Source organism: Sphingobacterium mizutaii (genome assembly GCF_900187125.1).
GTDB classification, from domain to species: domain Bacteria; phylum Bacteroidota; class Bacteroidia; order Sphingobacteriales; family Sphingobacteriaceae; genus Sphingobacterium; species Sphingobacterium mizutaii.
This window is the reverse complement of record NZ_LT906468.1, coordinates 4,611,639-4,653,048: the sequence shown is the minus strand read 5'-3', so window position 1 is coordinate 4,653,048 and position 41,410 is coordinate 4,611,639. Positions and strand designations below refer to the sequence as shown.

The following is a 41,410-nucleotide window of genomic DNA, read 5'->3' as shown; positions in this document are numbered from 1 at the left end:
TCTGAATTTGTTAATAACTTGAAAACCAATAATTGACAAAATTTCTGTTCATAACTTTTGCCTACAACGAATATGACAAAAAAAAATGAGCTAAAAAATTAAAATGACAAAAAAAAGGTAAGTCACTAAAAAACAACATTTTAATTGTAATTTTTAGCATATTTTGTCCAAAATATTAGTACAAAATTATTTTATTAACACATATATTTTGATACCCTTTTTCTAGGACTTTTTAAAGCAAAAATTAAGCAAGGAAAAATAAATGTGGAAAACTTTTAATAAAAAAGGAAGCCTGTGGGCTTCCTCATATAGACTCTTGATTGTCTTTGAAATACCTGCTCTATTAGAGCAATTATCCTACCAAAGTTTCAGTTTTTATGCCTTTTGTTAATTTCCTAACTTGATCTTCGATACCAACAGCATCGTATCCACAAATATGCCATAACTCTGCCTGCTCGCCGTGCTCTACAATACCATCTGGGATACCCAATCGTAGTACCTGAGCCTCGTAGTGATGGTCTGCCATAAACTCTAAGATTGCAGATCCAATCCCTCCCGGCAAACAACCATCTTCTACCGTGACCACTTTAGTATATTTTTTGAATACCTCGTGTAACAAAGCTTCATCCAAAGGTTTCGCAAATCGCATATCATAGTGCGCCGGATGGATACCATCTTCACGCAATTTTAAGATTGCTTTGCTAGCTTCATTACCAATATGTCCAAAAGTAAGGATAGCAATTTCTTCACCATCACAGATCTTTCTGCCTTTTCCAACCGGAATCTCCTTAAACGGCAGTTTCCAATCTGGCATCACACCATTACCACGAGGGTAGCGGATCGTAAAAGGTCCTTGATCTGGCAATTGCGCCGTATACATCAGGTTTCTCAATTCCTCCTCGTTCATTGGCGAAGCCAAGACCATGTTCGGAACACAGCGCATAAATGCAATATCATAAGCACCGTGATGCGTTGGACCATCAGCACCTACCAAACCGGCTCTATCCAAACAGAACACCACATTCAATTTCTGTAAAGCGACATCGTGTATGACCTGGTCGTATGCCCTTTGCATAAAAGACGAATAGATATTACAGAAAGGTACCAAACCTTGAGCTGCCAATCCGGCACTGAATGTAACAGCATGCTGTTCAGCAATGCCCACATCAAATGCTCTGTTCGGCATCGCTTTCATCATGATGTTCATAGAAGATCCACTCGGCATTGCCGGCGTAATCCCCATGATCTTATCGTTTGTCTCTGCCAATTCCACCAATGAATGACCAAATACATCCTGGTACTTCGGTGGTTGAGGTTTTTCAGAAATAGATTTCTTGATTTCTCCGGTGATCTTGTCAAAAAGACCAGGAGCATGCCATTTTGTTTGATCCTTTTCCGCCAATGCATAGCCCTTACCTTTTACGGTAACCACATGCAACAGCTTAGGACCATTGATATGTTTCAGATCCTCGATGGTTTTCACCAGTTTATTGACGTCGTGTCCATCAACAGGACCAAAATATCTAAAGTTTAGAGACTCAAATAGGTTAGAGTTCTTCAATAAGGTGCCTTTGATGCTCTGCTCGAGCTTTTTAGCCCAGCCGTAAGCATTCGGACCTTTCTTGGAAATCTTCTCCAATACGGACACCAAATCGTCTCTAAATCGATTGTAACTTTTTGAAGTGGTTATACTGGTCAGGTATTCTTTCATTGCGCCCACATTCGGGTCAATCGACATACAGTTGTCATTAAGAATAACCAACAGGTTTGATTTCTCAATTCCAGCATGGTTCAACGCTTCGAATGCCATACCGCCGGTCAAGGCCCCATCACCGATTACAGCAACATGCTGCCTGTCGGTTTCACCTTTATATGCCGAGGCCACTGCCATTCCCAAAGCTGCAGAAATGGATGTCGAAGAGTGTCCAACCCCAAATGCATCATATTCGCTTTCGCCGCGCTTCGGAAAGCCCGATAGCCCGCCTAAAATACGGTTCGTATGGAATTCTTCCCTTCTTCCCGTCAGTATCTTGTGTCCATAAGCCTGATGACCAACATCAAAGATCACTTGATCATAGGGCGTATTCAATGCATAATGCAACGCTACGGTAAGTTCCACTACACCTAAACTGGCTGCAAAATGTCCGCCGTTTACAGAAACGATATCGATGATAAACTGTCTCAGCTCTTTACAAACTTCTTCAAGTTCCGACTCCTTCAAATTTCGAAGATCAGATGGAAATTGAATTTTTTGTAATAGCGGTCCTGCTTCTACCTGCATAAATGAAAAAATTTCGAAATAAGATACAAAGTAACAATTTATTCTTTTAACTATGGTATATATATACAATTTAATCTGTAGCATTGTTTTGCTTTATTCGAATGAATTCCATCTTTTTATACAATCAAATCGCTATTTTTGAGCATATTCTATGGACGCAACAAACTACGAGATTAAATTAGCACAGTTCGAGGGACCCTTTGATCTATTGTTATTCTTTATTGAAAGGGATGAATTAAATATCCACGATATTCCGATCTCGAAGATCACCGATGATTTCTTGGCCTATATCCAGCATATGCAGTCCTTGAACATCGAATTAGCCTCTGAATTTATCTTTGTTGCCTCGACCTTGATGCGTATCAAGGCCAAGATGCTCCTGCCTCGTCCTGAATTGGATGAAAATGAAAACGAGATCGACCTCAAAAAAGAATTAGTCCAAAAGCTTGTCCTGTACAAGCAATTCAAAGAAATCTGCGAAGAACTGAAAGATTTGGAAGACCGTAGGTCCAAATTTTATGAAAGAGGTAACACCGAAATCGACCTGAAGATAGCCCGTGAAGCCAAAGCCCAGACCCTAGAGGAGGAATTATCCACTTTTGACCTATATAAACTGATGTTGGTATACGAAAGGGTCATGTACAATTTTTCCCATCGTGTACAGGATGTCACCCACACCGTTGTCAAATATCCTTACAGCATAGAGCAACAGAAAAAAGCAATCGCTGAATTGATTGAAATCAATAAATCATTGGATTTTTCAGCTTTAGCTAAGAATTCTGAGAATAAAGTTCAGTTTGTCTATAATTTCTTGGCGGTTTTAGAGATGTTGCAGCAGAAATTATTGGACATAGAAGTAGGTCTTGGATTCAACAATTTCTGGATAGAAAAGAAGGTTTCTTAGTTCTTATTGAGCTTTTCCACCATAAATTTCTTCACTTCATCCCTGTCTTTCAGTTTTTGCAAAGAATCCAGGAGATAGGCATATTGTTTATCAGCATCCATATTACGGATCGCTTTCAAGGCCTGCATTCCAGCTTGCATCGCATAAATGCTCTTATCAGCAAAGGAAGCAATCAAACTATCCAGTTTAACCTCTTCCAGATATCCATCCACCAGTCCCAATTCCATGGCCTTATCCGTTTGGAAAGGATTAGGATCAAAGCATAATTGCAAAATCTGCTTTTCCGATATGATCCTCTTCAAACCTGCCATAACCTGAAATGGGAAGATCCCCAAAGCAATTTCAGGCAATCTAAAATTCAGGTCTTTTTTGGCAAATACATAAGTACATCCTAGGATATAAAGAAAACCTCCAGCAATCACATCACCTTCGACGATAGCGATAGAAGGTTTATTGAATTGATCAAAGATCTCGCCCAATGAGCGTTCAACAGGAGTAATATCAGGATTAGGACTATCCAGTTCTGGGTTTTGATAGGTCTTCAAATCCATTCCAGCACAAAATACAGGTCCATTTGCCTTTAATACCAGCAGATGCACCATATCATTCGCCTCAGCCTCCTGCAAAGCATGCGCAACCTCACTGACCGTTGTTGGGGTAAAAGCATTCCGCTTTGCTTCCCGATCTAAGGTCAAGGTAAAAACATGTTCTTTTATTTCGGTTTGAATGAATTTATAATTCATGCTTGATCAAATTTTGAAATCCCTCCATCAGTCCAGACATCGTATCAAAGTTAGCTTTATTGAAGCGATCTACTAATAATTCCGATGGAATATTTCCGACCAATTCATCTTTGGCAAAAGGACAGCCCCCATAACCTAAAACAGCACCTTCAAATCGCCTACATCCTGCCGAATAGGCTGCATCGATTTTCAATAAGGCACTCTCGATAGGCGAGTGGAAATGTGCACTGAAGGGAATATCCTCAAAATCCTTGGTAATCTTGTGGAAGAGATCCGTGATGCTCTCCGGAGTAGCTTCTGAAGTAGTATCAGCAATCGAAAAATTCTTTACACCGATGGCATTCAGATTATAGATCCATTCCGAAACCAGATCCATGTCCCAATGATCCCCATAGGGGTTTCCAAAGGCCATGGATATATAGATAACCAACTCTTGCTTAGCGTTTTTACTCATGATATCCAGAACTTCTTTGACCGTATCATAGGCTTCAGCAATGCTGGCATTGGTATTTTTTTTCTGAAAGGTTTCCGAAATGGAGAATGGATAGCCTAAGTAATCAATTTTCTGCATTTCGGAACCTATCTCAGCACCTCTTTTGTTGGCTATGATAGCCAATAATTTCACCTTATCATCCTTTTCCAATCCTTCTAAAACAGCTTCCGTATCACTCAATTGCGGAACAGCCTTTGGCGAAACAAAACTCCCAAAGTCTATGCAATCAAAGACCTGGCTTTTTATCAATTGGTTGATATAAGCTATTTTCTTTTCCGTTGGAATCTGATATTGAATACCCTGGATAGCATCCCGAGGGCAATCCACTAAGGTTACTTGATCGTTATTGAACATCTTTTTTTATCTCCCTTGCAATCACCATGCGTTGGATAGAACTTGTTCCTTCACCAATAGTACATAATTTAGCATCTCTAAAGTACTTTTCAGCAGGAAAATCCTTAGTAAATCCATAACCACCAAGAATCTGTACAGCATCGTTGGATACCTCTACAGCCGTTTCCGACGCATATAATTTAGCCATGGCTCCTTCCTTGGTCACTTTCTGACCATGATCTTTCAAATCACCCGCCTGTCTGATCAATAGCTCAGAAGCCGTGATTTTCGTAGCCATATCTGCTAAATTAAAACCAACTGCTTGAAAATCAAAAATTTTAGTCTGGAATTGTTCCCTTTCATTGGCATATTTCAAGGCACATTCATAAGCTCCTCTTGCAATTCCTAGGGATAGGGCAGCAATGGAGATCCTTCCACCATCCAATAATTTCAAGGCCTGAACGAAACCATCACCAACTTCACCGATCAGCTGATCCTTATGGATACGGCAATTATCGAAAAATAAAGATCCCGTTTCAGAAGCACGCATGCCCAACTTATCCATCTTCGCACCAGCTGTAAACCCTTCCATTCCTTTTTCTACGATAAAAGCAGAGATTCCTTTTTTATCGCCTTTTTCACCTGTTCTAGCCATTACCACAGCTACATCTCCAGAAATAGCATGGGTAATAAAAGTTTTATCTCCGTTTAAGATGAAGTAATCACCATCTTGAACCGCAGTGGTATTCATTCCGCCAGCATCCGATCCCGAGCCAGGCTCAGTCAATCCCCAAGCGCCAATCCATTCAGCCTTAGCTAGTTTGGGAAGGTATCTTCTTTTTTGTTCCTCGTTGGCAAAACTCAAAATATGGTTGGTACACAAGGAATTATGGGCCGCCACAGATAAACCTATGGAGCCACAAACTTTCGAAATCTCATCTAAAATGGTAATATATTCTTGGTAGTTCAATCCAGAGCCACCATATTCTTCAGGAACTAGAATGCCCATGAATCCATGGTCACCTAAATTTTTAAAAAGTTCAATTGGGAAAATTTGAGCCTCATCCCACTTCATCACGTGAGGCTTTATATACGTGTTTGCAAAGGTACGGGCACTCTCTCTAACTAGTGTCAATTCTTCTTTAGAACCGAGGTTATACATAATATTATTTTAATTAAGTTTATATTTGGGTTACAAATGTTTCTTACAAATATTATAAAAAACAAATAATATTTTATGATATTTATAATAATTTAATATTTCAGAACCTAATAAATTACATTATTTCAATAAAGCTATGCGAGGCCAATTAGAAGAACTCCAAAAGAAAAGAGAAAAACTACTGTTAGGTGGAGGCTTGGACAAAATCCAAAAACAACATGAAAAAGGGAAATTATCGGCATGGGAAAGGGTCCTATACCTATTAGATGAAGATAGAGATTTCACTGAGATCGGTGTCTTTGCTGCCGATGGGCAGTATGAAGAACACGGTGGCTGTCCGAATGCCGGGGTAGTCGTCGTATTGGGCTATGTTAAGAATAGGTTATGTGTCATTGTATCAAACGATGCAACGGTCAAAGCCGGAGCCTGGTTTCCGATGACTTGCAAGAAAAACTTGAGAGCCCAGGAAATAGCCATGGAAAACCATATCCCCATTATCTATTTGGTAGATTCTGCAGGAGTTTTTCTCCCTATGCAAGCTGAAATTTTCCCTGATAAAGAACATTTTGGAAGGATCTTTAGAAATAATGCCAAACTTTCTTCCATGGGTATCCCACAAATATCGGCCATTATGGGTTCCTGTGTGGCGGGTGGTGCCTATTTACCCATCATGTCTGATTATGCGTTGATCGTCGAAGGTACCGGATCGGTATTTTTGGCAGGATCATACCTGGTCAAATCATCCATCGGCGAAGTCATTGACAATGAAAGCTTAGGCGGTGCCGATACGCACTGTGAAATATCTGGAGTTACCGACAATAAATATCCAAATGATGAAAGCTGTCTGGATGCCATCAAGAATATCGTCGATAAATTTGGTTCAGAACCGACCTATCAATATTCTAGGATAGAGGCTAAAGAGCCCGAATATGCTATGGAAAAGCTCTATGATTATATGCCTGAAGATAGATTGAAGCCCTATAATATGGTTGAAATCTTGAAATGTATAGTCGATAGGGGTTCGCTGGAAGAATATAAAGCAGATTATGGAAAGACCTTGATCTGTGCATTGGCTAGGGTAGATGGATGGGCAGTAGGGATAGTAGCCAACCAAAGGGAAGTGGTGAAGGCTAAGAAACCTGGAGGCTCTACAGAGATGCAGATGGGTGGTGTTATCTATTCCGATTCGGCAGATAAGGCAGCAAGATTTATCATGAACTGCAACCAACAGAAAATCCCATTGGTTTTCTTCCAGGACATCACCGGTTTTATGGTCGGTTCCAGGGCAGAGCATGGCGGCATTATCAAGGATGGTGCAAAAATGGTGAATGCCATGGCCAATTCCGTTGTTCCTAAATTCACTTTTATGGTAGGAAACAGCTATGGAGCAGGTAATTACGCAATGTGTGGCAAAGCCTATGATCCTCGGTTGATCTATGCCTGGCCTACCGCTAAAATAGCCGTAATGAGTGGTGCTTCTGCTGGAAAAACCTTGTTACAGATCCAAGAAGCAGCCTTGAAATCCAAAAATATCAGCCTAAGTGAAGCAGATAAAAACAAGCTTTTACAGGATATTGAAAAGACCTACAATGAGCAATTGAGCCCTTATTATGCCGCTTCAAGACTATGGGTAGATGGCGTAATCGATCCAGCTGAAACCAGAAAAATTATTTCCATGGGTATCGAAGCTGCAACCCATAATACCGATATCGGAAAATACAATGTAGGGGTGATTCAAACTTAATTCAAAGAGAATATTTTTATAAATAAAATATAAGAGGAAAGCTTTGCCATCTTGTACAAAGCTTTCCTTTTTTTATACCCGTCTATAGCTGAGATAACTGCTCATAAAACTGTATTCTTTTATTATTTTAATAAATGTGTTTCTGCTTAATTACGGCATATTTTAGGGACCTCCTTTTACTCTCATTCGAGACATATTCGGAAAATTCCGAACGTGTCTCGAATGAAAGTAAAGTCAAATTGCGCTATATACGAAAAATGGAGCCAACTCATATTGGCTCCATTTTAAATATTTTAATAAAGTAAGCTTTGCTTATTCTTGGTTTCCAAAGGCATTCCAACCTTGGGCTTTGATCTCATGGACATTACCAGATTTAGATACCATGGTACAACCTGCAGCAGCCTCTGTAATATGACCGATAATACTGATTTCCATGTTGTTTTTCAGCTTATCATAATCACTTTGAGCGACTGTAAACAGCAATTCATAATCCTCGCCGCCACTTAAGGCACATACCGTAGGATCCAATCCAAATTCACGGGCAGTTTCATAAGTCATCGGATCAATAGGGATCTTTTCCTCGTATAATTTACAGCCTACATTTGAAGCTTTACAGATATGCAAAATCTCGGAAGCCAAACCATCTGATACATCGATCATTGCATGTGGTTTAACCTCTAAAGCAGCTAGCAATTCAACGATATCTTTTCTTGCCTCAGGTCTCAATTGACGTTCAATAATATAGTCCTTTCCTTCAAGATCAGGCTGGATATTAGGGTTTTCTAAGAAGATCTGTTTTTCCCTTTCCAGTAATTGCAGACCCACATAAGCTCCACCCAGATCACCGGAAACACAGATCAGATCACCTTCTTTTGCAGCGGAACGATAAGCAATTTTATCCGCATCTGCATAACCTATACTGGTTACCGAGATCACCAATCCTTGTGTAGAAGTACTGGTATCACCACCGATCAGGTCCACGTTATAATTTTGGCAAGCCAATAGGGCACCTTCATAGATTTCTTCAACGGCTTCCAGGGGAAACTTAGAAGATAATCCGATGGAAATGGTCACTTGGCTAGCGATTCCATTCATGGCATAAATATCACTTAAATTTACTTGTATAGCTTTGTATCCCAAGTGTTTAAGTGGAACATAGCGCAGATCAAAATGTACATTTTCCAATAAGAGATCCGTTGAAATCAAAGTCTGTTTATTGGAAAAATCCAATACGGCAGCATCATCGCCAATCCCTTTTACAGAGCTGGGTTGGGTCAATACTACAGATTGGGTCAGGTGATTGATCAGACCAAATTCACCGATTTCGTTTAGGTTGGTTCTATCGCTATTTTCAAATATACTCATCTTATAATCCTAGTTTTGCGGAAATTTCAAGCATGCGTTCAATAGGTTTTTGCGCACGTTGAATGATATCTTCATCTAATGTAATTTCTGGTTGTTCGTAGTATAAGCAGTTATATAGCTTCTCCAAAGTATTCAATTTCATGTGTGGGCAATCGTTGCAAGCACATAAATTGTTTGGAGGAGCAGGGATAAATGTTTTGGAAGGGCTAGCTTTCTGCATTTGGTGCAAAATTCCAGATTCCGTTGCTACGATATAAGTATCGCTTGGATCTTCGATCGTGAATTTTAACATTCCCGATGTAGAACCGATATAATCAGCTTGAGCCAGGATATGATCTTCACATTCTGGATGGGCAATGAATTTTGCATCTGGATATTCAGCACGAAGGGCATCGATTTTTTCTTGCGAGAAAATCTCGTGGACCATACAGGCACCATTCCAAAGGACAAGATCTCGACCTGTTTTTTTCTTCACGTAATCCCCTAGGTTGCGATCTGGACCGAAAATGATTTTTTGGTCAGCCGGTAAGCTTTCAACAATCTGTACGGCATTACTAGAAGTACAAACGATATCTGAAAGCGCCTTCAATTCCGCAGTACAGTTCACATAAGTGATCACTAAATGGTCTGGATATTTCTCTTTGAATTTAGCAAACAAATGTGGAGGGCAACTATCTGATAATGAACATCCTGCCTTTAAATCTGGTAATAATACCTTCTTGGAAGGCGAAAGGATCTTAGCCGTTTCTGCCATGAAATGTACACCGGCAAAAACGATTACATCCGCATCTGTTTTAGCTGCTTGTTGAGATAGACCTAGACTATCCCCAATATAATCTGCTATATCTTGTATTTCAGACTCTTGGTAGTAATGCGCTAAGATAACCGCATTCTTTTCCTTCTTAAGTCTTTCAATTTCTTTGACCAAATCTAGGTTAGGATCTATTGCAACATCAATATATCCCTTAGCCACTAAGTCTGTTTCAAATGTTGTATTCATTTGGTTTTTCTAAGTTGATTCCTGCCTGTTTGACTTTCTAACATCACAAAAGTAAAGAAAGAAAACGAAACGAAATCCACATTCCCTTTTTTCAATAAATAATAATCTTTTTTTTAAAGAAGAATCTTGTTGTTTATTAGTCTGTGGAAAATGGGGATAATTCAGGTGATTTTTATTTTTTTTAGTGGATGTTCTATAGTTATTCACAACTTATCCACAGATCGGGAAGGGTTAAGCGCTGATTTTCAATACTGTCGTTTTTCGGCTTTTATTTTTTGCATATTTTTTTGTGAAATGATAGTTGTGGGGAATATGTTAATATTTCGGTGATATTGTCTTAATATTTTGGTAATAGATGTGTGAAAATTGCTAGTATTGTGGAAACATAAGAAGTTTTACATTTTAATTCACGAGTTATTTACACGTTTTGCACATATTTTGTTAATTTGTTGGTTCAGTAGTAATTAACCGTAGCATCTACAATATACAATCAATGCTGGATAGAAAAGTTGATTTTTTGATAATAGGTTCGGGTATCGCCGGATTGAGTTTTGCACTTAAAGCTGCGAAGCTGGGAAAAGTACTTATTGTGACCAAAGCCAATGAGGATGAGTCGAATACGAAATATGCACAGGGTGGAGTGGCCGTAGTCACGGATGAAGGAGACAGCTTTGATAAACATATAGAAGATACCTTGATAGCAGGTGATGGATTGTGTGATGCACATGTTGTGGAAAACGTGGTGAAAGAAGGTCCGGAACGTATTGCCGAGCTGATTTCTTATGGTACTACCTTTGATCGGGAAGATTCTGGTGAATATGACCTGGCCAGAGAAGGTGGGCATTCTGAACACAGGATCCTTCATTATAAGGACATTACGGGCTATGAGATCGAACGTGCCTTACTAGAAAAAGTACATGCTGAACCTAATATAGAGATGCTGACGCATTATTTTGCGGTGGATCTCATTACTCAACATCATTTGGGCGTACATGTTGATAAACGTACGGAAGATATCAAATGCTTCGGTATTTATGCCTTTAACACCGAAACTGGACATGTTGAAAAGATACTTTCTAAAATAACCTTGATGGCCACTGGTGGTGCTGGACATATCTATTCTACCACGACTAACCCAACCATTGCTACGGGTGATGGAATTGCCATGGTATATAGAGCTAAGGGAAAGGTTAGAAATATGGAATTTATTCAATTCCATCCTACGGCCTTATATAATCCCAAGGAATACCCTGCATTTTTGATTTCTGAAGCCGTTCGTGGATTTGGTGGAATTTTGAAAAGGGTTAATGGTGAGTCATTTATGGAGGAATATGATGAAAGAGGCTCATTGGCCCCACGCGATATTGTTGCTCGTGCGATCGATGCAGAAATGAAAAAATCGGGTCTTGATTATGTGTATCTGGATATAAGACATCGCTCAAAATCAGATATATTATCGCATTTTCCGAATATATACGAGAAATGTCTTTCCATAGGTCTAGATATGACCAAGGATCTGATTCCAGTGACTCCTGCAGCACATTATTTATGTGGTGGTATTATGGTGGATGAATATGGAGCAACCTCGATCAATAACTTATATGCTTGTGGAGAATGTTCTTCCACTGGTCTTCATGGTGCTAATCGTTTGGCTTCCAATTCATTGCTTGAAGCAGCTGTCTATGCGCATCGCATATTTCAGGATGCGAGTAAACATATTGCTGATATTGATTTCCAGGATCATGTACCATCTTGGGATGAATCCAATACCCAATTGCTAAATGAAGATATCTTAGTGACGCACAATCTACGTGAAACACAGAAATTAATGAGTGATTATGTAGGTATCGTACGCTCTGATTTTCGTTTGCAACGTGCCATGAGACGTTTAGGTCTGCTGCATGAGGAAACAGAGGCTTTTTATAAGAATACCAAGCTTTCGGTTAAACTTTGTGAGCTAAGAAATGTTATCCAAATAGCATATCTTGTTGTAAAATCAGCTATGCATCGCAAGGAGAGTAGGGGGCTGCATTATACCACGGATTATCCTAAGCATGCTGATGTACTGGAAGATACCATTCTTTAATTTCAAGTTTTAAGAGCTTTATGGCGACGATTTTACCTGTAAAGGATAAATACCCTGTAATAGAAGAAAATAGCTTTATAGCGCCTAATTGTACCATTGTAGGCGATGTGACGATAGGTTCACATTGTTCTGTTTGGTTCAATGCGGTGGTGCGTGGCGACGTGAATTACATCAAAATTGGGGATTACTCCAATATTCAGGACAATGTAACCATACATGGGACCTATCAAAAGAATGGGACAGATGTTGGTAACTATGTTAATATCGGGCACAATACCATCGTACATGGTTGTGTGATAGATGATTACGTGTTAATAGGAATGGGTGCAATCGTGATGGATAAAGCCCATATTCAATCCAATGTGATCATTGCAGCTGGAGCTGTGGTTTTGGAAAATATGGTATGCGAATCTGGATTCCTTTATGCCGGTGTACCTGCTAAAAAAATTAAGCCACTCACAGAGGAGCAGCTTAATCTATTGAAAAAATTACCGCACAATTATGTGCTTTATTCTTCTTGGTTTACGGAGTAAAATGGGCTTTATTTGAATGTAACATCAATGGTTTCATTCTGTTCCCAATTGGCCCTGATCGTAAATGTCCGATCTAAGTACCAGATAGGTTCAGCCTGTCTTTTTTGATAGACATCCCCTGCGTCCCATTTACCATTCTTATTGCTATCTTCAATTAACCTAATGCTGTATTTACCACCTGGAAATTTCACATATCTGAGGATATGGTCGGGTGGGAGAGGGCGTTTATCAAATAATTTTTCCTTGGATTCATCGATAAGTTCGACAATATAATTTGAACTGTCATTTAGACCGGTAAAGGTTAAATTGATATCACCATAGTTCTCCGTTTCATTTAAGGTGAACTGTGATTTGAATTCTTTGTTGGTTTCATCAAAAGGACCTAAGATGGCACCTTCTTCCAATATCAGTTCGTAATTCTTGTTTGGTCGCCAATTGAATCGGATATGGTACATTTCACGGTTTACCGAATCTTGTTGTAATTGGAAGTTTCTACGTGAAACAGAATCTTCCTTAATTAATACCTTATTCTTATCGACGGATGCAATAGGATAGGTTGAAGTTAATTCAATGTGTTTGACACGGTCTACCTTATTGCTGATATTTAATTTTGGTACAATGACATTGTCTACTTTTATGTTTCTAGCTTTTCTAAGGTCAATGGTATCCAATGGAACGTTCCTTTCGCTTACTTCGACCTTCAGAGAATCGAACTCCAGGTTTTCCAAGTAGATATTTGCGGTATCTAGAGTGGGTTTGAAACGAACTAATTTATTGGCATCCAGATTATTGGGGGATAGTATTCTAAAATTTCCATCTTCCAATGGCCTGTTAAATGTTAGGAGTACGGATCCATTATTATCGACTTTTTTCTCTAAGTTTCTGAATACCTGTGCTGTACCTTTGGTATATTCCAATTGAAGGCCTGATACATTTTGGTTCAAGGAAATACTATCCTGCAAAAAGCCGATCCATTCATCATTTCCATTGTAGATCTTATCGTTGTTCATATCCTTCAATGCGTATACACGATAGGTATCTTCACGAAGGTTACTGAATTTAAAGTTTCCGGTAGAATCGACAGTGGTATAATAAGAAGCTTTCTTTTTACCGAAAATAGTATCTCGGCTGGTTGGAATTAAGATGGCAATGACCTCTTTGTCTTTTTCCAGACTGAAGTCTTTGGTATATCCATTTTTAACCTGTCCAGAAATACTGAGGGAATCGAGTTCATCACCGGTTGCAAAGACGTAGTTGTAATTGATGAATGGGTTACCCTCATTGAAGTCGACTAGACCTTTTCCAAAGTTGATGGTGTAAGTAGTATTGGCTTCTAAAGAATCAGGCAATTCGATGATGAATCTTTTTTTCTTAACCTTATAGACTGGTTGGGTTTCAACGTCCGGCGAAATATTGAATTCCTTTCCAGGGTTGACCGTTTTGATAAATTCATCGAAAGTCATCTCGATCACTTTCGCTTTGAAATTTTTCGATAGGTTAGGAGGGGTGATCCCCAAAAGTTTTGGAGGCAAAGAATCTTTTGGACCTCCTGTAGGCTTTTGCATGTTCGCACATTGCACGAAGCTCAGTGCAATGATAGTAGCAAGACCTAAAAAGATTAGATTTTTAAATAAAGCTGTTTTTAGTTGATTTAACGGATTTTTATCTCTTTTGGATATCTGAGTCATAAAATTAAAAATAATGTCTTAAATCGCTTTATTTTCGTTTGTTATTTTATTAATGTAATATACTGATATTCAGTTAATTAACTCATGTGTACCATTAAAACGCTGATATCTGCCGGAGATACACCTGAAATTCTGGAAGCTTGGCCTAAAGTTCTCGGTTTTACTTTCAAGAGTTTTTGGCGCGCCTCAATAGAGAGTGAAGTTAATGAATTATAGTCGAATTCAGGATTGATTTCTTTGTCTTCCATTTTCTTCATCTTATTGACAATCTCCATTTCTTTCTCAAAGTAGCTATCGTATTTTACTTTGATCTCGGCTTGCTCAATAGTATCAGCATCAAAGTTCGCAATGTAATCGGCAAAGTCTTTATCGGCTTTGATGAGATCTTCGATTTCAACTTGAGGTCTGCTCAAGATTCCAAAGAGTCTAGATTTTTGTGAAATTGGGCTTGATCCTTTTTCTTCAAGGACAGGATTCATCTCGGCTGTCCCGATCGAATTATTTTTAAGGTAGTCTACGATGTCATCTGAATTCTTGATTTTCGCATTTACTTTTTCAAGTCTTTCATCGGATACCAATCCCAATTTATGTGCCATTGGTGTCAAGCGTATATCGGCATTATCTTGACGAAGCAGGAGTCTGTGTTCAGCTCTGGAGGTGAACATACGATAAGGCTCATCGGTTCCTTTGGTCACCAAGTCATCGATCAAAACGCCGATATAAGATTCCGATCTTTTTAGGATCAGTTCGTGTTGATCGTTTATTCTTTGGTGCGCATTGATCCCAGCGACGAAACCTTGTGCTGCCGCTTCTTCGTAGCCTGTGGTACCATTGATCTGACCAGCAAAGAACAGGTGTTTTACGGAGAGTGTTTCAAGGGTCAAGTCCAATTGCATAGGAGGGAAGTAGTCATACTCGATGGCGTATCCCGGTCTGTACATTTTGGCATTCTCAAATCCTGGTATCAATTGCAGAGCTTTTAATTGTACATCCTCTGGTAGAGAAGTTGAAAAACCGTTGACATAGATTTCTACGGTTTTGAATCCTTCGGGTTCTACGAATATCTGATGTCTTTCGCGCTCAGCAAAACGGTTGATTTTATCTTCAATTGACGGACAGTAACGAGGGCCAAGTCCTTTGATTCTTCCGGTGAACATCGGGGATTTTTCGAAACCGGTTTTCAGGATTTCGTGAACTGCTGAATTGGTGTATGTAATCCAACAGCATCTTTGTTCCTGTGGAATTTCAACGTCGGTATAGGAAAATCTTCCACGTGAATCATCTCCCCATTGCTCTTCCATCAATGCGTAATTTAAACTTCTTCCGTCTACACGTGGGGGAGTACCGGTCTTCATCCTTCCGGATTCGAAACCTAATGATACCAATTGTTCGGTCAATCCTGTTGCTGCTTTTTCTCCTGTTCTACCTCCACCGAATTTCTTTTCACCGACATGGATGACACCGTTCAGGAAAGTTCCATTGGTAAGAACGACGGCATCTGCGTCGATACGGATACCCATGGAAGTAACGACTCCTTTTGCTCTGCCATTTTCGACGATGACTTCTTTGACGGTATCTTGCCACATATCGAGATTGGGAATGGACTCCAGTTGAAGTCTCCATTCTTCTGCGAATCGCATTCTGTCGTTTTGGGTTCTTGGGCTCCACATGGCTGGACCTTTTGATTTGTTCAGCATGCGGAATTGGATGGTTGATTTATCGGCGATGATTCCGGTGTAACCGCCCATCGCGTCGATCTCTCTTACGATCTGTCCTTTTGCCACTCCGCCGATCGCGGGGTTACAGCTCATCTGGGCGATAACGCCCATGTTCATCGTGATGAGTAATACCGATGAACCTAAATTGGCAGCTGCTGCTGCCGCCTCACATCCGGCATGGCCGGCTCCAACTACAATAACATTATATTTATTAAACATATATCTTTTTCTAGTTTCACGTGGAACTCTGTTCTCTATTTTAGTTTCACGTGGAACGCTATATAAACTCTGCTAGTTCCATCCATCTCTCGGTCTTCTCGTCGAGAGTGGTTTTTATCAAGTCGATCTCCTCGGCGATCTTTTGGAGCTCTACGTGGTCGGTCGTTTTTGATAGTCCTTCCGTTAGGTTGCTCACCTTGGTTTCGAGGTTGGCGATTTCTGTTTCCAGTCCTTCAAATTCTTTCTGTTCCTTGAAGCTCAACTTCTGTTTTTTCTCCTCGGCTTTTGGCTTCTCGATTTTCTTCTCTGGTTTCTTGTTCAGTTCTTCCTGCTCCAATTTGTAGTCGGCATAGTTACCATTGTAGATCACGATGTCCCCATTACCAGGGAAGATGAAGAGCTGTTCGGTCAACTTGTCGATCAAGTAACGGTCGTGAGAAACCAAGACCAGGACACCTGGATAATTTTCCAAGAACTCCTCCAACACATTTAAGGTGTCGATGTCAAGGTCATTGGAAGGTTCGTCCAAGATCAAGAAATTTGGGTTCGCCATCAGTACTCGCATCAACTGCAAACGCTTCTTTTCCCCTCCGCTCAATTTGCTTACAAAGCCGAACTGTTTCTCAGGAGGGAAGAGGAATTTGGTCAATAGTTGGGAAGCAGTAATGACTTCCCCGTTTTTCATTTCTATATAGTCGGCTACATTCTTTACAATGTCCAGTACTCTTTCATCAGATTTGAAGGATAGACCTTCCTGTTTGTAATAACCATATTTGGTGGTCTCCCCAACAGATAGATTTCCTTCGGTGGGCTGTATACTTTCGGTGATTAGATTGAGAAAAGTAGTCTTCCCGCTTCCGTTCTTTCCGGCTAGACCAATGCGGTCTGCTTTCTTAAAAGTATAGGAGAAAGGGGAGAGGATCTTCTTGTTCGGAACCGAGAAACCGGCGCCTTCAATTTCCAAGATCTTGTTTCCTTGTCTCGAAATTTGCATGCTCAGTTCTACCTGATCTTTCTTGCGTGGCCCCTTGGATTTTTCTTCTAGGTCGTAGAAAGATTCGATCCTTGCCTTGGCTTTTGTACCGCGGGCCTGAGGTTGTCTTCGCATCCATTCCAATTCCTTTCGCCATAAGTTCCGGGCCTTGTCAGCTGCAAGGATTTCATTGGCTTCACGCTCGGCTTTCTTTTCTAAAAAGTATGCATAGTTACCTTTATATATAAAGACCTGGCCTTTGTCAAGTTCACGGATCTCGGTACAGATGTTATCCAAAAAGTAACGGTCGTGAGAGACAAGAAGGACGGTCTTGCTTCCGGTGGTCAATAGCTTTTCTAACCACTCAATGGTTTCAATATCCAAGTGGTTGGTAGGCTCGTCCAAGATATAGATATCGGGCTCGTCGATTAAAAGCTTAGCCAAAGCCAAGCGTTTTTTCTGACCACCACTTAAGGAGTCGATACGTTGTTCGAAGTTGTTTATCTGGAATCTGCTCAGGATGGTTTTGATATTGTTCTCATATTCCCAAGCATTGAGTGCAGTCAGTTTTTCAGTAACATCAAGGAATCTTTTAGAGGTAACATCCTCATTTTCAATTAATTCCTCGTATTCTTTGATTAATTGTTGCTGTTCGTTGTCTGCGCTGAATATAAAATCATTGATGGTCTTCAGGTCAGAGAAATCAGGGTCTTGGGGAAGGTATCCTACCTTTAAACCCTTTTCTTTCACCACTTTACCTTTAGTGGGAATGACAAGCTCTGCCAATATCTTTAATAAAGTTGATTTTCCTGTTCCGTTGATTCCAACCAATGCTACCCGATCACCCTTCTGTAAGGCAAAATGAAGATCGGTAAAAAGCCATTTGTCGTTGTAAGAATGGCTAACTTGTTCTGTGCTTAAAATACTCACCTGATATCTTGACGTAATTATCCAAGCACAAAATTATTAAATATTTGTTACTACTTAACTTTTAATATGAAAAGTATACAGTTAGTTGACCTAGGTATCGGTCTAGTTGAGACGGTAGTTGGCGATTAGATTGAATCTCGGGATATGCACATGGAAGATAGAATTGTCCATCTCACGGATCATCTCGTAATAACCTTCCATAAAACCCATGTCGCTTTTTAAATTGCAACCTGATACATATTGATGCATTTGGCCCGGCTCGAGGATAGGTTGTTCACCAACCACGCCATCACCATCAACTTGCTTGTTCAGGCCAATAGAATCGTAAATATTCCAATGACGACGCACCAATTGGACGGTGTATTCACTCAGATTCTCAATGGTAATCCGGTAAGCGAACATGAAGTGCTCGTTTTCTGGATTAGAGTATTCTGACTGATACGTCGACTCAACCGAAATTTTAACGCCTGAAGTTGTTTGTGTTGTCATAGTCAACCAAATATATATATTCTGATCATTTACACAAAAATAACCTAAATATGTATGACCTAAATTACAATTATTAGACAAAAAAAACTCATAAGTGTTTGAATTAAAGTAACAAACAAATTTCTTTTTTAGAAAATAGAACTTAATAATTTCACCATTGTAATTACATAAATAACGAAGGAGTTTGTAATTCTGTATAAATTAATCAGCAAATGATTAGGTTTGTAGCATGGCAAAAGGCAATTTATATCTTCTACCTGTTCCCTTAGCTGAACACGCTGATCGCGCATCCTATACGCTCTTGCACCTGGATATCATCAACAATATCAAGGAATATGTTGTAGAGAACGAAAAAACAGCAAGAAAATTCCTAAAAGAAGCGGGTTTAAAAATTCCACAGAGCGAATTGGTCATACATGACTACGGCAAACACAGCCGAGAGAAGATGAACTACAATCTTGTTTTCAAAGCCGTTTTGCAAGGTGCAGACATAGGCCTGATGTCGGAAGCGGGATGTCCTGGGGTTGCCGATCCAGGTGCTGATGTGGTATTTGAAGCCCACAAAAGAGGGATCAAGGTAATTCCTTTGGTAGGGCCAAGTTCGATTTTGTTGGGTTTGATGGCTTCAGGTTTTAATGGACAAAATTTTAGCTTTAAAGGCTATCTCCCAATTGATAAGGCAGCCAGAGCGAAGTCCATCAAGGATCTAGAGTTCGTCAGCCATAAGGAAAGGAGCACTCAGATCTTTATTGAAACGCCATTTAGGAACAACCAAATGCTTTCGGAATTACTGAAGTCGCTTAAACCGCAAACTCTTCTCTGTATAGCCTGCAATGTAACAGGCAAGGATGAATACATCCGCACACAAAGTATTGCAGATTGGAAAAATACGACAGTAGATTTACACAAGAAGCCTTGTATATTTTTATTATTTGCTCCATAAAATTGTATTTTTATAGTTCATGAGAAAACTTATCCTGATTTCCTTTCTGTTCATGTGCGTCCCTTTTATGCAATTGCGAGCTCAAGAGGAGACCTATGTCCTGGTACATGGTGCCTGGGGCGGGTCTTGGCAGTTCAAGAAAACCGCCGAGAAACTGGAAAAATTAGGAGCAAAGGTTTATCGAGTGAATCTGACGGGCCTTGGGGAGAGATACCATCTCGCGAACCCGGAGGTGAAGCTGAGTACCCATATCAAAGATGTAATCAACACCATATTATTTGAAAGGTTGGATTCTGTGATATTGATGGGGCATAGTTATGGCGGAATGGTCGTAACGGGTGTAGCCGACAGTATTCCTGAAAGAATAAAAAAGCTAGTCTATTTGGACGCTTTTGTCCCTGAAGATGGCGAAAGCGTAGCGGCCTATGTCAAGGATGATCCATCAGCTTATCTGTTGAATAGCCAGGATGCAGCCTATGTATATCCCTCATGGGTCAAGGACACGACGGCCTTCCCTAGGGATGTTCCGCATCCTTTGGCATCCATAAAAGAAGCGATACACCTGAAGAACCCAAAGAGGCTTCAGATTCCTACTACCTATATCTTGACTTTCGAGATCTCACAAGGAGGGACAGAGAAAGATCCATTCTATTTCTTCTCCACAAGGGCAAAGAAATACAATTGGAAAGTGATAGAAATGGAAGCGGACCATAATCCGCAAATAAACAAGTTAGAAGATTTGGTCACGATATTAAACAATGAAAAATAGATGAACGACGTACTTTCTCCCGAATTGACAGCCGAAATCGAAAGAATCAGTATCTTTTTTGTAGTCGTTATCCTTATTATTTGGGCACTTTTTGCCAATACGGTGAGGAATACCTTGAAATTGATTTCCAAAGAAAACCAGTGTATATTGCCAAATCAAGCTTGGTTTTTGGTCGTTCCGCTTTTTAATATCTATTGGAATTTTGAAGTGGCGAGAAGGCTTTCGTATTCCTTGAACAATGAATTTTTTGACCGCAAGATTGCCGTAGAAGAAAACCCTTCTTTGGGAGCTGGTATGACTTATGCATGGTCATTTTTGATATATAATTTCCCCTTCCCGCTATTTTGGAGGATTTTGGGGATGATCGTTAGTTTCGTTTATTTCATCACCTATTGGTTTAAGATCAATCAATACCGCGTATTGTTGATGGAACACAATAAATGGTTGGAATCTGAAGCAGAGAAAAATAATAGAAATGAAAATTAAAGAGGTAATACAACATTTGGAGGAATTGGCTCCATTAAATTATCAGGAAAGCTATGACAACTCGGGTTTGATTGTAGGAGACCCCAATCAGGAGGTCAGCAAAGCCTTGATTTCATTGGATTGTACCGAAGAGGTCGTTGATGACGCCATTTCCAAAGGCTGTAACCTGATTATATCCCATCATCCCATCGTATTTTCTGGATTGAAGAAGTTCACAGGCAAGAATTACGTGGAGAGAGTAGTAATCAAAGCAATCAAGAACGATATTGCCCTGTATGCCATCCATACAAATTTAGACAATGTCGTAGGTGGAGTGAGCAGCAAGATGGCAGACAAGCTAGGTTTGGAAAATCAAGCGGTATTGCGTCCGAAGGGAGGATTATTGAAGAAACTAGTAGTTTATGTCCCTAGGACTCATATTGAAGAAGTAAGGCAGGCATTGTTTGATGCAGGCGCGGGAGCAATAGGAGACTATGATCAATGCAGTTATAATACAGCAGGTTATGGTACTTTTCGTCCTTTAGATGGAGCAAATCCTGCTATTGGTCAGGTAGGTGAACAAGAACGTGTGGAAGAGACCAAAATAGAAGTAATCTATCCAGCGCAGGCAGAACGAAAAATCTTAGTTTCTATGCTTGCGGCACATCCTTATGAGGAGGTAGCCCATCAGATCTTTAATATAGAGAACTCTTTTTCTTATGTTGGCTCGGGAGTAATTGGAAATTTAGAAGAGCCCATGGAAGAGTCAGAATTCTTAGCATACTTGAAGGAGCGCATGAACTTGAATGTCATCAGACACACCAAATCATTAGGCAAGAAAATAAGCCGAGTAGCGGTTTGCGGTGGTGCAGGAGGCTTTTTGCTAGGAGATGCCAAGCGTTCAGGCGCAGATATATTCATTACTGCCGATTATAAATACCATGAGTTTTTTGATGCCGAAGGCGAAATAATAATTGCGGATATCGGACATTTTGAGAGTGAGCAATTTACACAAGAATTATTGTTAGATATAATTCAGAAAAAATTTGCTAACTTTGCTGTCCTATTGACGGAAATAGACACAAATCCAATAAAATACTACAGTTAATGGAACAAACCGTAGAACAAAAACTAAAAGCTTTATGGGCGTGGCAATCAATCGAAACACAGATTGACAAAATTCGCCAAGTACGTGGAGAACTACCTATTGAGGTAGCTGACCTGGAAGATGAGATTGCAGGTTTAGATACACGTATCGAAAAAATTCGTAATGAGCTAGACGAATTAGAAGATTCTATTGTGAAGCGCAAAAACATGATCAAAGATGCGCAGACAGCAATCAAAAAATACGAGACACAACTAAACGAAGTAAAAAATAACCGTGAGTACGATGCAATTTCTAAAGAGATTGAAATCCAAGGGTTAGAAATTCAAGTTTGTGAGAAACGTATTCGCGAAGCTGAATTCGAAATCAAGAACAAAACTGAAGCTTACGAAGCAACAGCGAAGAACGTAGATTTCAGCAAAGGTGAATTGGATGCTAAGAAACAAGAATTGGAAACAATTACGTCGGAGACTCAAAAAGACGAAGACAAATTGGTTACTGAGGTTGAGAAATCAGAGAAGAACATCGATGATCGTCTGCTTAAGGTAATCAAGAAACTACGTAAGTCCTTCCGCAACGGATTGGCAGTGGTATCCATCGAGCGTGATAGCTGTTCAGGTTGTCACAACAAGATTCCACCTCAATTGCAATCAGAAATTCGCCAAAGAAAGAAAATCATCATCTGTGAACACTGTGGTAGAATTTTAGTTGACGAAGAAATCGCATCTGAAGAAGCATAGTCTTAAAACACTATATAGGAACGCCAGCACATTGTGCTGGCGTTTTTTGTTTATTTTCAATTTATTCCGTGATCCTGGAAATATTTTGATGAACTGAGAATGTAGCTCCGATTTTATCCTTATTTTTATCCAACACACCAATTTATCAATATGCTTAAAAATATTTTTTCCATTCTTGCATTAGCTGTTAGCCAATTCAGCTTTGCACAGAATAGCACTGAAACCTTATTATTGAGAAATCCAAGCATTAGCCAGAACCATATCAGTTTTGTTTATGGCGGTGATATTTGGATTGCCGATAAGAACGGACAGAATGCACGCCGGTTGACTGTCAACCCTGCTGTCGAACAGAACCCTGTTTTCTCCCCAGACGGCTCTAAAATAGCTTTTACGGGAAATTATGATGGCAACACCGATGTATATGTGATTTCTATACAAGGCGGCGACCCGCAGCGTGTCACGAGCCATCCTTCTGCAGATGTCTTGCGAGGCTGGTTGTCTAATGATGAGGTTTACTTCACGACCCAACGTGAACTGAATTACTCGCTTGGCGCGCGATTATACCGCACTAAAATCAATGGTTCAGTAGATTATCCTTTATTGATGCCGGAAGCCAACCAAGGTTCTCCATCGGCAGATGGGAGATACTGGGCTTATATCAAGAACGGTGATCCAACTGAAAGAGACCGTGTTGCTTTCAAGCGTTATCGTGGAGGCGGTATGCCTTCCATTTGGATATTTGATACCCAAAGCCATGATGTGCAGGTCGTTCCTGGAGAGAAATGCAATGATGTCAAACCAATTTGGTTAGGCGACAAGGTTTTCTTCCTGTCCGATCGGGATAAGATCGTTAATGTTTTCAGTTATGATGTCAAATCAGAACAGGTCGAAAAATTGACGAATTTCAATGATTACGATGTTCGCACTTTGCAGGGCAAGGGCAATGAGTTGATCTTTGAACAAGCCGGGAAATTGCATTTATTGAACACTTCAAATAAATCCAGCAATCCGATCTCCATACACATCAATGCCGACGCTTTATCAAAAAGAGGACATTATGTGGATATGAAAAAAGACATCCGAAACTTCGAAATTTCATCTACAGGACAGCGAGCGCTATTTGAATCCAGAGGTGAAATCTTCTCGGTACCGAAAGAAAAAGGAGATGCCAGGAATATTTCAAGCTCACCGGGTTCTCATGAGAAGTATCCGGCTTGGTCGCCCAACGGAAAATGGGTTTCTTATATCTCAGACAAGAACGGCAAATACGAATTGGTCCTGCGTGATCAAAAGGGAATGGATGAACCTAATTATATCAGTTTAGGGAGCAGTAATTTCTATTTCCAACCGACCTGGTCACCAGATAGCAAGAAATTATTCTATACGGACTCCCATTTAAATCTATATTATGTTGATATAGACTCCAAGAAAGTTAGCAAGGTAGATGATGATTATCTAGGATCCCACACTGGACGTAATTACAATTATTTCCAATCCAGCTGGTCTCCCGATTCCAAATGGATTGCCTATGTCAAGACCCTGAACAATGGACAGAATGCTGTTTATATGTACAATCTGGACACAAAGAAAACCCAACAGGTTACAGACGGCATGAGCGAGGTTACCCAGCCTATCTTCACTAGGGATGGGAAATACCTGGTCTTCTCGGCCAGCACCAATGTGGGCTTGACCAATTCCGGTCTACACATGACCGCCTACGACCGGGATACCGAATATTCTCCGTACGCCTTTATCCTTTCCAGCGATTCTCCTTCGATTTTCAAGAATGAAAGCGATGAAGAGACTGTAAAGTCGGAAGATACTAAAGAAGAAAAAGATAAAGAGGACAAGAAGGACAACAAGAAAGGCAAAAAGGATGATAAGAAAGATGATTCCAAAGAAGAGGAATCAAAAGATAGCGTCAAGCCGATCAAAGTAGACTTCGAACAGATCAATAACCGTATTATCGCGCTTTCCATTCCAAAAGGCTCTTATGCCTTTGACGGCTCGGTAGAAAACATGTTGATCTATAAACGCGGAAGCAATATCTATGCTTACGACTTGAAAAAACTAGAAGAAAAATCCATCGTTGAAAACGCGGGAGGATTTTCGATCAGCAGTGATGGTAAGCAAATGATCTACAGTAACAAGGACGGTTATTACATCGTGGAAGCAGGTAAGAAGCCTGCAGGAGACGCTGGAAAGCTGAAATTGGATGATATCAAATTACGTGTAGAGCCCTCCCAAGAGTGGAACCAGATCTTTAATGAGGTATGGGCTATGCAAAAGGACTTCTTCTATGTAGAAAACATGCATGGTGCCGATTGGGCTGCCGTGAAAAAGAAGTACGAGAAATTCCTGCCTTATGTCAATCACCGTTCAGATCTGAGCTACCTCTTGAACGAAATGTTAGGTGAGTTGGTCGTGGGTCACAGCTATATTTATCCGGGTGATGAGCCAAGCGCTCCATCGGTGAGCTCCGGTGTGCTGGGAGCAGACTTCGTAATCGAGAACAATCGTTATAAGATCAAGAAAATCTACAATAGAATGGACTGGAACCCTTCTTTCAAGGCTCCCCTTGCAGAACCAGGCTTAGGAGTAAAAGAGGGGATGTACATTTTAGCTGTGAATGGCAAGGAATTGACGGCGGATATGGATATCTATAGTCTATTTGATTTTACGGTAGACAAGCAGATCGGACTGAAAGTCAATGATAAACCAAGCCTTAGCGGCGCGAAGGACATTACTGTTAAGCCGATTTCCTTTGGAAACGAGGTTGCCCTGAGACGCCAATACTGGGTTGAGAACAACCGCAAAAAGGTCGATTCATTGAGTAATGGACAGATCGCCTATGTCTACATGCCAAATACCGGTAGAGAGGGCTATGTGTCCTTCAACCGATATTATTTCTCGCAGATGGACAAAAAGGCCCTTTTGCTGGATGAAAGAAATAACGGTGGAGGTTCAGTAGCCGATTATGTCATCGATCTATTGTCTAGGGAGTTGATCTCTGGCTGGGGTATCCGTGATGGCAAGAGCTTTACCACACCGGGTAATGGGATCTTTGGCCCTAAGGCCATGATCATCAATGAATTTGCCGGATCAGGCGGTGATATGATGCCGTATATGTTCAGGTTCAAAGGCCTAGGAAAGCTGGTAGGAAGGACCACAATGGGTATTTTGGTTGGTATTTCAGGCTATCCGCAGCTGTTGGATGGCGGAATGGTTACTTCTCCAAACTTCGGGATCTTCGATCTAAACGGTAATTATATTATTGAAAACGAAGGTGTTGCTCCAGATGTATTTGTCGAGCAGATGCCAAAAGAGCTTTTACAGGGCAAAGACCCACAATTGGAAAAAACAGTTCAGATCCTTTTAGAGGAGATGAAATCCTATCCATACAAAGAGCTTAAAAAGCCTGCAGATCCAATCCGGGTAAATTAAAAAATATAAGAAAGCCAAGGGTATACTCTTGGCTTTCGTTCTTTTTACTGATTTAAAAGCGTATTTTTGAACATGTTAATAGAAATTTGGTCCGACATTATGTGTCCTTTCTGCTACATCGGAAAGCATCACTTTGAAAAAGCGCTTGATTCATTCATTTTTAAAAATGAGATCAAGGTAGCATATAAGAGTTATCAATTAGACCCAAACTACCATCATCAAGATGGCGATAGCACTTATTCCTATCTGAGCCGTTCTAAAGGAATGCCAATGGAGCAAGTCAAGGAGATGACTGGGAATGTGGAGCAGATGGCAAAAAACGCTGGAATCAACATTGATTTTGCAACAAATATTCCTGCCAATACTTTCAAAGCACATGAACTGATTCATTTTGCGGCTACCCAAGGAAAAGGCGCCGAAATGAAAGAACGCCTATTCCAAGCACATTTTTCCGACGGACTGAATATCGAAAAGGATGAGGTATTAGTATCCCTGGCAGAAGAAATCGGATTGGATAAGGAACAAGCCAAAGATGCCCTGGCCAGCGATCAATATGCTTATGAAGTCAAACAAGACCTTGCAGAGGCACAGCAGATCGGTATTCGTGGCGTTCCATTTTTTCTTATTGACCGTAAATATGCGGTATCTGGCGCTCAACCGGTAGATGTTTTCGTTGAAGTTCTAGAAAAAAGCTTTTCAGAATGGAAAGAAAAAAATCCATCCATTATTTCCTTTAAAAGTGATGATTCCGCACCGAATTGTACGGATGATAAATGCGATATTTAATCTGATATGGACGGCCAAATGTTTGAACCTAAAAAGAATTCAGCTTGGATGTCAATGATGATCCTTTTGGGATTAACATTTGCATGTGCCTTTGCCGTTCAAGTCATTGTCATTGTTGGCATCTTAATGAGTACAGGAGATATTAAAAGCATGCTGGAAGGCGGAGGTACCTCCATCTTTTCAGAAAACACCTATGTCCTGTATATCATATTGGCGGCAAGTAGCATTTCTACCTTTCTGTTGCCCTCGTTGTTCTTACAGTTGACCGAGAAAAACCAATATCGATACTTCCCAGCCGAGCCGTTTCAGCTCAAGAACTACCTGGTCCTTATTTTCTTGTTTCTATTGGTCTGCAACCCTGCAATGGAGGTGGTGAGCCGTTGGAACATGGACATGAAATTGCCGGATTTTTTAGAGAAAACGGAATTATGGATGCGTTCTCAAGAAGACCAAATGAAGGAATTGACGGTAAAATTGGTCATGGTGGACAGCATCGGTAAATTGATGCTAAACTTGTTGGTCATGGCGGTCATACCCGCCATTGTGGAAGAATATTATTTTAGGGGCGCTTTGCAGAACATCTTAGGTAGGCTCTTTAAAAACGTACATTTGGCAATCTGGGTTACGGCGATTATCTTTTCTGCTATCCACGTGCAGTTTTATGGCTTTTTTCCAAGGATGTTATTGGGTTTGATCTTTGGCTATGCCTTTTTATGGTCCCAAAATATTTGGGTACCGATATTTGCCCACTTCCTGAACAATGCCTCGGTGACCATTATAGCATTTGTATACGCCCGAGATGGAAAAACCTATGAAGATCTGCAAAATGCCGATCCTTATACGATTCCATTCTACATCAGCAGCATCATTTTAAGTGTTGCCATAGCATTCTATTTTTATAAGATTTCGAACCAAAAAACTAAATCAAATGAACTCAAACTGGACTAAAATAAAAGTTTACAACCAAGCCTTTGAGGCTGAAATTGTAAAAAATATGCTCCTTGAAAACAATATACCTGCAGTCGTATTAAACAAAAAGGACTCATCTTATTTATTTGGTGTTGTGGAGCTGTATGTGGAGCATGAAAATGCCAACAAAGCAATGGAATTGATGGGTTCATTTGGAGACGAAGAAGAATAAATGAAAACAAGAGCTATTACAGGATTTTTCTTTGTGGTCGCATTGCTGTGCGCCACGATTTTTAACCAATATGTTTTTGCCATATTCTTCAGTATCGTGGGGATCCTTTCAGCAAGAGAGTTTTTCAGCATCTGTAAAACGGCGGAAACCAAACCCTTAATGGGTTTGGGGATCTTGACAGCAGCCGTGCTAGCGGGGATTTCAAGCGCTTACTTTCTAGGCTTCCTAGAGCTCAAGTACCTGATGCTGGCTCTGCCACTTTTCTCCTTGCTGTTTATTTCATCATTGTACCTGAAAAGAGAAAAACCATTCCACGATATAGCCTATACTGTTTTGGGGATATGGTATGGAACGGTTCCTTTCCTGTTTTTTATTGGTCTGGGCTTCTTAAAGGGCGATTTCAACCCCTATATCCCAATGGGATTCTTGATCATCCTTTGGTCCAATGATACCGGAGCCTACCTGTCCGGCAGAGCAATGGGCAGGACCAAGCTATTTGAAAGGATTTCACCAAATAAGACCTGGGAAGGCTTTATCGGAGGCGTTGTTTTGGCTATGGTTGTAGCCTACAGCTTGGAGCATTTCTTTGGTTCGCTATCGAAAATAGAATGGATCAGCATTGCAGCTATCATCGGTATATTTGGAACATTGGGTGATTTGGTGGAGTCCATGCTCAAAAGAAGCTTGGGAATCAAAGATTCAGGACAGATATTGCCTGGACACGGAGGCTTCCTAGACCGTTTTGATGGGCTGCTGATCGCAGCGCCATTAGTATATGTACTGCTTACTTTATTATAAAAGACCATGAAAATAGAAAAATCAACCTTCGATTTTCTAAATAACTTGAAAGAGAACAACAACAGGGAATGGTTTCAAGAACATAAGCCTGAATACGAGGCTGCATTGAAAAATGTCACTGACTTTATTGAGGGCATCATTATGAAGCTTTCAGAGCTAGATCCCCATATCAACCGAGAAATATCAGCCAAGAAATGCTTGTTCCGAATTTATAGGGACGTGAGGTTCTCCAAAAATAAAGATCCTTATAAATCTTGGTTTGCTGCCGGTATTTCTGTTGATGGCAGAAAATTAGCAGGACCGGAATACTATATCCACATAGAACCCAATGGAACCTTTATCGCTGTAGGCTATTGGCGTCCGGAGAAGCATCATTTAGATGCGGTGAGGCAAGAGATAGATTACAATGCCGAAGAGCTTTTCAAAGCCTTGGAAAAGGGCGGTTGGAAAGCCGAAGACATGTCTGCCGAAGACAAACTCCAAAGACCTCCAGCAGGATATGCGGCCGACAACGAGCATATAGAGCTTCTGAAGCACCGAAGCTTCATTTTGTCGACCAACCTGAGCAGAAAACAAATGGAAGCTCCTAAGGCCTTAGAAACGGTAATCGAGCATTATGCTACCATGATTCCTTTCAAGGAATTCATCCATCAAGCGATCGATCAATAGGGCAGAGAGATCTTGCCCATACAAACAGCGGGGGAGTCCTTGATATTGGATACCGATTGGGGATTTCCTGCCAACGTTTCATTTGCCAAAACCGCAAACAGACAAGCCTCTTTCGCATCTGGATTGAGACCAAGCGCCTCAAAGGAATCTACCCTTCCAGGGAATTCGGACTTCAATTGCTCCATCAATAAAGGATTGTGCAATCCACCACCACTCACATATATCTTCAGGTTCTCCAAGCCAGCAGTGGCCTTTTGGATCCCCTTTACCATGGTTTTTGCCGAGAAGGCATTCAGGGTAGCCATAATAACTTCATGACTCAAGTTTTTGGACGAAATATTCTCCAAAGCTTGATCCAGATAGGCTAGGTTGAACAATTCAGGACCCGTTGTTTTCGGAAAGTTTAGCCCTAAGAAAGCTTCATTTTCTAACTCATTCAGTAAGTCAGGGTTGATTTGCCCTTTTTTTGCCGTTTCAGCATCTTTATCCATCTCAACCTGAAAATGCTTTTCCATGTATTGGTTCATCATGGTGTTTCCCGGGCCCAGATCCGTTGCGTATGCCTTCAGCGGACTGCCTAATGCTGGAAGGAACGTAAAATTGGAAATACCGCCAATATTTAAAAGGATGCGGTTCTCCGTTTCCGAAGAGAACAATAGATAATCACCATAAGCAGCCAAAGGAGCACCTTCGCCGCCGGCAGCAAGATGTTTCTGTCTAAAATCAGAAAGACAGATAATTCCTGTTCTTACCGCCAGATGATCACCATCACCTAACTGTAGGGTGCTATTTGGCAAGGAAGTATCATGGGTCAATGATTGCGGCGCATGGAATACCGTTTGTCCATGGCTTGCGATGGCATCGATTTCAATGGCTTGCATATTCCATTTCTCGAGTGCTTCTAAAATCAATGCGGCATGCACCTCCGCGATATAGGGGTTAAGGCCACATAGAACCTGTTGGTCAATATTGCGCTGCGCAAATATTTTTCGGACCCAAGTCCTGAATTCAGGCTTATAGTCCATCGTTTCAAAGGCCAGAAGTTCAATTTTACTTTGGTTTCCATTCCCTTGAATTTTACATAGGGCAATATCCAGTCCATCCAATGATGTTCCGGACATCAAACCGATGATCAGACGCTGGTCTTTTTGCGCTATTTCAGCTAATTTGGCAATGCTAGGGTTCATAGGATAAAAATACAATAACTTTTGTATTCTCCTTTCTTAATCCTATTTTTGGAGAAATACAAATAGAAAAGACATGAATTTTCCTTCAGAATTAAAGTACACCAAAGATCACGAATGGGTTCGTGTAGAAGGTGATGAAGCAGTAATTGGTATTACGGACTTTGCTCAAAGAGAGCTTGGTGATATCGTATTTGTTGACATCAACACCGTAGGTGATGAGGTAGCAGCAAATGAAGTGTTTGGTTCAGTAGAAGCGGTTAAAACTGTTTCTGATCTATTTATGCCAGTTACTTCTACTGTATTATCAGTAAACGATGCAATTGACGCAAACCCAGAATTGGTTAACTCTGACCCTTACGGTGAAGGTTGGATCATTCGTGTTAAATTAAACAATGCTGCTGATGTAGACGGATTAATGTCTGCTGATGACTACAAAGCTGAAGTTAACGCTTAATATCTAGCAATAAAACATTAAAAAAGGCCATTTAGCATTGCTAAATGGCCTTTTTTAATGGTATTCATATCTTATTTGAGAACGGTCAAGGAGATATCCGAAATTACTTTAGAACCTTCAACCTCCATTTCCATTTTCATGTTGGCGGTTTTGGTAAATAAGGTTTCGGGATCTGCAATGTACGTGCTGTTCATTGTTCCTATCTTGGTTTCCGATTCATTGAACATTTCTCCTGTTGTCTCCACTTGGTATCCCTCAGCGGTTTTACCAACGTACTTATTCACCGCCTTGGTTTTGATCCCTTTGTTTGTCGACTCCGAGGTCCAGGTATCACCCGGTTTTACCGGTTTATCAGGGTAGGTCGTGGTCATGGCAAAGTTTTCAAAAGCATTGTCCGCGCCTTCAACTCCCTCCATAGTGATCATTTTTCCTTTATTATTGGTAATCATGGTCATCTTTTTGCCGATCATCTTTTCAAACTGAGCGGCCATCATGGCAGCCATTGGATCGTCAGAAGGGGTCTCAGAATCATAACTGATGGTCATCATTCCAGCATCCATATCGACTTTGATGGCGTCGGTGGTGTTTTCGAAGGTATAATTAGGATCTTCGTATTTAGAGACATTTACGGTGCTTTTCATTACGATATCCATGATCATGCTCTGTTCACCATCAATATCCATTTTCATGGTAGTAACGGATTTGAACGGCTTGTTCAAGGGCATCTTCATAGTAAAGTCAACTTCCTGTGCTTTAGAAACTAATGCCGCAGAAGAGAGTAGGAAAAGGATCAGTAATTTTTTCATTCTTTTGAATTTAGTTCTTTAAAAATACTATTTTTTTGCAGAATTCAAAGTTTTCAGTGCAGAAACTCAAAAACAAAAAGCCCCGGTATTTTCATACCAGGGCTTCCATTATCTTGAATTTCTTATTTTTTGATATAAGAAACTTCTTTAACCGCTTTTACTACTTTCGCAATACTTGGCAATGATGCCTCAACCAATGTAGGCGCATATCCTAGAGGAACGTCTGCAGAAGTAACACGAATTACTGGAGCATCAAGGTAATCGAAAGCATGTTTTTGAACGTGGAAAGTAATTTCAGAAGAAATTGAAGCCAAAGGCCAAGCTTCTTCAACGATTACTAAACGATTTGTTTTCTTAACAGATTCGATGATCGTAGCGAAATCGATAGGACGTACCGAACGTAAGTCGATCAATTCCACGCTAACACCGTCTTTTTCCAATTCTTCTACCGCAGGAATAACCACACGAGGAACCATCTTACCGAATGAAACCACCGTAACTGCAGTACCTTCTTTCACTACGTTTGCTTTTCCGATTGGCAAGTAGTACTCTTCTTCAGGAACCTCACCTTTATCACCATACATCTGCTCAGACTCCATGAAAATAACTGGATCTGGATCGATGATAGCTGATTTCAACAATCCTTTAGCATCGTAAGGGTTTGAAGGTACAACCACTTTCAATCCTGGCGTATTTGCATACCAGTTTTCAAAGTTTTGGGAGTGCTGTGCACCTAACTGACCAGCATTACCGGTTGGGCCTCTGAATACGATCGGACAAGAGAATTGACCACCGCTCATTTGGTGGATCTTTGCCGCAGCGTTAATAACTTGGTCAATAGCAACCAATGAGAAGTTGAAAGTCATGAATTCAATGATCGGCTTTAACCCGTTCATCGCGGCACCCACGCCGATACCCGCAAAACCAAGCTCAGCAATTGGAGTGTCAATAACACGTTTTGCACCAAACTCATCAAGCATCCCTTGACTTACTTTATATGCACCATTATATTCAGCGACTTCCTCGCCCATTAAAAAGATTGTTTCGTCTTTACGCATTTCTTCGTTCATCGCTTCACGAAGCGCTTCTCTGAATTGTATTTCTCTCATCAGTATTACAGATAGTGAATTTTGTTTAGATACGCAAAAATACTATTATTTCTCGAATTTTCGTAGTGGCATTGTACTATTTTCGATGTAAAAGGGTCTACACAATCGATTTACAAAAGGGGTTTTTGATCTTGTAGAGCAATTAGAAAGCGCTGTAGCCAAGAATTCAGCTCATTTAACGCTAAAGGGATGTTCCAATTTTCTACATTTCTCTTTTCCACCAAGTTGGAAATTGACCTTACTTGGACACAAGGAAGCCTTAATTTATTCGCTGCATAGAAAAATGCAGCCCCTTCCATGCTTTCCAACAGGTTCAGTCCATGCTCTTTTTTGATCCGGTCAATGCTGTTATCAGCGCCGTGTACCTTGTTCACCGTAATGGCATCCACATAGGGGATTTCATAAAACTCCGCCGGCAGAGCAGTCTCCGGAAGGCTTTCTACAAAGACCGAATTGCCAAAGCCAAGGCTATCGATCGGGATAAAATCTTGGTCATTCTCCGCACCGAACTCAAATACACGGTCGGTTTTGATCTTTAACAAAGCTCCTAACTTATGGTAGGGATTGAAGGTGCCCGAAATACCCACATTGACCAGCAGGTCGTAGGATTTTCCCTGTAGGTATTGACCCAAGGCAAAGGCCGTGGCAACCATGCCCACACCGGTTACCAAATAATCTGTCTTAGTTTCAATAAAAGTGGGGATGGATGCGGCTATTTCTAGTTCCGTTGCTGCTACTACAAGAGTTTTCATATATGTGGCTCAAAGTACTAATTTACGTTAATTTACTTTATCTTTGTCATTATGATTTATATAACACGACGCGAACGCTTTAATGCTGCCCACAAGCTCTATCGTGAAGACTGGTCATTGGAGGAGAATGAACGTGTTTTCGGTAATTGCTCAAACCCAAACTGGCATGGTCATAACTATGACCTATTTGTGACCGTAAAAGGCCTGGTCAACCCTGAAACGGGTTTCTTGATCGACCTGAAGTTGATGAAAGATATTATCACCAGAGAGGTTATCGATAAGCTAGACCATAAAAACGTCAACCTGGATGTTGATTTCATGCAAGGAAAGATGGCCTCTACCGAGGTAATTGCCATGGAAATCTTCCATATCCTGAAGCCTTTCTTTGCAAAAGAGAAAGTCTTTTTACATGCAGTCAGACTTCATGAAACCGAAAATAATTATGTCGAGTATTTCGGCGAATAATTCACCTAAAAAAAGTACTTAGAATGAGCAAATTTCAACAGTTTGAAGAAGAAGAGCAGGACGGTTATTTAAAGATCGACCAATACAACGAAAAGAATGTTGAACGTATTGCAGAACATTATACAGATATTCTTCAGGCCATTGGCGAAGACCCAAGTCGTGAGGGTTTGATCAAAACCCCAGAACGCGTAGCAAAAGCCCTTCAGTTTTTAACCCACGGCTATGATGTGGATGCTGCTGAGCTATTGCGCGGTGCAATGTTCGAAGAAGAATACAGCCAAATGGTGGTTGTAAAGGACATAGAAGTATATTCTATGTGTGAGCACCACATGCTACCTTTCTTCGGAAAAGCGCATATCGCCTATATTCCTAACGGGCATATCGTCGGATTGAGCAAAATCCCTCGTGTGGTGGATGTTTTCGCAAGAAGACTCCAAGTACAGGAAAGGTTGACCAACGAAATCCGTGATTGTATCCAAGAAACGCTTAAGCCTGCCGGCGTTGCGGTGGTGATCGAGTGTAAGCATATGTGTATGGCGATGCGCGGAGTGCAGAAACAAAATTCTGTAACCACCACTTCGGCATTTACCGGTGCATTCCAAAACGATGTAACCCGATCGGAATTCCTAAGACTGATTACCGCTTCTTTAGGATAAAAGATTTAATGATAATTTAAGGCCTGGATAGAAATATCCAGGCCTTTTTTTATTTATTTTCGAAGGAATCTAAAACCCATTGCATTTTCATTTTTCCACGTTCAAATTCATCAAATTTTCTCCAACCATTTTACTGCTTTTACTTTGGTTTCATTCGAGACATATTCGGAAAATTCCGAATGTGTCTCGAATGAAACCAAGCTCATATCAAGAGCAACTTGTATGTCCAAAAAAAATTATTGAATTACAGGAGTCTGGGTAAAAATGGCCGCAGCCTAAAAGGTCAAAATTCTGACGTAATTTAAATAAAAGTTTAAAAATTTCACTTTTTATGAGTTGCGTTTAAAGGCTTTAAATGCTGTTTGACTTACCTACTGTTACGAACTAAATTATTGATAATCATCTATTTGTAAAATATCTCTTGGTTGGATGCACGGCTAATATTTATCTTTGCGCAGTATGTTTGAAGAGTCTAATCCATTAAACAGCTATCTGGAAGATACTACGGACGAGGAAAATTCGTTGTTAAAAAAGGTCAATAGAGAGACCTATCTGAAGGAGACGATGCCGCACATGTTGTCGGGGCATTACCAAGGGAGAGTCTTGTCGATGATAAGCAAGATGGTACATCCAAGGTTGGCTTTGGAAATTGGGACTTTTACAGGATATGCTACCCTGTGTTTAGCAGAGGGATTGGAAGATGAGGGTGTTTTGCATAGCATTGATATCAATGAGGAACAACAAGAGCGGGTTCAGTCTTATTTTGATGAATCGCCTTATGCCAGTCAGATCAGATATCATATCGGCGATGCAGCAGAGGTAATCCCAAGCATTGAAGGGACTTTTGATTTGGTGTTCATTGATGCCGATAAAAAAAGAAACCTGTACTACTTCAATGCATTGATCGACCGAGTGAGACCCGGAGGGGTGATCTTAGTTGATAATGTGTTATGGAAAGGCAAGGTTTTTGACGAGAACCCCGACAAGCAAACACAGCAAGTAATAGAATTAAATCAAACCTTGGCAGAGGATAAACGAGTTGAAAAACTTATTCTGCCGATTAGAGATGGGCTTTTTGTGCTACGCAAAAAGTAGTGTTAAACTAAAACAAGTTTTATGCTAGAATATTGTAGAAAGATTTTTGTGGTATGTATACTTATCACTCTTTCAACTTTAGGACTTTACGCTCAAGATTTTACGACCAAGTCGTACATTGAGAAACACAGTCCAGCAGCTCAAACGCTAATGCGTGAAACAGGGGTTCCGGCCTCTGTAATTTTAGCAGTAGCAATTCATGAAAGTGCCTATGGCAACAGTAGAATTGCTCGCTATTTGAACAACCACTTTGGAATCAAAGGGAAGAATAACAGCAAAAAGATCCGTTCTGCTTACAAAGGATACGGTTCCGTGTTGGATTCTTACCGTGATTTCGTAGGACTTCTCCAAAGAAGAAAGGCGACGCAGCCACTGTTCGACAAACACAATTCAGAAGACTATAAAGGATGGGTGAAGGGAATTGCTAGATCTGGGTATTCAGAGACTGGTGATTGGTCGAGAAAAGTAATCTCAACCATCGATACCTATGACCTTGAAAAGTACGACGAAAAAATTAATCTTAATTAAGCGCATTTGTCAGATAAGATGAAGAAGTTTTTATTGGCCAGTTTAATATTGGCCTTATTTTTTGTTTCGTGTGGAACTAAAAGAAACACTACCCTGAAGAATCCGAACGGTAGGCCCAATAGCTCCGTTAACAATTCCAGCTCTTCATCTTCTAGCAACAAAGGAACTTCGACCAGCGGACTGAATTACATCGATCGCTACAAAGGGATCGCCATTGAGGAAATGAACAAATATGGTATTCCTGCGAGTATCAAATTAGCGCAAGCCTTATTGGAGTCCGGAAATGGAAACAGTTACCTGGCTACCCGAGCCAACAACCACTTTGGGATCAAATGTGGCGGTAGCTGGAGCGGGAAATCAGTCAATCGCCCTGATGACAGCAACAACGACTGTTTCAGGGTTTACAACGATCCGGAGCAATCTTTCCGCGATCACTCTCAATTTCTTCTTCGCAAGCGTTACGAGAACCTTTTCACTTTAAGGAAGGATGATTATAAAGGCTGGGCGAAAGGCTTGAAGGCAGCCGGCTATGCGACCAACCCAAGGTATCCTGAGCTATTGATCGACCTGATCGAACGTTATAACCTGCAGCAGTATGATAGGGCGGAAGCGCCGGTAGAAGTCATAGCTCGTGTGGAGAAGGTGGAAGAGGTGATCGAAGAGAAGGAAGTCGAAGAACCACAAGTTCCGGTTGAGGAAATCAAGAAACCTGTCGCTATGCTGATCTATGAGGTAAAAGCGACCGACACCATGTATTCCATTGCCAGGAAATATAATGTAACTGTAGAAACCATCAAGCAATTGAATGGATTGAGCACCGATGCTGTAACCGTTGGGCAGTTATTGGTCGTATCAAAATAGTTACAAGCCCCATTAAAAGATGTTAAATATTAGCAAGCTATTCTTCTAAGACGTAGTTTTATAGGAGTGAAAATTCTTGTCCGTATTTTTATATTATGTTCTTTACTTTCTCCGGCTTTGCTGTATGCGCAACAGAGCTTGGAAGGTATCGTGTATGACAAGGATAGCAAGCGCAGGCTTGGAGAAGTGCAAATCAGGAACCTAAACACCCAGAAGTACATTTACAACGATGCCAGAGGCGAATTTAAGACTCCTGTAAAAAATGGGGATGTCATTGTGTTCAAAAAGATGGGCTACTTCAGCGATACGATCGTGGTGAACAACCAAGGTGCGCTGATCGTTAACCTGAAGGAGAACATAGCTAATATCGAAACCGTTACGGTGGTCGGGCGCAAGAACCCAGATGACGTTTTAAATGAGATAAAAAGAGATTATGGCAAGGCTTTTGAGTTAGCTAAGCCTGGCGATTTGTTTTCGGTGGGCATGACAGGGGCAGGATTGAATATTAATTCGCTCTATGGATTGATCAGCAAGGAGGGGAAAGACGCGCGGAGGTTTACCCAGTTTATCGGGAAACTCCATGAAGAAAACATTATAGACTTTAATTTTACTCCGGAATTGGTCAACAGTCTGGTGGGTTTGGAAGGAGATGAATTGAAGGCTTTTATGCAATTATTTAGGCCATCGTACGAGTTTGTTTCGACCTCCAACTACTATCAGATGGTAAAATATATAAAAAGTAAATACGAAGTGTTCAAACTACACCCAAATTTACGACCTTTGCGAGAATTGCCAGATATTCAATTAGACGTAAAAAAAGAAAATTAACATGAATATAAAACTTTACCTATTACCTGTTTTCATTTTTATTTTCGGAATCAGCATGGTTCATGCTCAGGATTTGCGCGAGCTACGCGTAAAGCCAGACAGCAGTATTTCTCCTGAAACGGATGGAAAAGCACTAGGTATCAAAAATATTAATGTCCCGATTCCAAAATTGGACCTACAGGTCAATTATTGGAAACATTGGACCAAACTAGGGGTTAACTTCAACCAAGCGGCTTTCTCCGACAACTGGAAACTGGGTGGTCTGAATTCATTTGCTGTAGGTGGTATCCTTTGGCATAAATCTGAATTCAACAGGAACAACTTCAACTTTGTTTCGGAGGTGGACCTGAAATATGGTAAAGTGAAGAACGAAGGCCAGTTGGCGAAGCCAAACAATGACCGTATATTCTGGGATAACAAGCTGGCTTATAAATTGACGAAATCATGGGCGGTCTATTTATCCCTAACCTATGAGACCCAGTTTGACAATTCATTCCATTATGCGATGGTGGATGGGGAAGAGGTGATCACGGGCTTGAAATCATCTTTTATGGCTCCGGGTTACTTTACGGAATCATTCGGTTTGGAGTATAAGCCAGATGATACCTTCTCCTTGCGTTTTGGTACAGGTACGGCCAGACAGACCTTGATCTTGGATAATCGTTTGAAACCATATAATGCCCTTGATTATTATAGAAAACACGGAAAGTTCTTTGATCCTAATGATGTGACCAAGGGAACTGGTCCGATGTTCGGTGTTGAGGAAGGCAAGAACTTCAATAATGAGCTGGCTTTTCAGTTAACCGCAAACTTGGATAGAAACCTTTCTAAAAACTTGCATTTAAAAGCACGTTACAACCTGTTTGCAGACTATGAAGACATTACCGATCCAACACACCGTTTGGATGCAACCTTGACGGCTAAAGTGACCTCATTGATCAATGTAGCGCTAGGTGGAGTTATTTTATACGATTCTGCTCTGGACAACAAGGTGCAATGGAACCAGATGCTTTCCATGGGTGTAATGCTTAATTTACCAAAATAAGATTGATGAGAATAATTTCGGTGAGACTGATTGCTGCGTTGTGTGGGGTAATGTTCTTGGTTGGTTGTTCTACTGCTAAGAAGTCGAAGGTATTGCAATCAAATACAGCTGTCATTACTCCTTCTGTTATCGTTGAGAATTCTGCGCCGAAGCTTGATACGCTAAATAAACCGGCAGAGGTAATCGAACAGGCAAAAGTGGCTCCCACTCTTGCTGTCAATACCGAGTTGACTCCTGAGCAACAGGCATGGAATATGTTTTTGCAGGGGACCAGCAAACAGTATGATTTTGCCAGTGCCATCCATTTTGATGTCAGGAAGCCATCCTTCGTGATGATCCACCATACTTCTCAGGCCAACCTGGCCCAAACCATTCGCACCTTTCAATTGGCGCATACCAAAGTGAGTAGCCATTATGTGATCGGGCGTGATGGTCGGGTGGTGCAGATGCTGAATGATTATTTGCGCGGTTGGCATGCCGGCAGAGGCAAATGGGGCAGCATAACGGACATGAATTCGGTGTCCATCGGTATAGAACTTGACAACAATGGTTCTGAACCCTTCCCAGATGCCCAAATAAACTCACTGCTGGTCTTATTGGACACTTTGAAGACCAAGTATAGCATTCCGCAGAAAAACTTCATAGGACACGCTGATTTTGCGCCAGGAAGAAAAGACGATCCAAATGTATTCTTCCCTTGGCAACTGTTGGCCGATCGCGGCTTCGGAATCTGGTACAATCCTAATTATTTAATGGCTCCGCCTTCCAATTTTAACCCGATTGATGCCCTTAAGCTCATGGGTTATGATCTGACCAATCAGGATGCGGCAATCAAGTCCTTTAAACGGAAGTTTGTCAAGTCTGATCTATCCCCCGTCTTGACGGATCGAGACCGAGCGATCCTTTATGATCTCTATCGAAAGTATTATTAATAAATTTTAATGGGTAAGATCCTTTTCAGGATTTAGGCTTCGACAGGTTCGAGGTCCTTTTTTTGTGTATTGGACATAAAGAACTGCAGGATCAGTCCGATCAGGATCAATAGTACACAGCCTATTAGGTTCAACCAAAGGAAGGCAACAATATTCAATTGCCAAATCCCGATGACGATTACTTCCGTAATCACTGCTGACCAGAAAACCGCTTTTCCACCGATTCTTTTGATGTAGAATGCCACCAGGAATATGCCAAGGATAGTCCCGTAGAACAGGGATCCAAGGATATTAACGGCTTCCAATAGGTTGCCCAATTGACTGGAATATAGGGCGATCCCTATGGTGAAAACTCCCCAGAATAGCGTGCTGATACGGGAAGCTTTTAGGTAATGCGCATCATTGGCATCTCGTTTTACGAATCGTCTATAGATATCGATGACGGTCGTAGAGGAGAGTGAGTTGATGGCACTGGCCGTCGCTCCCATAGAGGCTAGGAAGATAATGGCAATCAATAGGCCTATTAGTCCTTTAGGGAAGGTATCGGTCACAAACCTTAGGAAGATATAGTTGGTATCGTTGGTATCGGCATTCGGATCGTTTTTCTTGATCAGGTCCACCAGTTCGGTGCGCAAGCCTTTATCTTTCTCATTAAATTGCTGAAGATTGACCCTGGTATCATCTATTTTATCCTCTTGTTTTTCCTTTAGGGCTGCGGTCAGTTGGTTGATATAAACCGTTTTTTCCTCACTTAGCTGTTCATGTCGCTGTTTGATGTCCTCATATTCTTGTTTATGGGAACTGTTTTCAAGTTTTTCTATGACCTGTTCGTTGAAAAACAAAGGCGGGGTATGGTATTGATAATAAGCAAAGACCAAGATACCGATCAACAGGATACAGAACTGCATAGGCACTTTTAGCAATCCATTCATCAGCAATCCCAATCGGCTTTCTTTTACTGAGGAGCCGGTTAAATATCGACCTACCTGGCTCTGATCAGTTCCGAAATAGGATAGTTGCAAAAAGAATCCGCCGATTAGTCCGGTCCAGACGGTATATTGATTGTCCAGATCAAATTTGAAGTCAATGGCATTCGCCTTTCCTGACTTTCCAGCAATGTGCAAGGCTTCTTTGAATCCGATGTCCTCGGGCAATAGATGTACGACAAGAA

Annotated in this window: 39 protein-coding genes (1 of these 39 running past the window's edge); 24 read left to right on the top strand and 15 right to left on the bottom strand. The window is 40.8% G+C overall.

Going from position 1 to position 41,410, the window contains the following annotated elements; genetic code table 11:
* Positions 1 to 352 precede the first annotated feature (352 nt).
* Positions 353 to 2,281, bottom strand: coding sequence for a 1-deoxy-D-xylulose-5-phosphate synthase (gene dxs, locus CKW03_RS20170; RefSeq protein ID WP_093099954.1), 1,929 nt, complete (start codon positions 2,279 to 2,281; stop codon positions 353 to 355).
* Positions 2,282 to 2,432: 151 nt separating this feature from the next.
* On the opposite strand from dxs, the gene CKW03_RS20165 reads away from it, so the two are divergent.
* Entirely contained in the window at positions 2,433 to 3,185 is a 753-nt protein-coding gene (locus CKW03_RS20165; protein ID WP_093099952.1) for a segregation and condensation protein A, read from the top strand.
* Here the strand turns inward: CKW03_RS20165 and CKW03_RS20160 are convergent.
* The 3 genes from CKW03_RS20160 to CKW03_RS20150 are packed head-to-tail and all read right to left on the bottom strand — an operon-like array spanning position 3,182 to position 5,916.
* The gene (locus CKW03_RS20160) at positions 3,182 to 3,928 is read right to left on the bottom strand and encodes an enoyl-CoA hydratase/isomerase family protein (RefSeq protein ID WP_093099951.1); all 747 of its coding nucleotides are present in this window, start codon (positions 3,926 to 3,928) and stop codon (positions 3,182 to 3,184) included. The two genes, CKW03_RS20165 and CKW03_RS20160, sit on opposite strands and share 4 nt — an antisense overlap.
* Positions 3,918 to 4,775 carry a hydroxymethylglutaryl-CoA lyase-like TIM-barrel protein gene (locus tag CKW03_RS20155; RefSeq protein ID WP_093099949.1) on the bottom strand — a complete coding sequence of 286 codons (858 nt, stop codon included), beginning with the start codon at positions 4,773 to 4,775 and terminating at the stop codon, positions 3,918 to 3,920. Before CKW03_RS20155 ends, CKW03_RS20160 begins: the two co-directional genes overlap by 11 nt.
* Positions 4,765 to 5,916 (bottom strand): acyl-CoA dehydrogenase family protein, encoded by a 1,152-nt coding sequence (locus CKW03_RS20150; RefSeq protein WP_093099947.1) that lies wholly within the window; start codon positions 5,914 to 5,916, stop codon positions 4,765 to 4,767. Before CKW03_RS20150 ends, CKW03_RS20155 begins: the two co-directional genes overlap by 11 nt.
* A gap of 136 nt (positions 5,917 to 6,052) precedes the next feature.
* Between CKW03_RS20150 and CKW03_RS20145 the strand changes: the two genes are divergently transcribed.
* On the top strand, positions 6,053 to 7,660 hold the full coding sequence (locus tag CKW03_RS20145) for an acyl-CoA carboxylase subunit beta (protein WP_093099946.1): 1,608 nt from the start codon (positions 6,053 to 6,055) through the stop codon (positions 7,658 to 7,660).
* Between the two features lie 312 nt (positions 7,661 to 7,972).
* Here the strand turns inward: CKW03_RS20145 and thiL are convergent, their stop codons facing one another.
* Positions 7,973 to 9,019: a thiamine-phosphate kinase gene (gene thiL / locus CKW03_RS20140; RefSeq protein WP_093100185.1), complete on the bottom strand. Its 1,047-nt coding sequence runs from the start codon at positions 9,017 to 9,019 to the stop codon at positions 7,973 to 7,975.
* Between the two features lie 7 nt (positions 9,020 to 9,026).
* Positions 9,027 to 10,025 carry a quinolinate synthase NadA gene (nadA, locus tag CKW03_RS20135; protein ID WP_093099944.1) on the bottom strand — a complete coding sequence of 333 codons (999 nt, stop codon included), beginning with the start codon at positions 10,023 to 10,025 and terminating at the stop codon, positions 9,027 to 9,029.
* 493 nt (positions 10,026 to 10,518) lie between these two features.
* Between nadA and nadB the strand changes: the two genes are divergently transcribed.
* Both nadB and CKW03_RS20125 read left to right on the top strand, forming a co-directional pair.
* Complete coding sequence (gene nadB / locus CKW03_RS20130) at positions 10,519 to 12,111, top strand: L-aspartate oxidase (protein WP_093099943.1); 1,593 nt, start codon at positions 10,519 to 10,521, stop codon at positions 12,109 to 12,111.
* A 20-nt stretch (positions 12,112 to 12,131) separates the two neighbouring features.
* Positions 12,132 to 12,644 (top strand): gamma carbonic anhydrase family protein, encoded by a 513-nt coding sequence (locus tag CKW03_RS20125; RefSeq protein WP_093099941.1) that lies wholly within the window; start codon positions 12,132 to 12,134, stop codon positions 12,642 to 12,644.
* A gap of 8 nt (positions 12,645 to 12,652) precedes the next feature.
* Here the strand turns inward: CKW03_RS20125 and CKW03_RS20120 are convergent, their stop codons facing one another.
* The 4 genes from CKW03_RS20120 to apaG form a co-directional block, all read right to left on the bottom strand.
* Complete coding sequence (locus CKW03_RS20120) at positions 12,653 to 14,332, bottom strand: Ig-like domain-containing domain (RefSeq protein ID WP_093099939.1); 1,680 nt, start codon at positions 14,330 to 14,332, stop codon at positions 12,653 to 12,655.
* A 77-nt stretch (positions 14,333 to 14,409) separates the two neighbouring features.
* On the bottom strand, positions 14,410 to 16,269 hold the full coding sequence (mnmG, locus tag CKW03_RS20115) for a tRNA uridine-5-carboxymethylaminomethyl(34) synthesis enzyme MnmG (protein ID WP_093099937.1): 1,860 nt from the start codon (positions 16,267 to 16,269) through the stop codon (positions 14,410 to 14,412).
* Between the two features lie 58 nt (positions 16,270 to 16,327).
* Positions 16,328 to 18,172, bottom strand: a complete 1,845-nt coding sequence (locus CKW03_RS20110; RefSeq protein WP_093099935.1) for an ABC-F family ATP-binding cassette domain-containing protein — start codon at positions 18,170 to 18,172, stop codon at positions 16,328 to 16,330.
* A 102-nt stretch (positions 18,173 to 18,274) separates the two neighbouring features.
* A complete protein-coding gene (apaG, locus tag CKW03_RS20105; RefSeq protein ID WP_093099933.1) occupies positions 18,275 to 18,661 on the bottom strand; it encodes a Co2+/Mg2+ efflux facilitator ApaG/CorD in 387 nt (128 codons plus the stop codon).
* Between the two features lie 229 nt (positions 18,662 to 18,890).
* On the opposite strand from apaG, the gene CKW03_RS20100 reads away from it, so the two are divergent.
* From CKW03_RS20100 to CKW03_RS20050, 11 genes are all read left to right on the top strand, one after another.
* On the top strand, positions 18,891 to 19,604 hold the full coding sequence (locus tag CKW03_RS20100) for an SAM-dependent methyltransferase (protein ID WP_093099931.1): 714 nt from the start codon (positions 18,891 to 18,893) through the stop codon (positions 19,602 to 19,604).
* 19 nt (positions 19,605 to 19,623) lie between these two features.
* Complete coding sequence (locus CKW03_RS20095; protein WP_093099930.1) at positions 19,624 to 20,373, top strand: alpha/beta fold hydrolase; 750 nt, start codon at positions 19,624 to 19,626, stop codon at positions 20,371 to 20,373.
* A complete protein-coding gene (locus tag CKW03_RS20090) occupies positions 20,374 to 20,859 on the top strand; it encodes a hypothetical protein (RefSeq protein WP_093099928.1) in 486 nt (161 codons plus the stop codon).
* Positions 20,849 to 21,946, top strand: coding sequence for a Nif3-like dinuclear metal center hexameric protein (locus CKW03_RS20085; protein ID WP_093099927.1), 1,098 nt, complete (start codon positions 20,849 to 20,851; stop codon positions 21,944 to 21,946). The genes CKW03_RS20090 and CKW03_RS20085 overlap by 11 nt, the downstream gene beginning before the upstream one ends.
* Positions 21,946 to 22,683 (top strand): zinc ribbon domain-containing protein, encoded by a 738-nt coding sequence (locus tag CKW03_RS20080; protein ID WP_093099925.1) that lies wholly within the window; start codon positions 21,946 to 21,948, stop codon positions 22,681 to 22,683. The genes CKW03_RS20085 and CKW03_RS20080 overlap by 1 nt, the downstream gene beginning before the upstream one ends.
* A gap of 150 nt (positions 22,684 to 22,833) precedes the next feature.
* Complete coding sequence (locus tag CKW03_RS20075) at positions 22,834 to 26,127, top strand: S41 family peptidase (RefSeq protein WP_093099924.1); 3,294 nt, start codon at positions 22,834 to 22,836, stop codon at positions 26,125 to 26,127.
* A 72-nt stretch (positions 26,128 to 26,199) separates the two neighbouring features.
* Positions 26,200 to 26,913, top strand: a complete 714-nt coding sequence (locus CKW03_RS20070; RefSeq protein WP_093099922.1) for a DsbA family oxidoreductase — start codon at positions 26,200 to 26,202, stop codon at positions 26,911 to 26,913.
* Positions 26,914 to 26,919: 6 nt separating this feature from the next.
* The gene (locus tag CKW03_RS20065) at positions 26,920 to 27,861 is read left to right on the top strand and encodes a CPBP family intramembrane glutamic endopeptidase (RefSeq protein ID WP_093099920.1); all 942 of its coding nucleotides are present in this window, start codon (positions 26,920 to 26,922) and stop codon (positions 27,859 to 27,861) included.
* Positions 27,842 to 28,054: a putative signal transducing protein gene (locus tag CKW03_RS20060; RefSeq protein ID WP_093099919.1), complete on the top strand. Its 213-nt coding sequence runs from the start codon at positions 27,842 to 27,844 to the stop codon at positions 28,052 to 28,054. The genes CKW03_RS20065 and CKW03_RS20060 overlap by 20 nt, the downstream gene beginning before the upstream one ends.
* The gene (locus CKW03_RS20055) at positions 28,055 to 28,852 is read left to right on the top strand and encodes a phosphatidate cytidylyltransferase (RefSeq protein ID WP_093099917.1); all 798 of its coding nucleotides are present in this window, start codon (positions 28,055 to 28,057) and stop codon (positions 28,850 to 28,852) included. It begins immediately after the preceding gene.
* Between the two features lie 6 nt (positions 28,853 to 28,858).
* Positions 28,859 to 29,521: a DUF2461 domain-containing protein gene (locus tag CKW03_RS20050; protein WP_093099916.1), complete on the top strand. Its 663-nt coding sequence runs from the start codon at positions 28,859 to 28,861 to the stop codon at positions 29,519 to 29,521.
* On the opposite strand, the gene CKW03_RS20045 is transcribed toward CKW03_RS20050, so the two are convergent.
* Entirely contained in the window at positions 29,515 to 30,708 is a 1,194-nt protein-coding gene (locus CKW03_RS20045; protein ID WP_093099914.1) for an anhydro-N-acetylmuramic acid kinase, read from the bottom strand. The two genes, CKW03_RS20050 and CKW03_RS20045, sit on opposite strands and share 7 nt — an antisense overlap.
* Before the next feature lie 73 nt (positions 30,709 to 30,781).
* On the opposite strand from CKW03_RS20045, the gene gcvH reads away from it, so the two are divergent.
* The gene (gcvH, locus tag CKW03_RS20040) at positions 30,782 to 31,162 is read left to right on the top strand and encodes a glycine cleavage system protein GcvH (protein WP_093099913.1); all 381 of its coding nucleotides are present in this window, start codon (positions 30,782 to 30,784) and stop codon (positions 31,160 to 31,162) included.
* 71 nt (positions 31,163 to 31,233) lie between these two features.
* Here the strand turns inward: gcvH and CKW03_RS20035 are convergent, their stop codons facing one another.
* The 3 genes from CKW03_RS20035 to mqnB all read right to left on the bottom strand — a co-directional run bounded on the left by CKW03_RS20035 (position 31,234) and on the right by mqnB (position 33,829).
* Positions 31,234 to 31,968, bottom strand: a complete 735-nt coding sequence (locus CKW03_RS20035; RefSeq protein ID WP_093099911.1) for a DUF6263 family protein — start codon at positions 31,966 to 31,968, stop codon at positions 31,234 to 31,236.
* Positions 31,969 to 32,090: 122 nt separating this feature from the next.
* Positions 32,091 to 33,077, bottom strand: a complete 987-nt coding sequence (locus tag CKW03_RS20030; protein ID WP_093099909.1) for a pyruvate dehydrogenase complex E1 component subunit beta — start codon at positions 33,075 to 33,077, stop codon at positions 32,091 to 32,093.
* Positions 33,078 to 33,187: 110 nt separating this feature from the next.
* Positions 33,188 to 33,829 carry a futalosine hydrolase gene (gene mqnB / locus CKW03_RS20025; protein WP_093099907.1) on the bottom strand — a complete coding sequence of 214 codons (642 nt, stop codon included), beginning with the start codon at positions 33,827 to 33,829 and terminating at the stop codon, positions 33,188 to 33,190.
* A gap of 51 nt (positions 33,830 to 33,880) precedes the next feature.
* On the opposite strand from mqnB, the gene CKW03_RS20020 reads away from it, so the two are divergent.
* From CKW03_RS20020 to CKW03_RS19985, 8 genes are all read left to right on the top strand, one after another.
* The gene (locus CKW03_RS20020; protein WP_093099905.1) at positions 33,881 to 34,294 is read left to right on the top strand and encodes a 6-pyruvoyl trahydropterin synthase family protein; all 414 of its coding nucleotides are present in this window, start codon (positions 33,881 to 33,883) and stop codon (positions 34,292 to 34,294) included.
* A gap of 23 nt (positions 34,295 to 34,317) precedes the next feature.
* A complete protein-coding gene (gene folE, locus CKW03_RS20015; RefSeq protein ID WP_093099903.1) occupies positions 34,318 to 34,950 on the top strand; it encodes a GTP cyclohydrolase I FolE in 633 nt (210 codons plus the stop codon).
* A 459-nt stretch (positions 34,951 to 35,409) separates the two neighbouring features.
* On the top strand, positions 35,410 to 36,045 hold the full coding sequence (locus CKW03_RS20010; RefSeq protein ID WP_093099901.1) for an O-methyltransferase: 636 nt from the start codon (positions 35,410 to 35,412) through the stop codon (positions 36,043 to 36,045).
* A 21-nt stretch (positions 36,046 to 36,066) separates the two neighbouring features.
* A complete protein-coding gene (locus CKW03_RS20005) occupies positions 36,067 to 36,573 on the top strand; it encodes a glycoside hydrolase family 73 protein (RefSeq protein ID WP_093099899.1) in 507 nt (168 codons plus the stop codon).
* A gap of 18 nt (positions 36,574 to 36,591) precedes the next feature.
* Positions 36,592 to 37,434 carry a glucosaminidase domain-containing protein gene (locus tag CKW03_RS20000; protein WP_093099897.1) on the top strand — a complete coding sequence of 281 codons (843 nt, stop codon included), beginning with the start codon at positions 36,592 to 36,594 and terminating at the stop codon, positions 37,432 to 37,434.
* Positions 37,435 to 37,500: 66 nt separating this feature from the next.
* Positions 37,501 to 38,262, top strand: a complete 762-nt coding sequence (locus CKW03_RS19995; protein ID WP_139185512.1) for a peptidase associated/transthyretin-like domain-containing protein — start codon at positions 37,501 to 37,503, stop codon at positions 38,260 to 38,262.
* Position 38,263: 1 nt separating this feature from the next.
* Complete coding sequence (locus CKW03_RS19990; protein ID WP_093099894.1) at positions 38,264 to 39,307, top strand: DUF3078 domain-containing protein; 1,044 nt, start codon at positions 38,264 to 38,266, stop codon at positions 39,305 to 39,307.
* A 5-nt stretch (positions 39,308 to 39,312) separates the two neighbouring features.
* A complete protein-coding gene (locus CKW03_RS19985) occupies positions 39,313 to 40,239 on the top strand; it encodes an N-acetylmuramoyl-L-alanine amidase (RefSeq protein WP_093099892.1) in 927 nt (308 codons plus the stop codon).
* A gap of 32 nt (positions 40,240 to 40,271) precedes the next feature.
* Here the strand turns inward: CKW03_RS19985 and CKW03_RS19980 are convergent, their stop codons facing one another.
* Positions 40,272 to 41,410, bottom strand: the 3' portion of a protein-coding gene (locus CKW03_RS19980) for a sodium:solute symporter family protein (protein ID WP_093099890.1). It continues 577 nt past the right edge of the window; the window shows 1,139 of its 1,716 coding nt (coding positions 578–1,716); its start codon lies off the right edge, out of view; its stop codon occupies positions 40,272 to 40,274.

What these genes read in the sequence shown, in the direction of transcription:
- dxs (WP_093099954.1), bottom strand. Translation starts at nt 2,281, where the DNA reads ATGCAGGTAGAAGCAGGACCGCTATTACAAAAAATTCAATTTCCATCT.
- CKW03_RS20165 (WP_093099952.1), top strand. Translation starts at nt 2,433, where the DNA reads ATGGACGCAACAAACTACGAGATTAAATTAGCACAGTTCGAGGGACCC.
- CKW03_RS20160 (WP_093099951.1), bottom strand. Translation starts at nt 3,928, where the DNA reads ATGAATTATAAATTCATTCAAACCGAAATAAAAGAACATGTTTTTACC.
- CKW03_RS20155 (WP_093099949.1), bottom strand. Translation starts at nt 4,775, where the DNA reads ATGTTCAATAACGATCAAGTAACCTTAGTGGATTGCCCTCGGGATGCT.
- CKW03_RS20150 (WP_093099947.1), bottom strand. Translation starts at nt 5,916, where the DNA reads ATGTATAACCTCGGTTCTAAAGAAGAATTGACACTAGTTAGAGAGAGT.
- CKW03_RS20145 (WP_093099946.1), top strand. Translation starts at nt 6,053, where the DNA reads ATGCGAGGCCAATTAGAAGAACTCCAAAAGAAAAGAGAAAAACTACTG.
- nadA (WP_093099944.1), bottom strand. Translation starts at nt 10,025, where the DNA reads ATGAATACAACATTTGAAACAGACTTAGTGGCTAAGGGATATATTGAT.
- nadB (WP_093099943.1), top strand. Translation starts at nt 10,519, where the DNA reads ATGCTGGATAGAAAAGTTGATTTTTTGATAATAGGTTCGGGTATCGCC.
- CKW03_RS20125 (WP_093099941.1), top strand. Translation starts at nt 12,132, where the DNA reads ATGGCGACGATTTTACCTGTAAAGGATAAATACCCTGTAATAGAAGAA.
- CKW03_RS20120 (WP_093099939.1), bottom strand. Translation starts at nt 14,332, where the DNA reads ATGACTCAGATATCCAAAAGAGATAAAAATCCGTTAAATCAACTAAAA.
- mnmG (WP_093099937.1), bottom strand. Translation starts at nt 16,269, where the DNA reads ATGTTTAATAAATATAATGTTATTGTAGTTGGAGCCGGCCATGCCGGA.
- apaG (WP_093099933.1), bottom strand. Translation starts at nt 18,661, where the DNA reads ATGACAACACAAACAACTTCAGGCGTTAAAATTTCGGTTGAGTCGACG.
- CKW03_RS20100 (WP_093099931.1), top strand. Translation starts at nt 18,891, where the DNA reads ATGGCAAAAGGCAATTTATATCTTCTACCTGTTCCCTTAGCTGAACAC.
- CKW03_RS20095 (WP_093099930.1), top strand. Translation starts at nt 19,624, where the DNA reads ATGAGAAAACTTATCCTGATTTCCTTTCTGTTCATGTGCGTCCCTTTT.
- CKW03_RS20090 (WP_093099928.1), top strand. Translation starts at nt 20,374, where the DNA reads ATGAACGACGTACTTTCTCCCGAATTGACAGCCGAAATCGAAAGAATC.
- CKW03_RS20085 (WP_093099927.1), top strand. Translation starts at nt 20,849, where the DNA reads ATGAAAATTAAAGAGGTAATACAACATTTGGAGGAATTGGCTCCATTA.
- CKW03_RS20080 (WP_093099925.1), top strand. Translation starts at nt 21,946, where the DNA reads ATGGAACAAACCGTAGAACAAAAACTAAAAGCTTTATGGGCGTGGCAA.
- CKW03_RS20075 (WP_093099924.1), top strand. Translation starts at nt 22,834, where the DNA reads ATGCTTAAAAATATTTTTTCCATTCTTGCATTAGCTGTTAGCCAATTC.
- CKW03_RS20070 (WP_093099922.1), top strand. Translation starts at nt 26,200, where the DNA reads ATGTTAATAGAAATTTGGTCCGACATTATGTGTCCTTTCTGCTACATC.
- CKW03_RS20065 (WP_093099920.1), top strand. Translation starts at nt 26,920, where the DNA reads ATGGACGGCCAAATGTTTGAACCTAAAAAGAATTCAGCTTGGATGTCA.
- CKW03_RS20060 (WP_093099919.1), top strand. Translation starts at nt 27,842, where the DNA reads ATGAACTCAAACTGGACTAAAATAAAAGTTTACAACCAAGCCTTTGAG.
- CKW03_RS20055 (WP_093099917.1), top strand. Translation starts at nt 28,055, where the DNA reads ATGAAAACAAGAGCTATTACAGGATTTTTCTTTGTGGTCGCATTGCTG.
- CKW03_RS20050 (WP_093099916.1), top strand. Translation starts at nt 28,859, where the DNA reads ATGAAAATAGAAAAATCAACCTTCGATTTTCTAAATAACTTGAAAGAG.
- CKW03_RS20045 (WP_093099914.1), bottom strand. Translation starts at nt 30,708, where the DNA reads ATGAACCCTAGCATTGCCAAATTAGCTGAAATAGCGCAAAAAGACCAG.
- gcvH (WP_093099913.1), top strand. Translation starts at nt 30,782, where the DNA reads ATGAATTTTCCTTCAGAATTAAAGTACACCAAAGATCACGAATGGGTT.
- CKW03_RS20035 (WP_093099911.1), bottom strand. Translation starts at nt 31,968, where the DNA reads ATGAAAAAATTACTGATCCTTTTCCTACTCTCTTCTGCGGCATTAGTT.
- CKW03_RS20030 (WP_093099909.1), bottom strand. Translation starts at nt 33,077, where the DNA reads ATGAGAGAAATACAATTCAGAGAAGCGCTTCGTGAAGCGATGAACGAA.
- mqnB (WP_093099907.1), bottom strand. Translation starts at nt 33,829, where the DNA reads ATGAAAACTCTTGTAGTAGCAGCAACGGAACTAGAAATAGCCGCATCC.
- CKW03_RS20020 (WP_093099905.1), top strand. Translation starts at nt 33,881, where the DNA reads ATGATTTATATAACACGACGCGAACGCTTTAATGCTGCCCACAAGCTC.
- folE (WP_093099903.1), top strand. Translation starts at nt 34,318, where the DNA reads ATGAGCAAATTTCAACAGTTTGAAGAAGAAGAGCAGGACGGTTATTTA.
- CKW03_RS20010 (WP_093099901.1), top strand. Translation starts at nt 35,410, where the DNA reads ATGTTTGAAGAGTCTAATCCATTAAACAGCTATCTGGAAGATACTACG.
- CKW03_RS20005 (WP_093099899.1), top strand. Translation starts at nt 36,067, where the DNA reads ATGCTAGAATATTGTAGAAAGATTTTTGTGGTATGTATACTTATCACT.
- CKW03_RS20000 (WP_093099897.1), top strand. Translation starts at nt 36,592, where the DNA reads ATGAAGAAGTTTTTATTGGCCAGTTTAATATTGGCCTTATTTTTTGTT.
- CKW03_RS19990 (WP_093099894.1), top strand. Translation starts at nt 38,264, where the DNA reads ATGAATATAAAACTTTACCTATTACCTGTTTTCATTTTTATTTTCGGA.
- CKW03_RS19985 (WP_093099892.1), top strand. Translation starts at nt 39,313, where the DNA reads ATGAGAATAATTTCGGTGAGACTGATTGCTGCGTTGTGTGGGGTAATG.